The organism is Thermotalea metallivorans, from assembly GCF_001562415.1.
Taxonomy (GTDB): domain Bacteria; phylum Bacillota; class Clostridia; order Peptostreptococcales; family Thermotaleaceae; genus Thermotalea; species Thermotalea metallivorans.
Genome location: NZ_LOEE01000047.1, coordinates 1 through 53,201, shown reverse-complemented (window position 1 = coordinate 53,201; position 53,201 = coordinate 1). Strand labels below are relative to the sequence as shown.

Sequence of the window (53,201 nt, the reverse complement as noted above, 5' to 3'; positions counted from 1 at the left end):
AAGGGATGTCCTTATGACAATGCCAGTATAGAAAGCTTTCATGCAATATTAAAGAAAGAATGTGTATACCTGAATACATTCATAGATCATGAACATGCAAAATCAGTATTATTTCAGTATATAGAAGGGTTTTATAATAGAAAACGAATCCATTCATCAATTGATTATATGACCCCAGAGCAATATGAGAATATATGTAGAGCAGCATAGTTTGCTTTAGATTTTAAGCCTGAGGGAATACTAGCCAACCCGTAGGGCTTGCCCTTGATAAACTAATGAATAAATGCTAAAATAGCTTGTTCCGAAGGCTGTATATAGCTTGCTTTGAGTTTATCGCCTTCGGGTAAAAGTCAGGGTGCATTTATGAATAGTTTGTCAAGGGTGGCGGTAGTTGAAATAAAAAACTTAAATTTGTGTCCAAACTATTGACATAGATCCAGTTTTATTGGACATGGAGGTTATGAAAAAGAAATCTGCAGATTTATTGGAAAAAATGAAAGAAGAATTGAAAGGATTAGATGTTAGAACAGTTTCTGCTGTAGGACATCCTGCAGATCAAATTATTGCTACAGCAAAAGAAGAAGCAGTAGATTTGATTATTATGGCTACCCATGGCATGAGTATGATGAAGCGTTACTTAATAGGTTCTGTTACCAATAATGTGGTGCATCACTCTACGATACCGGTGTTAGTGATTCCTTAATCTGTGATGATAAAGCAGATATATCACATCTAAAAAAGAAATATTTGTATTAGATATTTACAAAAAATATAATTATAAAGATTGTTTTTCAACAAATGAATAAGGTTTTGTGATTTACATCCCGTGGATCCTTTGAGTGCCACGGGATTGTTGCGTTTACTGGAGGAATATGGCACGAAAGAGTGTCGGAGGGAAATCATGTGTATATGCATGGGAACAAAATGTTACCAAATATTTTAAAATAATGTTGGCCTCCTTTCGCGATGATATGAGATAATAAAGCAAACGATATTCTAAATATTCAAAAAAATATATGGATGGCTTGTGATTGAAAAAACACTGGACAACATGCAGCATGTGATTGCAGGAAAAGAAGAAGTAATAGAGAAATAAAAGGAGACATAAATAGAAAAATCTTTGAATTTATAGTAAATTCAAAGATTTTTCTACTTGTCTAATTTTTTTCTTATAGAAGGGCTTTTTCTATTCTTTCCAATCCTTCTCGAATGTTGTCAAGGGAAGTGGCATAGGAAAGTCTGATATAATTGTCTGTTCCAAAGCCTGCCCCTGGGATTACAGCTACTTTTGCCCTATCCAGCAGGTATTCTGCAAAATCCATGGAACTGTCAATCACAAAACCATTGATGGTGTTTCCTATAATTTTTGAAATATTTACCATCACGTAGAAGGCACCTTCTGGCATTCTGCAGGATAAACCGTTGATGGAATTGATTTTTTCAACCATATATCTTCTTCTTTCATCGAAGGCTTTCACCATCTCCTGAATAGGTTCTTGAGGTCCTTTGAATGCCTCGATGCTGGCATATTGGGCGATGGTGTTTGGATTGGATGTGGCATGGCTTTGGATGTTTGCCATAATATCTGCAATGGTCTTATTGGAAGCAGTATAGCCAATTCTCCACCCTGTCATGGCATAGGCTTTGGACATGCCGTTCACCACGATGGTCAGCTCTTTGATATCCGGCCCCAAAGAAGCGATGCTGATATGTTTTCCTTCGTAGATCAATTTTTCATAGATTTCATCGGAAATCATATAGATGCCATGGCGGACAGCCAGGTCGGCAATTTTTTTCAATTCATCTTCCGTATAGACGGTTCCTGTAGGATTATTGGGGCTATTTAAAATGATGGCTTTCGTTTTTTCACAGATATTTGCTTCCAGGTCTTCTATTCTGTATTTGAATCCGTTGTCCTCAGGGGTTTCCACAAGAACCGGCACAGCATCGGCCAGCTTTACCAGTTCGGGATAGCTTACCCAGTAGGGGCAGGGAACGATTACTTCGTCGCCCGGATTGCATATGGCCTGAAGGGCATTGTACAGGGAGTGCTTTGCTCCATTGGAAACCACAATATGTTCAGGTTTGTATTCCAATCCGTTGTCTGTCCTAAGCTTATGGCAAATGGCCTGCTTTAGCTCTGGCAAACCGGATGATGCAGTATATCCCGTAAGACCCTTTTCAATGGCTTTGATGGCTGCTTCACGAATGTGGGCGGGGGTATTGAAATCCGGTTCTCCGGCACCAAAACTGATCACATCGATGCCGTCGGCCTTCATTTTTTTTGCCTTTGCTGTAATGGCCAATGTGACGGAGGGTGATATTTCCATATTTTTTCTAGACAGATTGTTGTGCATGATAGATCTCTCCTTTTCTCCTTTTATACCGGATGGGTTTTTTGTACTTTATCTACAAGACTTCCCTCTATTTTATATTTTTCTGCTTGGCGTTGCTGGAAAAAGTTTAGGGCTACCTGCGGGAATAATGCATAGGACAGAACATCTTCCTCCTGCTCCAAATATTCCTTGATTTCATTCCGAAGGCTTTCTAGCTGGGGCTCAATTAAGTCTGCCGGCCTGCAGGTGATTACTTCCTCATCTCCAATGATTTTTTTGATGATTTCTTCATTGATGGGTACCGTCGGTTTTCCATACATTCCCTTCACGTAAGCTTTGATTTCTTTGGGGACCATTTTATATCTTTCCCCTGTGATCACATTCAATACGGCCTGTGTTCCAACCATTTGGCTTGTAGGTGTAACCAAAGGAGGATAGCCCAAGTCCTCTCGAACCCTCGGCACTTCTTTGAGAACTTCCTCGAATTTGTCCAAAGCATTTTGTGCGGCCAATTGACTTACAAGATTTGACAACATGCCGCCCGGTACCTGGAATACCAAGGTATTGATATCTACTCCCAATACCTTTGGATTGAGCAGTCCGTTATCCATATATTTTTCACGGATAGGTCTGAAGTGTTCTGCAACTTCATTGAGTTTGCCCATGTCCAATCCTGTATCATAGGGCGTGTCTTTCAAAGCAGCAACCATTGGCTCTGTCGGAGGTTGAGAGGTGCCCAGGGCAAAAGGAGAAATGGCCGTGTCGATGATATCGACCCCTGCCTCGACGGCTTTTAGATAGGTCATGCATGCTAAGCCGCTGGTGGCATGGGAATGCAATTCTATGGGAACCTTTACTGCTTTTTTGATCATGCTGACCAGCTCATAGGTATAATAAGGCGTTAAAAGGCCGGACATATCCTTTATGCAGATAGAATCTGCTCCCATGTTTTCCAATTCTTTTGCCAATGCCACATAGGTCTCCGTCGTGTGGACGGGACTAATGGTGTATGAAATGGCTGCCTGGGCATGGCCTCCTTCTTTTTTTGTGGTCTCCAGGGCCACCTTTAGGTTTCTGGTATCATTCAAAGCATCAAAGATTCGAATGATGTCTATTCCATTGGCAATGGCTTTTTTTACAAAAGCGATCACCACATCATCAGGATAATGTTTATATCCCAGCAGGTTTTGACCCCTTAAAAGCATCTGAAGATTCGTCCTTTTCACGTGCTTTCGGATGATTCTGAGTCTTTCCCATGGATCTTCATTTAGAAATCTTAAACACGCATCAAAGGTTGCACCTCCCCACATTTCAAGGGCATGATAGCCAATATCGTCTAATTTGTCTAAAACAGGCAATATTTCTTCCATTTTCAGTCTTGTGGCGATCAATGATTGATGGCCATCCCTTAAAACGGTTTCCATGATTTTTACTTGAGACATAATTGACCTCCCCGGTATATCGATATTTTTCAACAATATCATCTCTTTTTTACCACCATTATATCAATCTATTTTTTTATGTACAGTCAATAAATAAAGTGATATGCTATAATTGGTTTATTATTAAAAAAAATATCTAAAAATTCTTTATTGAATGATGGAGGGTGTTTGATGGATTCCACAGATTTGAAAATCCTTGAAATTTTACAGCAAGATGGCCGGATTTCTATGAAAGACCTGGGGAAAAAAGTGGGATTAACTTCACCGGCTGTATCGGAGAGGGTGAAGAAGCTGGAAGAAAATGGAGTAATCTTAGGTTATAGGGCTATCGTCAATCCGCAAAAACTAAATAAAAATATAAAGGCTTTTATCGACGTGTCGATTAAGGCGGAAAATTATAAAAAATTTCTGGAATTTGCACCGACCCATGAATGCATTGTGGAATGCCACCATATTACCGGTGGTGATTGCATGACTTTGAAGGTGATGACGGAAAATATGGCGGAGTTGGAAAAATTAATTGATGATATTAAACGGTTTGGTAATAGCAGGACATCTATTATCCTTTCCAGTCCCATTGAATATAAGGTTATATTATAGGGGGACATCGATAGAAACTATGATAAAACATTGAGAGGTGATAGCTTTGGGCGACATCGCAGGAAAGGGCTGTGAAGTATTGATACCCTTTGAAGAAAGAAAGCCTCTTTGGGAAATAGAACGCAGCCTGATTACAAAATATAGAAAACATATATGGTCAAAGTTTATCAAAGCATTAAAAGATTTTAACCTGGTGGAAGCAGGAGACAGGATTGCCGTGGCCATTTCCGGCGGGAAAGACAGTATGCTGATGGCGAAATTATTCCAAGAATTGAAACGGCATGGGGAAGACAATTTTGAGTTGGAATTTATTGTCATGGACCCGGGATATCATGAGGATATCAAGGGTCTGCTGGTGGATAACTGCAGATATTTAAACATCCCTATTCAAGTTTTTGATTCGGGGATTTTTCGAATTGTAGACAATATTGCAAAGGATTATCCCTGTTATATGTGTGCGAAAATGCGGCGGGGAGCGCTGTATACAAAGGCCCGGGAGTTAGGATGCAACAAACTGGCCTTGGGGCACCATTTCAATGATGTCATAGAGACAACCATGATGAATTTGCTGTACACGGGGTGCTTCAAAACCATGCTGCCCAAATTGAGGTCTTCAAATTTTAAAGGATTGGAGTTAATTCGACCTCTTTATTACATTGAGGAGCGCTATATTGAATATTATACTCAAGAGAGCGGGATCTGGCCCCTGAATTGTGCATGCATGGTAGCTGCAGAAAAGACAGGAAATAAGCGATATGAAATCAAGGAGTTGATTAAAAATTTAAAGGGCAGCTTTAAGGATGTGGATAAATCCATTTTTAAAGCCGCCCAGAACGTAAACTTAGATGCTGTTTTAGGCTGGGAAAAAGGGGGAAAGCATTATTCCTATTTAGATTTTTATGATGAAGAATAGGAGAAACAGCAATGGGATCGACAAGAACCCTTGAGATTTCGGCTTCGTCGCGAATCAGCAAGCTGCTTTTTTCCTTATAACACATAGAAAATGATGTACTTTCATAAGTTGTGGATAAGTCATAATTTTCGCCATGTGTTTCAACAAAGTCTTCCTTGAAACTTTCCAACGGAAAACTTTGTTATTTTATGATTGAGAAAAGGGGCACAGATCTGAGCAGGGGAAGTCCAATTTCAAGGAGTTGTCTACAAACCAAAGGGAGCCTGCAAGAGGCTCCCTTTGAAAATGTCCTGTTTCTTTCACAGCATCTGATGTTCATATCTTTTGGCTATCTGTAAAACACATGATCGCCGATTCTCATGACATAAGTTTTGTTTTTTACAATCCACTTTCCTTCTGCTTTATCAGGATTGAAGAAGTATGTGGCATCTCCTACAGGTCTTGCGCCGTTGAATGCATCCTTTGCAGCTTGTATACTTTCCTCAGAAGGCGTATTGTAAATCGTGCCCTCCGCCACAGGACTAAACTGGGGAATTCCCTGATAATACTCGAATATGACGCCCTTCACGGTGTTCGGAAAGTCCTTGGATTTTACCCTGTTCAGAATCACATTGCCCACTGCCACTTTTCCCTTATAAGGCTCGGCTCCCGCCTCAGCATGGATAATTCTCGACAGCCAGTACAGGTCTGTGGCATATGAATCATTCCTTGTAATTGCACCCCTGGAAACAGGTTGTGCATATAATCTGGATTGGGTTTCCTTCCCGGCGATTCCGTCTATGGTTAGACCATTGGCTTTTTGGAAAGTGATGACGGCTTTTTCAGTCTTTTTTCCATAAATACCGTCGATAGGGCCTGGGGAAAATCCTTTGTTGCTCAATGCTTGCTGCAATTTGGTTACGGCGCTTCCTCTGCTGCCGAATTTTAGCGTAGCATAAGTAATGGTTTCCTTTGCAAACACATTGGTGAATTGTAGTGATAATAGCAATAAAATTACACATATCGATACAATTCTTTTCAATTTCATCCTCATCACAATACACTCCTTCCTTTCTATGCTTCCGAAGTTAGCTGACGGGTTCGGGATAGAAGGTTCCCTACCATGAAATACATGGATTAACCCCAAAATTGGTTCCTCCGTACCCGGAATATCCGGGATTCAGCAAATGTAATGTGTTTACATTATGTTTATTATAAGGGAGGCGTTGCATTATGTCAACTAGCCAATATTATCCAATCGGGAAGGTGTTTTGGTATGAAAGGAAAGGTGACAGAAAGATTTTGTATAGGAAAATGAATGGCCCTGATAGAAAAGAGTAGTTTTCGTAGTATAATATTGGTAAGTGTGCAGTACTTCCGGTTGTCTGACCGGGATAGTTGTTTTCATAATCATGGACAAAGTCATAGGAATGATAAGGGGTGGGAGAAAAAATGAAAGAGAAAGTGAAGGTAGGTCTTATTGGTTTTGGTTTAGGCGGGAGGGTATTTCATGCACCCGTCATTTACAGCGTTGAGCATTTGGAACTGGCGAAAATTGTATCAACCCGGGAAGAAACGGCAGCCATGGCAAGGCAGATTTATCCTCAAGCGGTGGTTGTTCCCGACGCAGATAAGCTGTTGGAGGATGAGGAGATAGAATTGGTGGTGGTGGCTACGCCGAATACATCCCATTTTGAGTATGCATCGAAGGCATTGTTGGCCAATAAACATGTGGTGGTGGAAAAACCCTTTACGATTACATCAGAGGAAGCCGATGCACTGATCGCCCTTTCCCAAAAACAAAACAGGGTATTGACAGTGCATCAAAACAGAAGGTGGGACAGTGATTTTTTGACGGTGAAGAAAATTATAGACAGTCATCTCCTTGGAAATGTGGTTGAATATGAGGCCCGGTTTGATCGTTTCAGAAATGTTCCTAGGCCCAATGCATGGAGGGAAGAAGATGGGCCGGGGGCAGGGGTATTGTATGACCTGGGCAGCCATTTAATTGACCAGGCCCAATGTCTGTTCGGCCTTCCCAGAGAGGTCACGGGAGATATTCGCATCCAGCGGGAAGGGGGAAAAGTCGATGATTATTTTGAAATTACGCTGCATTATGAAAAAACAAAGGCAATCCTGAAAGCAGGCATGCTGGTTAGGGAGCCCATGCCCCATTTTGCCGTCATGGGAGATAGGGGTTCCTTTGTAAAATATGGTATGGACGTGCAGGAGGCTGCCTTGAAGAAAGGTTGTTTTCCAAAGGATATGGAGGACTGGGGGAAAGAGCCGGAAGCTTTATGGGGGATTCTAAACACAGAGATCAACGGATTATCCTTCAGGGGAAAGGTGGAAAGTTTGCCCGGGGATTATAGGGCCTTTTATGAAAATGTCTATAGGGCCATCCGGGGAATAGAAGCGCCGGCGGTGAAACCTTGGGAAGCAAGAAATACCGTTCGTATTATTGAATTGGCCATGGAGAGCAGCAAACAAAAAAGAACCCTTCCTTTTTGCTAAAATATGCAAGGAGGAGATTGATATGATCTATAGAATATTACAATAACCACATGGCATGGGATGGGCCATAGCTGACTCAATTTATTTTATCAGGGGGAACATGGCTTCATGAAGATATGGAAAAAAATTTTTGACTGGATTGTACGCAATATGATGGTTATTTTAATCATTTTCATAGTAATGACAGGCATGGCTTTATATTGGCTTCAAAGGGAGGAAACCAGTATTTTTTTGTCAAAGCCAAAGTACCATTTTTACTTTGTAGGGCAAAATTCTGTGGATCCCTTTTGGAAAGAAGTGAGACGAGGCATAGAGGATGCAGCCAAATACTATAATGTCGTTGTGGAATTCAATGCCCCGAGGTTTAATCATCCTCAGGATGAGTTGCAATATCTGGATATTGCCGTTATGTCCAATGTGGATGGAATCATTACCCATGTTTCCAGCGGGGTAAACTTTACGGAATTGATCAACAAGGCTTATAGCAAGGGGATTCCCGTTGTTACCATAGAAAATGACGATAAAAACAGCAATAGAAATGCATTTGTGGGAACCAACAGCTTTTTGCTGGGAAAGGAAGCTGCCAAGCTAATGATAAAAGCTACCGGAGGAGAAGCCAATATTGCTATCATTGTCAGCAATGATTTTGAAATGGATACAGCCAGCCAGAACCTGAAAATAAACGGTTTTTTGAGTACAATCAACAGCTACCCCCATATGAAAGTCATCAAAGTGTATACATCCAAAATGGGAATTTTGAGCGCAGAAGAGATTACCCAGTCTATCATCAACAGCCAGCGGGGCATTAACGCAATCTTTACAACCAATTCGGTGGACACTTTGGGAGCTGCCCAGCTTATCGTGGACCATAACAAGGTTGGCAGTATTACTTTGGTGGGTTATGGAGACACACAAAATATTTTAAGGTACATAGAAAAGGGTATCATTTACGGTACGGTCATGAGTGATCCTTATAAAATGGGATATGAAAGTTTGAAAGCTCTAATGGATATCAAAGAAAAAAACAATGTATCTACCTTTATTGATACAGGTGTAAAGGTGATTGAAAAGGAAAACCTAGCAGAATACGAAAAAAAGGCTGATCGTATGGAATAGTTGGTGAAACCATGAACAAAGATATTTTTAGATTTACGGGCATCAGAAGAAAATTGATCATTTATTATTTGATCACTACTTTTTGCTGGGGATTACCAGTCTCTTTTCCTATTATAATGCCAAAATTGTCTTAAACAGATTCCACTCCATTATATCGGACTATGTCTATCTCAACAGTTTAAACAATGATGTCAATCTCCTGATGATAGAGGTTGAGAAATATCTTGCTTCCAAATCTTCAGAAGCTCTTTTGAATTATTATACCATTTATAACAATCTTCAAGAAAAATCAAGGAATATACCCAGGGAGGCCGTCTATGATTTAGATCGGCTAATGTTGAAGGATATTGGTTATATGATAGACAACCTCCTGAAGGAAACGGACAGTGCCGTAAGGGCAAAGCGGGGCAGGATCAGCAGTGAATATATAGCCCATTTCACAAGATCAAACCAAATCAGTGAATACATTAAGCTTTACATCCATCATCTTCTCAATGCAAAACTCCAGGGCGGATCTCAGAAATATGCTATGATTACTAAGAATATGACCTTTATCAGCTATTTCAATCTTCTGATCATTATAGGCTCTGTAATGCTTAATATTTTTCTTGCGATTTTATTCACATATCGGTTGACAAAGCCCATCGTAGAACTTTCCCATTCAGCGGAGAGAATTTCAAAGGGCGATTTTGATATTGAACCTGTAGAAATACAAACGGATGATGAAATCCATATACTGGCCAAGGCCTTTCATAAAATGGTTGTCAACATCAGGAGCTACATTGATGAAATCAAGAGACAGGCAGAGATTGAGAAAAGGTTGAAGGAACAGGAAATGCAGAACTTAAAGATGAAAAATCTGCTGAAAGAAGCGGAACTAAAATCTCTACAGTCCCAAATCAATCCTCATTTTCTTTTTAATACCTTGAATGCGGCATCCCAACTGTCCATGATGGAGGGAGCCGATAAGGCCTCGGAGTTTATAGAAAATATTGCCGAACTCTTTCGGTACAATCTGAGGAAATTGGATGAGCCTGTAACCTTGGGAGATGAGATCAAGTATGTAAAAAACTATATGTATATTCTGAAGACTAGGTTTGGCAATCGCATAGAATTTTTTACAGATATTGAAGAAAGGGTGCTTGAGGCAAAGATGCCTTGCATTATTATCCAGCCCATTGTTGAAAATGCTTTTATCCATGGTCTTGAACATTTAGAAAAAAACGGAGAAATTCATTTGAATATCAAGGCCGATGGGGGAAAAATTTTGGTGGAAGTGCAGGATAACGGCATTGGCATGGATGAAAAACGTGTAGCAGCCATTATTGGCGCCGACAGTAGTGATGATCCATCCAACAGGCATGTGACGGGAATCGGCATGCATAATGTCATTGACCGTTTGAGACTTTTTTATAATATTTCAGAAATTAAGGATGTCATAGAAATAGAGAGCAAAATAGGCGAAGGAACGAAGGTTATCTTAAAAATACCATATGGTGAGGATGGGGTTTGTCATGATGAAGCTTTTAATAGCGGATGATGAGCATTTGGTGATTGAGTCTATAAAATTTATCATTGAAAAAAATGTTCCTGACGTGCAAATCGTGGGTACTGCCATGTCGGGGAGGGAGGCTATAGAAAAGGCTTTTGATGTAAAGCCCGATATTGTATTTATGGATATCCGCATGCCCGGCATCGATGGCATCGATGCCATCCGCCAAATAAAAAGTACAAATCGTGACATTATTTTTGTGATTATTACTGCTTATGAATATTTTAACTATGCCAAGGATGCAGTAAATCTGGGGGTTCATGAATATCTGTTAAAACCGATTAACAAAAACCGGCTTGTTGAAACCATCGGACATATCCGTGAAATTATCTCTTCGAAAAGGGAAGCTATGCAAAGGGAGATTTTGCTGAAGGAAAAAATTAATAAAATTCTTCCCCATATGGAAGGACAGTTTGTTTATTCCCAATTGTTGAATGGCAGAGGAATCAGAGACATAGAATTCTATGAGGATATATTTGGAATGAAAATTCAGTATGGATATGTGATGATGGCCATTGTGGATGATTTTGAAAGCGATGTGAAGGAAGAAAATCTGAAAAACAGTCTGATCAAACAGAAATTTTATGACGTATTTAGCATGGAGTTGAAAAGCCTGTGTCCCTGTCTTATAGGGCCTCCTCTTTTAGATAGAGTGGTGGCCTATATTCCCGTCGACAAAAATACAGATGCCTATGAAGTTCGCAATACATCCATGGAAATAGCTGCAAAGCTCATGGAGAGAGTGAATCGAAGCATTCAAATCCATTACAAGATAGGTGTGGGTAGAGGGTATGCTATTGAATATTTTTCAAAGTCCTGCAATGAAGCCTATACGGCCGCATCTGTTTCCCGTGAGGCTGGAGTAGTCCACTTTGAAGATATCGTTCTTCCCTCCCATAAAGCGGATACTTATCCTATCCATCAGGAAAAGATCCTGATCCATGGAATGTTAACAGGGGATTTGACAGGTGTGTTGAACGGATTTGAAGAAATTTTCTGGTGGCTTTCTGTAAATTATAAGGATGATATCGATAAAATAAAATCAAAGCTTATTGAACTGCTGATTGTTTTGAGAAGGGCCATTCCCTATGAGATGGAAGCTCCTCCTGTATCGGACGAAAATTATTTTATGGATCTGTTGAAGATTCATCATATGGAGGAATTGAAGATGAGTTATTTCCATTATTTAAAAAATATGACAAATCGGATCCATGCATTGAGAGAAAGGGAATTAAGCGGATTGATTTCCAAATCCCTCAAATATATTCATGAAAATTATGATCAAGACATCAGCCTGGATGATGTAGCAAAGGAAATGAACATGAGCTATCATTACTTCTGCAAATTCTTTAAAGATGCTGTGGGAAAAAATTTTGTAGATTATCTGACAGAGTTGAGGATTGAGAAATCAAAGGAACTATTAAAGGATGCTGCCGTCAGTGTCAAAGAAGTATGTTATAAAATCGGATATAGCGATCCAAATTATTTCAGCAAAATATTCAAGAAGGTAACAGGGATTACACCAACGGAGTACAGAGCTAATTCGATGTCTCAAGAGGTGATATGATGATGCGGGCAAAACAAATAGTAAAAAAAGGAATATTGATTTTTCTTACGGTTGTTTTGGTCATGCTCCTTTATCTGACTTTCAAGAACCTTTATGGGACCAAGCATCCCCAAAAGGATAAAGAAGCGGAGATTGTTGACAACAGGGTGAAGATTGGTTTTTCTCTAGGAACCTTAAAGGAAGAACGGTGGATGAAGGATCGGGATATACTGATGGCAAAGGTGAAGGATCTGGGAGGAGATATTATTGTACAAAATGCCAATAACGATGACCAGGACCAGCTAAAACAGGTGAGATATCTTCTTGATCAAGGCATTGATGTTCTGGTGATTGTTCCCAATGATTTGGAAAAGGCGGCTGCGGCCGTCGAACTGGCGAAGCGGCAAGGGGTGAAGGTCATTTCCTATGATAGGCTGGTCCTAAAATCCAACGTAGATCTATATATATCCTTTGACAATGTCCGGGTAGGGGAACTTATGGCAAAATATGTGCTGGAACATGTACCGGAAGGCAATGTTCTTATTGTCAATGGTGCCACCAGTGATCATAATACAAAAATGATTAAGGAAGGCTATGATAAATTGTTGCAGCCTAAGGTAAAAAGCGGGCATATCAAAATTATCGCTGAGGAATGGGCATCCAATTGGATGAATGAATATGCCTTTCGGGTAACCGATGAGCTCCTTCAACAGGGAAATGCCATTCATGCCATCATTGCAGGGAATGACGGTTTGGCCGACGGAATTATTGGGGCATTATCGGAGCATAGGTTGGCAGGGAAAACCGTTGTGGCAGGGCAAGATGCAGACTTGGCTGCATGCCAGCGGATTGTAGAAGGAACCCAATTGATGACGGTGTATAAACCCATCGAAAAGTTAGCCGATGTGACGGCAAAGATGGCTGTGAAACTTGCCCGGGGAGAGAGTTTAGATATCGAAAACTCTATTTTTGACGGGAGATATTCTGTACCCTATTATGTGCTTGAACCTATTGCCGTGGACAAAAATAATATCGATGAAACGATTATAAAGGACGGATTCCATATGCGGGATGAGGTCTACAGAAATTCCACCGAATTATATAACCAGTGACAAATATGATATTTCAAAAGGATGGACAACAGCCTGGCGACAAAGAACGCTTTTGTCAGTAGGCTGTATTTTTTTGTCTTAAAAAATTACTAGAATCTGTTTACCAAAAAACTGAATCTGACAAAATAGAGAAGAATAACTCAAAATGGTACAGAGGCAAAAGGGAATTAGAAAGAGAATTTATTCATAGCTTAATTTTAAGAATCATGAAAATGTTTGCAATTATTTTTTGATAAAAGTCCTTTCATGGGGAAGGGTAAAAAGGCACTTTTCAGATATTTCTTTAAAATTGATCCTAAAGCAAACGTTATCCAGGAAAGGGTCGATGGGTCGTTTTAACTTAGCTGCATTTATATGAAAGACCCTCCCAGTAACCAATATTATAAATGCAGCTAAATTCATAATAAACAATATAAATAAGGAAAGGGGAAATTTGTGGTGAAAAGAAGTAAAATTTTTGCATGGATGCTGGCAGTGCTGATGGTGGTGACGTTATTTGCCGGATGCAGCAAGCCTGCACCTGCCGGAGAAACATCTGCAAATGCGCCGGCCAAAAAAATTAAAGTAGGTCTGTCTTTGCCTACCCAAAGAGAGGAAAGATGGGTAAGGGACAAGGAAAAGATGGAGCAAGTAGCTGCTGAAAAAGGTATTGAATTGATTGTGAAAGTAGCTGACGCCAACATGCAAGAGCAAATTACACAAGTAGAATCATTGTTAACCCAAGGAATCGATGTATTGATTCTGGCACCCCATGATGCTGCCGCTGCTGCAACCTTGGTGGAAAAGGCAAACAAGGAGGGCATTCCGGTAATCTCCTACGACCGATTGATTACAAATACCGATAAGCTGGATATTTATCTGTCCTTTGACAATGTAAAGGTAGGAGAATTGCAAGGCAAGTACATTACCGAGAAGGTATCGGAAGGAAACTACATCATCATGTCCGGTGCTCCTACGGATAACAATGCCAAATTGTTCAAGGCAGGGGCCATGAAGTACATCCAGCCATTGATTGACGCAGGAAAGATCAAAGTCATTGCTGAACAAGCAGTAGAAAACTGGGTACCGGAAAATGCATTAAAAATTGTTGAAGCAGCATTATCTGCCAATAATAATGAAGTAGATGCAATCTTGGCACCAAATGACGGTACAGCAGGAGCCGCGATTCAGGCCCTGGCAGCCCAAGGATTGGCAGGCAAAGTACCGATTACAGGGCAGGATGCTGAGAAAGCTGCTGCCAAGAGAATCATGGAAGGAACACAATCCATGACGATCTTTAAGGATACTCGAGAACTGGGAGCAGCAGCCATTGATATAGCCATCCAACTGGCAAATGGAGAAAAGGTGGCTACCAATGGCGAGGTAGATAATGGCAAGATTGCCGTACCTTCTGTTTTGCTGGAGCCTAAAATTGTGACAAAAGACAATTTGAAGGAAGTACTGGTAGACAGCGGATATATTTCAGAGGCTGATCTAAAATAACAAACTAGTTTTCAAGGCTGATAGGAGGAATAGCTTTTAGTTATTCCTCTCTCTTTTAGAAAGGTGGACAGGGAGCGATGAGTGAATACATTTTGGAAATGGAAAATATCGTAAAAGAATTTCCAGGCGTCAGGGCCCTTGATCATGTGAACTTCAAGGTGAAGAAAGGCGAGGTTCATGCCTTGGTGGGGGAAAACGGGGCAGGGAAATCCACATTGATGAAGATTCTCAGCGGGGTATATCCTCATGGTTCCTACAAAGGGAAAATTATCATCCGTGGGGAAGAACAAAAATTTCTCAATACAAAGGATAGTGAGGCCGCGGGCGTAGGAATTATTTATCAGGAATTGACTTTGGTAAAACAGATGAACATCTGTGAAAACATATATTTGGGAAATGAGTTTGAAAAATATGGAATTATTGATTGGAACAAGGCAATGGCTGAAACAAAAAGGCTGTTGCATGAGGTAGGATTAACGGAAAGCCCCGATACAAAAATTGTGAATTTGGGAATCGGAAAGCAGCAATTGGTAGAGATTGCAAAGGCCCTATCCAAAAATGTAAGTATATTGATATTGGATGAACCGACAGCTGCACTCAATGAGGACGATAGTGAAAATTTATTGAATATCATTAGAAAACTGAAGCAGGAAGGCATCAGCTGCATTTACATTTCTCACAAGTTGAAGGAAGTAAAGGCTGTGGCGGATACGATTACCATCCTGCGGGATGGAAAGACCATAGAAACTTTTCCCAATGATGAACATGTCAATCAGGATCGAATTATTACCGGTATGGTGGGAAGAGCCATTACACAGCTTTTTCCCAGGAAGGAGCATACGCCCGGTGAAGTTGTGCTGGAAGTAAAGGATTGGACCGTTTATAATCCGGAGGTACCTGATAAAAAGATCATTGACGGCGTGAGTTTTCAAGCAAGAAAGGGAGAAATTCTTGGGATTGCCGGATTAATGGGGGCAGGAAGAACAGAATTGATGATGAGTTTATTTGGTGCCTATGGATTCAATAAATCGGGGTATATTCATATAGATGGCAAAGAAGTGGAAATCAAAGAACCTAGGGATGCGATAGAGAAAGGATTATGCTACCTTTCCGAGGACCGCAAAAAAACAGGGTTGGTACTGATGATGGACATTAAGGAAAATATCACCTTGCCCAGCTTAAAAAAAATAGCAAGCCTCCGAGGAATCAATGAAAATGAGGAAATCAAGATTGCAAATCGCTATGTGGAAGCTTTGAAGATAAAAACGCCGTCCATAGAACAGAAAACAAGGAATTTGAGTGGGGGAAATCAGCAAAAGGTAGTGATAGCTAAATGGTTGATGGCGGCTCCCAAAATATTGATATTGGATGAACCGACTCGAGGAATTGATGTAGGGGCAAAATATGAAATCTACAATATCATGAATGATCTGGTGGAACAAGGGGTAAGCATTATTATGATCTCCTCCGAGTTGCCGGAGGTTTTGGGAATGAGTGATCGAATATTGGTTATGCACGAAGGAAAAATAACGGCAGAGCTGGATTGGAAGGAAGCCGATCAAGAAAAAATTATGTATTATGCAACGGGCAGTGGAGAAGATTTTTCAACGATGTATTAAAGGAGGATATTTCATGGCAGGTAAAGTTGAAAATAGACAAAGTGCGGTAGAAATTATAAAATTTTCCCTTAGGAACAATATAAGACAATATACTATGTTTATTGCTTTGATAAGCATTATGCTGATCTTTTCATTTCTGAGTGATGTATTTTTAACACCAAGGAATCTTTCCACATTGTTTTTGCAAACTGCCCATATTGCCATATTGGCTTGCGGCGTAGTATTGGTGATTGTGGCAGGGCACATTGATTTATCCATCGGAGCTGTTGTAGGATTGACAGGTGCCATCGTTGCCATATTGCAGGCAAAGTATGACCTAGGTATACTGCCTGCCATATTGATTACCTTGGCAGTAGGCGCCTTGATAGGGCTTTGGCAGGGCTACTGGGTTGCATACCGGGATGTTCCTGCTTTTATCGTGACCCTAGCAGGGATGATGATTTTTAATGGGTTGCTTTTGGGAGTGACAAAGGGGGAAACCATTGCCACTACCGGCGCATTCAACAGGATTGGGCAAGATTATATCCCTACATTGTTTATTGCAAACTCGCCCAAGGACATGCTTCCCCATGATACAACCCTAATCATATTGGTGCTTGTGATAGTAGGCTACCTATGGATGGAGCTCAGAAAAAGAAAAGAAAGGATCAGGTATGGCTTTGACATTTTGCCGAAAACACTATTCTTATTGAAAGTTAGTCTGGTGGTCCTTTTAATCACTGCCATATTTGCAATTATGGCCCTATATCTGGGTATACCCTATTCTATTTTGCTGTTGATGGGAATAGGCAGTTTCTATGCCTTTCTGACAACAAAAACTACCTTTGGCCGCCATATATATGCCATCGGAGGCAATCGCGAGGCAGCCAAGCTATCGGGAATCAATATTCGCCAAAGAACTCTTTGGATTTTTATATCGTCGGGCATACTGTGTGCCATCGGCGGGATTATTTATACAGCCAGGGTCGGTTCTGCGGCGGCATCGGCAGGACAGGGAATGGAGTTGGATGTGATTGCTGCAGCCATCATCGGCGGAACCAGCACCTTGGGTGGGGAAGGAACCATCGTCGGTGCCATCATCGGTGCCCTGGTCATGGCTACCCTGAACAACGGCATGCTTCTTCTGGATGTAGGGACTACCCAGCGATTGATCGTAAGGGGACTGGTTTTGCTGTTGGCCGTCTGGGTAGATATTTCATCTCGAAAAAAAAATGCCTAACCTGATGAAAAGGAAGTATCCAAGGCATGGATTTTGGGGGCAGTATTATGCTTATTGTGGAGACTGAATGGAAAGCAATACAATGTTTATTTGCTGTGAAAACTGAGCTGCCGGGTATTGAACCGGCAGCCATAACCATAGAATCCATGGAGAGAAACAAGCAATATGCCGTTTTATATTGCAATCTTTTGAACAGGATTTGAAACCCTCTGATGAATAGGAACATAGGCTTTCGGAAGGCTTGTGTTTACATAAGCGGGACGTATAATTTTTTGATCGCTTACCAACTGCTCAATGCGGTGGGCACACCAGCCTGCGATCCTTGCCGTGGCAAATAAGGGAGTATAGAGCTCCGGCGGAATATTTAAAAGTTCATATACGAAACCTGAATAAAGATCCACATTGGCACAGATGACGAAGTCTTCTCCTTTCAGTTCCCCAAACAATTCCAATGAGAGCTCTTCGATATCTTTATACAGTTGAAACTCATGGGCTTTATCCTTTTCAACAGCCAGTTCAAAAGCTTTCTTTTTCAGCAGGATGGCCCTCGGATCAGATTTTGTATAGACGGCATGGCCCATGCCATAGATGAGCCCTTCTCTGTCAAAGGCTTCTTTTTTGATGATTTTCCATAGATAGTCTTTTAATTGGCTTCTGTCTCCGATATCCGCAACATTTTCCTTAATATTCATCACCATTTCACGGACTTTGATATTTGCGCCGCCATGTTTTGGACCTTTCAGAGAACCGATGGCTGCAGAGATGGCAGAATACGTATCTGTACCGGAGGAGGATACCACATGGGTTGCAAAGGCAGAATTGTTTCCGCCGCCATGTTCCGCATGGATGACGAGGGATAGGTCTAATGTTTCCGCCTCTGTTTCCGTATAACGATTATCGGCCCTTGTCATAAATAAAATATTTTCAGCAGTGCCGATGCCCTTTTGAGGAGGATGAATGAATAGACTTTTCTTATCAAAATTATGGGCCTTTGCCTGGTACCCATAGGAAATAATGGTAGGGAATCTGGCAATCAGCTCTATGCTCTGTCTTAATACATTGGAAATGCTAATATCATCGGGGCTTTCGTCATGGGAATAAAGAACCAAAACACTTCTTTGCAGTTTGTTCATAATATCTTTGCTGGGTATTTTTAAAATCATATTTTCCGTAAAACCGGCAGGAAGTTGTCTTGCCTCATCCAACAATTGTTGAAATGTATTTAGTTGTTCCTGGGCAGGAAGCTCGCCGAAGAGCAGCAAATAAACACATTCCTCAAAGCCCCGTCTGTTTTGGCATTGGAATCCTGCTACAAAATCCTCCAAATCAATCCCGCGATAAAACAACTTGCCTTCCACAGGTATTTTTGTATTCTCTTCCAGACTATAGCCCTTTACGGAGCCTACATTAGTAAGACCTACCAAAACCCCTGTACCGTTTTCGTTTCTGAGACCTCTTTTCACATTGTGTTTTTGATAGAGTTCCGGAGGAATGAAATTGTTTCGTTCCGCTAAAACCGTCAAGTCATAAAAATTGGTACTATTGAATAAGTTGCTCAATGGGTGACCCTCCTCATGGTATAGTTTCATAGCATATTTTCGATTATGGCCTTTGTCATATCTGTGGTTGAGGCAGAACCGCCTAAATCCTTTGTCAGATATTTGCCTTGGCGAATCGTTTCTGTCACAGCCTGAGAAATTACTTGGGATTTTTCTCTTTCACCTAGATAGTCCAACATCATAGCCCCAGATAAGATAACGGCTGTGGGGTTGGCCATGTTTTTCCCGGCAATGACAGGGGCACTGCCGTGAACAGCTTCAAATACAGCCATATTTTCTCCTATATTTGCACCCGGGACTACTCCTAGACCGCCCACCAGACCAGCACACAGATCTGATAGTATGTCGCCGTACAGATTGGTAGTAACGATTACTTCAAACTGGGACGGATGCATTACCAGTTGCATGCACATATTGTCTATGATGACCTCCTGCAGATGAATATGAGGATATTCCTCGGCAATTTCCCTGGCACACTGAAGGAACAATCCGTCGGTCAGTTTCATAATATTTGCCTTGTGGACTACGGCTACTTTTGTCTTGTTATTTTTATCAGCATAATCAAAGGCTGCCCGAATAATCCGGGTAGAACCTTTTTTTGTAATCCGTTTTACAGCTTCTGCTGCATCTTCAGAAATCTTTTTTTCTAAGCCCATATAGAGATCTTCGGTATTCTCTCTAAAAATAACAAGATCCACATGTTGAAACGGAACATTAATTCCGGGGATTGTTTTTACGGGACGAACATTGGAAAAGAGATCGTATTTTTTTCTGAGCAATACATTGATACTTTGAAACCCACAGCCTATGGGCGTTGTGATAGGTCCTTTCAAGGCAATTTTGTTCTTTTCAATACTTTCAAAAACCCTTTCCGGGATAAGAACTCCTTCATTTTCATAAACATCTGCTCCGGCATTCACAATATCCCAATCGATTTGAACGCCGGCAGCTTCAATGACGTTTTTGGCGGCCTCTATCACTTCAGGGCCTATGCCGTCTCCAGGGATCAGTGTGACTTGATGCATAGAATTCACCTTCTTTATGAAATATTGGATTGTTTGGCGTAGTTTAAATACCCTCCAGCCTTTAAGATATCCGCATCCCTTCTGGAGCCTTCAAATTGAAGCCTTACAGCAATTCCCTTTGTCTTGTTGAATAAAGATATTTCGGAACCAGCATCGAGAGCACCGATGATGTCTCTGATTTCCAGTTCATCCAATGCATCAAAATATGCATAATCTTCCTTATCGATAAAAGTAAGAGGAATAATGCCGGAATTAATCAAGTTTGCCTTATGGATTCTTGCAAAGGACTTGGCAATCACAGCTTTGACACCGAGATAAAGGGGAACCAATGCGGCGTGCTCCCGGCTGGAACCTTGACCATAGTTTTCACCGCCCACAACAAATCCTCCGTTATATTTTCTTGCAATTGCATGAAAATCTTTTACCAGTGTGCCAAAACAATGCTTGGACAATTCCGGTATATTGGAACGATAGGGCAGCAAGCTGGCATGGGATGGCATAATATCGTCTGTGGTTACATGGTCGCCGGTTTTTAACAGCATTTTCCCCCTTAAGACAGGGCCTAAGGGTTGGTTGACAGGGAAGGGCTTAATGTTTGGGCCCATGATGATTTCTGTATTGGTCCTGTCTTCCTTAGGGTACACGAAATAGTGATCCGATACATGGTATTTTTCAGGAATTTCCACCAAGGGAACATCACCAAAGGACGAAGGGTCTGTGAGATATCCTGTAATTGCTGAAACAGCCGCTGTTTCGGGACTTATCAAATATACATGGGCATTTTCCGTGCCGCACCTGCCTTGGAAATTCCGGTTGAAGGTTCTGAGGGACACGGCACTGGATTTCGGAGCTTGTCCCATCCCGATGCAAGGACCGCAGGCAGCCTCTAAAATTCTGGCACCGGCATCGATCAAAGCACCCAGGGCCCCATGATCAGACAGCATTTTCAGTATACTGCTTGACCCTGGAGAGATCACCAAACTTACATCTTCATGGACTTTTCTCCCTTTTAGGATTTTAGCCACCTTCATCAAATCTGTATAGGATGCATTGGTACAGCTTCCGATGGCTACCTGGTCCACCTTGATTCCTTGAATATCCTTTACTTTGGCAACATGATCCGGACTGTGGGGCATGGCAGCCATTGGGAAAATATCCTCCAAATTTACAACGATTTTTTTATCATATTCGGCATCGTCATCGGCTGTCAAGTGAATAAAATCTTTTTCTCTGCCCTGCCTGATCAAGAAATCCCTTGTGATCTCATCACTGGGAAAGATAGAAGTGGTGGCGCCCAATTCAGCCCCCATATTGGCGATGGTAGCCCTGTCGGTAACGGATAACTCGCGGAGTCCTTCCCCGGAATACTCAATCATATATCCTACGCCCCCTTTGACGGTGAGCTCCTTTAATATATACAATATGACATCCTTAGCAGACACCCAAGGTTTCAGCTTTCCTTTGAGCTCAATATTCAGTATTTTAGGGACCTTTAGAAAATAATATCCCTTTGCCATGGCTACAGCTACATCCAAACCGCCAGCACCTATACTGAGCATGCCCAGGCCTCCGCAGGTTGGGGTATGGCTGTCGGAACCGATCAATACATCGCCGGGCTTGGCAAACCTCTCCAGATGGAGCTGATGACAAATACCGTTCCCAGGTTTCGAATAGATGATTCCGTATTTGGCTGCCACGGACTTGATAAATGCATGATCATCGGCATTTTCAAAGCCCGTTTGCAGTGTATTGTGATCTACGTAAGCTACAGACAAGTCTGTTTGAATATCTTTTATTCCCATGGCTTCCAGTTGCAAGTAGACCATGGTGCCCGTGGAATCTTGAGTGAGGGTCTGATTGACCTTCAGAGAAATTTCATTTCCAGGCTGTAAAGACCCGGACAACAACTTTTTTTCAAAAATTTTAAGTATTATATTTTTTCCCAAGTGCATTCTCCTTTCTGCAGATCGTCTTCTACATATAATTAATGTATTATTGTATACAATTATACATTAATTATATGTGCATCCCATATGCTTGTCAATAAATTTGTTACAAAAAATTTAAAAATAGGGACAAAAACAAAAATGAAATTTGCTCTCAATGGAAAAATGGGATGATCTATTTTCAATATGCAATTCTTTAAAATATCTTAATACTTTACAATTACGGTTGACTGCTGAAAAGATAGGATTTAAAATAAAAAAGGCAAAAGTGCATATTGGTGGATGAAAATTATTGGAGATATCCGTTTCGGATAACCGTAGAAGAAAGGGATAAGCGGCGCTATTTGCTTATTTCCGAAGCTTTCAGGTATGATACAATAATTGGACACACCCCTGGAGAGACTACTTGTGTAGCATCAAAGGAGCAACTTAACGGGATGCGTTAGGGAAACTTTCAGATAAAAGGACAGGGCGTAAAATAGCTTTATTTTTCATGCTGTTTTACGTCCTGTATTTTTTTGTATATCATATCTGCCATATGTTTGAGAAAGGAGGGATAAGGCAAGTTTTTTTTCGATGATTCTACCTAATCTCTACAATAAAATACAGAAAGGATGGAACTAAGAATGGAAACAAAAATATGCAGTAGTGAATCAAAGGAATTAAAAAAAGAAATAGGGTTATTTGAAGCCATTGCAGTAGTCATTGGGGTTGTCATCGGTTCAGGAATATTTTTCAAAGCATCCTTTGTGTTTAAAAATGCCGGGTCCCCCCTCATGGGAATATTGGCTTGGATTGCAGGGGGAGTCATTACGATGGCATCGGGATTGACGATTGCGGAAATTGCAACGGCTATACCGAAAACAGGGGGCGTATTTGTTTATTTAAAGGAGTTATATGGTGAGAAATGGGCCTTCCTGTTTGGATGGGTTCAAACAGTTATATATGTTCCGGGTGCAGCAGCGGCTTTGGCTATTGTTTTTGCAACCCAGGCCACATATTTTATTCCTATGACTGATTTACAGCAAAAACTGCTGGCCATTGGAATTATTTTTATCATTATGATTGGCAATATTCTTTCCACCAAACTGGGAAGCAAGATCCAATTTATATCTACCATAGGAAAATTGATCCCTATATTTATTATTATTGTTTACGGACTGGCCAAGGGTACCGCCAATAGTTTTACCCTGTCTACAACGGGGGCAGAAACGATTACGGGCTTTGGGGCAGCGATTCTAGGAACCCTTTGGGCCTATGATGGATGGGTAGGCGTTGGAAATATCGCCGGAGAATTAAAAAACCCTAAAAAAGATCTGCCGAAATCCATCATTGTAGGTGTACTAACCATTATTGCGGTCTATGTTTTTATTAATTTGGCGATCATCCATGTGATTCCGGTAGAAGATGTCATTGCTTCCAGCAAGCCAGCTTCCGATGCAGCTATGGTATTGTTTGGAACTGCGGGAGCATCTTTAATCTCTGCAGGAATTTTAATATCTATTTTCGGTGCATTAAATGGTTATTTGATGACAGGTGTTCGTATTCCCTTTGCCATGGCACAAGATAAATTGCTACCTTTTGCCAATTTTTTTGGAAAAGTTGATGAGAGGTTTTCAACACCCTTCAATGCATTTTTATTAGAAGTAATTTTGGCATGCCTTTATGTATTCTCAGGTTCTTTTGAGATGCTCTCAAATCTAGTAATCTTTGTATTATGGATATTCTTCACCATGGCTGTAGCCGGTGTTTTTATACTAAGAAGGAAGCACAAGAATATGGAAAGGCCATATGAGGTGCCATTGTATCCCATTGTACCTTTGATTGGAATTATCGGAGGACTATATATCACCATCAATACATTGATTACGGATACAACCAATGCCCTTTACGGATTGGGTATTACGTTGATTGGTTTCCCCGTGTATATGTATATGACAAGAGAAAAGAAATTTGACCTATGATGGAATACAATCATAGGTTTTTCCGCATTGAATCATCCTATTTTTGAAGGAACATTGGAACATTTATAGAAATTATTATTTTACAAAGAAATGAGGATACAAGGGATTTTCTGAGAATATCGGGAGAGAAGCCGCACTGTTTCGACAGTTTTACGGGTGTTAAAATTCACTTTTTCACGTATAGAGGAGGCTATGGCAATATGACTGGTTTTGTTAATGAATGGGCTATTATAAGGAACACCCTTGTTCCTGTGATGAAAGACCCCCATTTTCAAAGCGAGCAGGCCGATGAGGGACTATTCGGAATGGTGGTGCAAATCAAAGGGGAAGCAAAGGATGGCTGGCTTTATGTAAAAACCCACTATGACTATTATGGGTACATGCATAAGGATCATTTGCTCATCGATCGTGAAGAGGCTTTACGGTGGAAGGAAAAGGCGAACCATTTTCTCATATACGCCATGGCAGATGTGATGGCAGAGCCCAAATATGCAACTTACCCTGTGGCCTTTTTGACAAGGGGAGCATTGGTTCAAGTAGAGGATAAAATTGAAAAAGACTGGATTCAAGTCATCCTCCCTTATGGACGGAAAGGATGGATAAGAAAGAACTTTGTAAGGAAAATGGAAAAAATATCTCCCCAAAACCATGAGAATCAATTGAGGGAAAATTTGGTAGATATGGCCCTTTCCTATCTTGGCACTCAGTACCGATGGGGGGGAAAGAGTCCCATGGGGATAGACTGTTCGGGTCTTTGTTCCATGGCTTATATGCTGAACGGGATCATCATTTACCGAGATGCTGTCCTCAAAGAGGAGTATATGCGAAAAATAGAGAGGGAGGACATGAAGCCCGGAGACCTGCTGTTTTTTCCTGGACATGTGGCTATGTATATAGGAGATGATCGCTATGTCCATGCCACGGGAAGGGAAGGCAGCGTTGTGATCAATAGCCTGAATCCGGCACATGGAGATTATCGGGAGGACTTAGCAAAAAATATTACGGGGATTGGCACAATTTTTTAGATGACTTGTCCTTTGCAGTACGATATTCGGCCAATAACAGATCCACCATCCTTCCATAGCTATGGACGCCATCTTCTTGCAGATTTGATTTTAGATAGGCATCATTTGCCTTGGAAGCAGCGCGCTCAATAGGGCCTTCGTAGCGTTTCCAAAATTGATTCCAGTGAAGTAAATCCTGCTGAAGGCTTAGACTGTACATGGCTTTTAGCTGTTTGTAGCTTTCCGGATCATGGAGAGACAAGGTATTCATAGAATGAATCAGGGCCAGCAGAATACCTGAATATTGGAAATCTGCATCGGGGTGCATGGTGCAGGCAAGATAGGCAATGTAATTGGCCTCGTCTTCCCTGGCAAAGCCCCGCTGATGAGCCATTTCGTGGCATGTGGTGCTTGGCAGCATACAATCTGGAATAGCGGTGTTTACGTTGGCTTCACCTGTAAATGGAAAATAAATGCCGGAAATGCCGGCATACGACATGACATTCGAAAACAGTATACCCTTCGGTCTGCCATATTTCCCGTCAAGTTCAGGATAAATGGCGGAGGCATTTTCATAACCTTTTGCAGCCCTGAAAAACACGTCTTTATGCCCTTTTGCTATGTACATCACACCCTGCCCATTTTCATCAACCAGTGTACGAAGGAAGTTGGCCCGGATGATTAGGTTTTTGCACAATTCCCTTAATTCCACGACAGAGGCGGGTCTAATGTGTAAATTAGCGATGCTTGCGAAGGGGAGACGATGATAATTCATCCCCCATAGGGTGATGAAGATAAAATAGGCAATACAGAAAAAAGATAGAATACTGGTGAAAATCCGCAACATCGTTCTTTTTTGAATTCCTTTATATCTTGTGATGTGCACAAAGCCGTAGAGAAGAATGCCGACAGTAGAAAAAAACAGCAATATTATGGACACCTCCATTAGAGAGAAAGGAAATATTCCTGTAATGCGGCTTAAGAACTGCCCGATAATTTTATAAATTCCGGAGGCATAGATTTGTTCTACAGCGGAAGGATAAAAGGAGGATAACCAAGACAATAACCATGCACAGGGAAATAAGATGATTGCTATGGATTTGCGAAAAAACTTTGTTTGCCCCACGAATGTCCCAGCCTTTCATCGAATAGATTTCTATTTATAGTATATCTTACATACCGTGGAATCATATAGGGTTTCTATGCCTACAAAAACTTTTTTTTACAACACATAGGAATTGATGTACTTTCATTTTCATAAATTGTGGATAAGTTATGATTCCCGGCATGTATTTCAATAAAGTCTTCCTTATTAATCTTCCAACGGAAGACTTTGTTATAATAATAAGTGGATGCGATGAAAAAAAGACTATGATTAGGAGTACGAGATCATGAAAAAAGAAATATTTAATAGCATGGAACAGACACTGGAGAATGGTATTCAGCTTATTTCCATAAAAAAAGATACAAGGATTTTTTCCTTTCACGTTGGCATAAGGATAGGAGCCATGTATGAGAATATAGAAGAAAAAGGAATTTGTCATTTTATCGAGCATATGCTTTTTCAGGGTACAAAAAAGAGGAACAATCATCAGATAAATCAAGCCCTGGAAGAACGGGCAGGATCGTATAATGCATACACCGACTATGTTTCCACTGTGTTTTCAATTACGGCTTTGGCTGAGGAATTGGAGTCTTCTGTGGAGTTGTTGTCAGATCTAATCACCAACCCTACATTTCCCGAGAAAGAAATGGAAAAGGAAAGAAGGGTGATTTTAACGGAGATAAAGACGAATTTGGATGATGTGGAACAGTATTCCTATCAAAAAGTAAATGAAATTGCTTTTACTCATAGTCCTTTGCGTTATGATGTCATTGGTACTGAAGATACCATCAGGAGATTTACAAAAAATCAATTGGAAGCTTTTTATCATACCCACTATATTCCTAATCGGTGTATCATCAGCGTGGTATCTCCCTATGACCATGATACCTTAAGAATATTGGTTGAAAAATATTTTGGGAATTGGCGTAAAAAAGAAGGGGCTCCACAGCAGATTGTTGTGGAAAAAAATCGTCCTGTGGAAAAAAAGTCTTATAAAAGCAATATAGAGCAGAATACTTTAATTTATCTTTATACTTTTTATGGACTTACCCGCAAAGAAGAACTGGCTTTGGAAATTCTCAATTATAAATTAGGAGAAAGTGCAAATTCTATCCTTTTTAAAGCCCTTCGGGAAGAAAAAGGTCTATCCTATGATATCTATTCGGAATTAGATGCTACCGAAGGCATCAAAACCCTGTATATCTATACGGCTGTAGGGGAGGAAGATATTTGGGAGGCAAAAAAAATCATAGAAGACTGTATAGCAAAAATAAAAGGACGGGAAATTCATCTGGATAAGCAAAATATTACCCATATGAAAAAGGTAATGAAGACAGCCGTTGCATCTATCCTAGAAGATTCAGAGGGGCTAGGCCATTATGTATTGCATCAGAAAATCACAGGCAAAAAAATTGATGCATTTGTAGAGGATATGGAGGAGCTGGACCATATTCAAATGGATGATATTTATTGGGTGGCTGAAAAAGTCCTTGCGAATCCTACGGTACATATTTTGATGGGAAGAAAAAAGAAGTTGTAAAGGGACCTGTTGCAAGATAGCATCTGCATTGTATTGAATAGAATATTTTGTCTAAAAAAGACTGAGGATATATCATCCTCAGTCTTTTTTATCGGAGTCAAAAAGACTTATCACCTTTTGTCCCAAATGGACATAAAGTATTGTAGGAAAAAACAGGGGAGGAAAAAATTCATGAAAGTATTATGCGTCAATCATCTACTTTACTATATCAATAAGGGAATTTTTGATGCAATGCTGGATTACGGATATGACCTGTGTGTGATTCCCCTGGGAGCTTACGGAAAAGAGCAGCAGGCAACGGTTTTGAGGGAGGTTTTAACCTATTTCAGACCTCACTATATTTTCACTCCTGGGTGGTCTGTAGGAATTTTTGACGTGGATCAGTTTCTGGAAATCGTGAAAGAATTTAAAGTGCCGCATGTTTACTGGGCTACGGAAGACCCCATATTTACGGAGGATATTTCCATGGTTTTTGTACCTCACAGCAATTATGTCTTTACCCCTGCAGAGGAATGTAATGAGATATACCATCCATTAGGCATAGCGTCTTCCACTTTGATGTTTGGATTCCATCCCCGTTTTTTTTACAGCCAAGTGCCAAAACCGGAGTATCAACATGATATTGCTCTGGTGGCCAACAACTTTTATTGGTTTTCTGAGGAAAAAAATTTTCGCAGAAAGGCCCTAGAGGATCTCGTAGTACCACTAATCAATGAAGGATATGATATCAAAATTTGGGGGTTGAATTGGACAAATCCCCAGTACGGTTTTTCCATAGATCCTAAGTTCTATGGAGGGTGTTTTGTGCCCTATGAAGAAACCGCCAGCATTTATTCTTCTGCAAAAATTGTACTAGGGATTCACTCTGTGAATACCTCCGTGACGCAAACGAGCATACGAACCTATGAGATTTTGGCCTCAGGAGCTTTTTATCTTACCTGCCATACGCCGGCCCATGAAAATCTTTTTCAAAATCACAAACACCTGGTTTGGTCTAAGTCTGCCGAAGAAACGCTGGATCTTGTGAAGTATTATCTAAAGCATGAAGACGAGCGAAGGGCCATTGCAAGGCAGGGAAAAGCCGAAGTTTATCGCAAGCATACGTATTATCATAGGATAAAGGAATTGGAAGAAAAATTGCATCCATATTTGGAAGGGTGCTAGGATGCATAGAATTTTATGATGCAGATGGTTGAAGGACATGTTCAAGTTATGAAATGATGCACTATAAGGAGAGGGTGATGGAAATGAAGGTATATGTTTTTGGTTTAGGGCATATTGGATTGCCTACAGCATTATGGATATGCTTAAAGGGATATGAAGTGGTGGGGATCGATATAAACCCAAAGGTGGTGGAAGAAATTGAAAATGGGAGTATCCCTATCCATGAATATTATGAAGGTATTCATATTTCTAAGCTGGCCCAAGATTTGATGAAACAGAAGAGAATGACTGTTCGAAAAGCCTATGAACGTATTGGAGACGAACCGTCTATCTTTGTGATATCCGTAGGCATTGCTGATCAAGAGGATGGATTCCATGACATATCCCCGATTGAGAATGTGGTGGATACCATTCTGCCTACCTTGGTCCATGGAGATCTGCTTCTCTTGAAAACTACCATGATACCTGGAACTATTGACAGCCTAGTGATTCAAAAAATAAAGGATTTAGGAAAAGAAGTATATGTGGCTTACTCCCCTGAAACAATTTCTGAAACTTTTGCCTTTGAAGAACTTCGTTCAAATCCCAGAATCCTTTCTGCCATGGATGATAAAAGCTATCATGTGGCAGAAGCTTTTTTAAAAAGTTTGTCTGATTCAGCAATCCACAAAGCTTCCAGCATTAGGATGGCCGAAACGGTAAAAGTCATACAAAATATAGATCGGGATGTGAACATTGCTTTGGTAAACGAAATCAGTGAAGTTATGGGAAAATTGGGACTCGATGTTTATGAGCTTTGCAATCTGGTCAATACCCATCCTAGGGTCAAGCTGCTCCAGCCCGGGCCCGGCGTCGGAGGATACTGTTTGCCAAATGCATTAAAATATCTAAAAGGAGCCTTTGGAAAAGAAGAAAACATACCGTTGTCTTTGATGGAAACGGCAAGAAGATTGAATGAAAGGCGTCCCCGTAAAATTGTGGAAATGGTCGAAAAAGCCTTGAGGGATGCGGGGAAAAATATAAAGGAAGCAAAAATTGCTGTGATTGGACTGGCCATGAAAGATTATTGTGCTGATTACCGATATAGTCCGGCATTGGATATTATATCTCTCCTGATGGAAAGGGGGGCTGAAGTACGGGCATATGACCCTTTGATACCTTTCATCGTAGATTGTCAAAAAAGCTCATATGTAGAAGCTATCGCCAATGCCGATTGCATGGTGGTTGCGGCAAAGCAAAAAGATGTAGTCTTTGACATCAATGAAATATGTAGCGTTATGGCCCAACCGGTAATTGTCATTGATACAAGAAATACGGTGCCACACAATCATAGGATTCAGCTGTTCAAATCTTAAAGAAGGGTGAGTATGATGGCAAGGGAAAAGACAGTAGTGATAACCGGTGGTGCCGGAGCCATTGGGTCCAATTTGGCAAAATATTTGCTGGAGCAACAGTACGAAGTAATTGTGATTGATGACCTATCCAGTGGGAGCTTGAATAATCTGATGCAAAGGGAGAAACTTCACTTTTTTCAAAAAGATGTAAGGGATGCATTTGTGGAAGAAATTTATCGAAAATTTCAACCTGGGGTTATCTTTCATCTAGCTGCCCACTATGCAAACGAACTATCCATCAGGGAACCTGAATATGATTTGGATGTCAATACGAGGGGGACGCTAGTTCAGTTAAATCTGGCTCGAAAAATAGGAGTGGGGCGGTTTGTATATGCTTCTACCTCTTGCGTATATGCACCTTCTGAGAAACCCTTATCAGAATGGTCTTTGGTGAAACCCCATACGCCCTACGGCATTTCAAAACTTGCCGGGGAGTATTACTGTATTTTTTACAATCAAATGTATGGTTTGCCCATAACCATTTTAAGATATTTTAATTCTTATGGTCCCAACGAAGCAGTAAATATTTATCGAGGAGTGGTTCCGCAATTTGTTCACTGTGCCCTCCACGGACTGCCTATTGTAATCACCGGGAATGGGGAAGAAAAAAGAGACTTTACTTTTGTAGAGGATACTGTGAGAGGGACAGTGATGGCGGCATTTTCTGAAGAGGGTAAAAACGAAATTTTTAATATCGGTACAGGATGTGCTACAACCGTCCATGACTTGGCAGAAAAAATATGTACTATATCCGGGAAAAATGTACCCATGCAATGGAAAGACAGAAGACCATGGGATCAAACAGTCCATCGAGAAGCGAATATTGAAAAGGCTAGGAAAGTATTAGGCTACAAACCCATGTATACCCTTTATGACGGTTTGGGCAAGACAATAGATTGGTATAGAAACCAGCAAGAAGGAATATCTGTTTGAAAAATTGACATTTTTATGGATTTGGCGAACAGGAAAGAAGGGTTGAAGAGATGTCTGATTTTTCAAAAGGATTGGCAAAATTTTTCCACTGGAAGAAAAATGAAGGAGTCCAGCATGAGCAGCCGGAGGGAACAAACACATCGAAAAGACAAAAACCATGGAAAGTAGCATATATTCTAGACCATTTCAGCTATGAATGCCTAAAATACGAATGCAATCTCATGGAAATCGATGACAAGGAATATATGCACATCCTAGATTTGGAAAAGCCTGATTTGCTTCTTGTGGAATCGGCCTGGGCAGGCAATGACGGCAAGTGGAAGGACAAAATAGCCAATCTAGAGGTTTCGAAGGATAAAACTTTGGGCCTTTTGGTTGAGGAATGCAGAGCAAGAAATATTCCTACAGTTTTTTGGAATAAAGAGGATCCTCTGTTTTTTTCAAATTTTATTGAAGCAGCAAAGTTGTTTGATTATGTATTTACTACAGATGAGGGCTGCATAGAAAAATATAGGGAGATATTAAAGCATGACAAGATCTACAATTTGTCTTTTGCAGCCCAACCGAGAATTCATAATCCCACATATAAGTATAAGATCAGGCTGGGCAGGATAGCCTTTGCAGGAACTTGGTATCATATATTTCCTCACAGAGCAAGGGATATGGAGATGCTGCTGGATCCTGCGCTGCATTACGGATTGCATATTTATGATCGAATGTATCATTCGAAAGACAATGATCTTTTTCAGTTTCCCGAGAAATATCACCCTTACATTTGTGGAAGCCTCGACTACAAAGAGATGATCCACTATTATAAGCATTATGATATATTTTTGAATGCAAATCTAATCCATGACAGTTCTACCATGTTTTCAAGAAGGGTATTTGAGTTGCTGGGGTGCGGGACCAATGTCATCAGCAGTTATGCCACAGGGATTGCAGATGTATTTCCGGGGATTGTAAAACTATGCAGGACGGAAAATGACACATCCAAGTTTATAGATTTACTGCTAAAAAACAAGGAATTGAGGGATCGTTTATCCTTGCTCGGGCAAAGAAGTGTTTTTCGGCATCATACCTATCAGCAGAGAGTTGAAAAAATCCTGGAAAAGGTTGGTCTTTCTCAAGGATTTAAAGAAAGCCCGGGGGTTTCTATTGTTGCCTATGGGGATCAAAGGGATAAAATAGAAAAGATATTTCAAAATTTTCAAAGACAGGCTTATGCAAAGAAGGAATTGATTATGATGGTTGATTCAGAAGAAAGCTTAAAAGAGTGGGAGGATATGACAAAATCCCAGAAAAATATCAAAATATTTTTTCAAAAAGATAAAAAGAGCCTAGGGGAATGTTTAAATTTTGCTGTAGAACAAATTTGTTATGATTATTTTTCTGTTTTTGATGCAGATGATGATTATGGCCCTGAATTTATTGGCGATATCATGGATGCATTTTTGTATGCAGAATCAGACATTATAGGCAAAGGAACACACTATGTTTACTTGAAAAAAGAAAATATTTTGGCTGTGAGATATCCCGATTTAGAATATGATTATGTAGATTTCCTTGATCGCTTCGCCTTTGTAATGAAGAAAAATCTTTGGGAACAAATAAAATTTCCTAATACAGACACAGATATTGTAAAAAAATTTACAATGGCATATGCACAAAGGGGTCAAAAGATATTTTCAACAGATCGTTTTAATTATGTTCATATGCCTGCTTTTCATCAAGATAAGCCTTTGGAAACAGAGGAATATTTGCAGAGATGCCAAATCGTTCTATATACACGAAATTGTATGCCCAATATCACTGTGTAGAGCATTTTTGAAAGGATGAAACAAATGTTGCCCATTATCAATAAGAAAACGGGGCTTCCCGTGAAAGCAGCTTCTATTTTAGACAAATTCGGCGATGAATGGTTTCAATATGAATGTCGGCTAATACCTTTGCCTACAAGTTTTTGGAAAGAAATACTGATTGCCGAAAAACCTGATCTGCTGCTGGTGCAATCCGCTTGGCAAGGAAATAACGGTCAGTGGAGATATAGGATCACGGACTTGCATTTAAAGGAAAAAGACCTTGCCTTGAGGAATATTGTAAGATGGTGCAAACAGCATCATATTCCTACAGTCTTCTGGAATATTGAGGACCCTTATCATTTTGAACACTTCATTGATGCAGCAAAGGAATTTGATTATATTTTTACCACAGACGGCAATAGCATTCCAAGATATATGGATATCGTGAGCCACCATCGTGTATTTCTTTTGCCCTTTGGTGCACAGCCTAAAATTCACAATCCCATCGATAAGGATAAGGGAAAATTAGGAAGTGTAGGCTTTTCAGGTACTTGGCACTGCATTGGACATGAAGCCAGAAAGCGTGATATGGAAATCATACTGAAACCTGCCTTGCCCTATGGTGTCCATATCTACGATCGAATGTATCATTATCACCAGGATGACAATTATAAGTTTCCTGACATCTATCAACCCTATATTCGGGGAACAGTTCCCTATGAGCAGATAGGATCCGTCTATAAAAAGTATCATGTGTTTTTGAATGTAAATACCATTCAAGACAGTCCTACCATGTTTTCTTGCAGGATTTTTGAGCTGTTGGCCTGTGGGATCAATGTAATCAGCGGATATGCCTTAGGAATTGATAAGATGTTTCCCGGCATTGTAAAATTATGCAAAAATGAAGAAGACACTGTTAGGAATCTTGAGCTGTTGTTAAACAATAAAGAGCTGAGAGACAGGATTGCCCTGCTGGGTTTGAGGGAGGTGCTGAATAAGCACACATACAGACAGCGGCTGTGTACCATTTTAGATCATATAGGGATTGGGCATATGGGCAAGGATAAACCCGGAATTACATGCATTACCAGTACAAACCGACAGGAATTCATGGATAATGTTTTTGAAAACTATCAAAGGCAGAGGTACGAAAATAAAGAATTAATTGTCGTATTGAACAATCACCGTATGAACATAGATCTTTGGATGGGAAAGGCCCGACAGTACGAACAAGTTAGGATTTATTCCGTTGATGAGGGGGAACCTTTGGGCGTATGTTTGAATTATGCCATTTCCCAATCAAAATACGATTATATTGCAAAAATGGATGATGATGACTACTATGGACCAGAGTATATAGGAGATTTGATGAATGCCTTTCAATATACGGATGCGGACATTGTGGGCAAACATGCCTATTATGTATACTTTCACGGCAGCAAAACCTTGGCTTTGAAATTTGCAGAATACGAGAATTGTTATGTAAATTTGATTGCCGGTTCCACCATCACTGCCAAAAAACATGTGTTTCAAAAAGTTCCTTTTGTGACAGATCGAAGGGCAGGTGCTGATACACAATTCCTATTAGATTGCAAGAAAAACGGATTCAAGATTTATTCAACGGACCGGTTCAATTTTTGTGCCTGCAGGAGGCCAAGGGTAGAGGAACATACTTTTCAAATTGACGAAGAAGAATATCTGAGAAAATGCCAAGTTGTGGGGTATCTCGATGATTTTATAACCCACGTAACAGTGTGAATACTCACTTTGAACAACCATACTGGAAGGAAAACAAACAATCATAAAAGGTATGCTGGAAGCTGATCATAAAATTGATTGGTTTGGAAAGAAGGGGAGAATATGGATCAGCCTTTGAAAGAAAAAATTATTCATAAAAGCGCAAAGGTTGCAGTTATCGGGCTAGGTTATGTGGGGCTGCCCTTGGCATTAGAATTGGCAAACGCAGGTTTCCATGTGTTTGGCATAGATATTTCGAAAGAAAAAATAGAGAGTTTGCGTAGGGGACACTCCTATGTCCTTGATGTGGAAAACAGAGAGGTGGAGGCAGTAATCCATCAAAAACTGTGGGTAGGAGATGATTTTTCCGTGCTGTCCAATATGGATGTCATCAATATCTGTGTACCCACTCCCTTAAATGAGATGAAAGATCCAGATATTTCCCATATTCAAGCGGCGGTGGAAGAAATCATAAAATATATAAAAAAAGAAACATTGATCATTTTAATCAGTACAACCTATCCAGGAACTACGGAAGAATTCATTGTTGAAAAAATTGAAAAGGAAAAGAACTTTACTATAGGCAAAGATTTTTTTGTGTGTTTTTCTCCGGAAAGGGTGGACCCGGGTAATAGGGTTTTTAAAACAGCCAATACACCAAGGGTCATTGGAGGCGTGACGCCTATCTGTCTCGAACTAGGAATCTCCCTATACAAAACTTTTATAAAAGAAGTGATCCAGGTAAGCTCGGCAAAGGTTGCCGAAATGGTTAAATTGTTGGAAAATACCTTTCGATGTGTTAATATTGCTTTAGTAAATGAATTTGCTGTAATGTGTGATAAAATGGGCATTAACGTTTGGGAAACTATTGAAGCTGCGACAAGCAAACCCTTTGGCTTTATGCCATTTTATCCCGGACCCGGTATCGGAGGTCATTGTATACCCTTAGATCCCATATATTTGTACTGGAAAGCAAAAAAGTACAACCATGACAGTCGGCTGATTAAATTGGCCGGTGAAATCAACGGAAATATGCCCCATTATGTGGTCCATCAGATTATAAAAATATTAAACACGGGGGGCAAAACAATCCAAAATGCGGTTATATATCTGATTGGTTTAGCTTATAAAAAAGATATTGACGATCCAAGGGAATCTCCCGCCATAGAAATCTTGAAACTATTAGAAAAAGAAGGAGCAGAAGTGATATATCATGATCCCTTTCTGCCCAGTATTCAAGTAGAAAGTCGAACCGTATATTCTCAAAATCTTACACGGGACAATCTGGCAAAGGCTGATTTGGTTGTTATTACCACCGACCACAGCAGTGTGGATTATGAATGGATTGTAAAACATGGCAAAATGGTTTATGATACAAAAAATGCTACAAAAAATATGGATTTCGAACATGTTGTTTTGTTGGGAGGATATAAAAAAAGATCTAGGGACACAAAGGGCAGAGAGTAAAATATATGGCTTTATTTACTTGATGTGGATTTTATGGTAGAATTACAATGGTTTCGCAGGTTTTTATAAATGGTGAGGAGTGAAAATATGGGAAGACATGGTACGATCGTCAATAGGAAAGAAAAGCAAGATGCAAAGAGAGCACAGATGTTTACAAAATATGCAAGATTAATTACTGTTGCAGCAAGACAAGGCGGTTCTGATCCTGAGTACAATGCTGCCCTAAAGAATGCCATTGATAAGGCAAAGGGTATCAATATGCCCAACGATAATATAGAAAGGGCCATCAAAAAAGGCGAGGGTGGGATGGATGGCGCTAATTTCGAAAGCATCACCTATGAAGGATATGGACCAAACGGTATTGCTGTCATTGTCGAGGCCCTAACAGATAACCGCAATAGAACAGGGGCCAACATGAGATATTATTTTGATAAAAATGGAGGAAATCTGGGAACGACGGGGTGTGTAGGCTTTCTATTTGACAGAAAAGGCCAAATCATCATTGAAGCCAACAATAAAATTAATGAAGATGAATTGATGGAGCAGGCTTTGGAAGCAGGAGCAGAAGATTTCATTGCAGAAGAGGACGGATACGTTATCATAACGGCTCCTGAGGATTTCTACACAGTAAAGAATGTCCTTGGACAAAAAGGCTATGAATTTGTATCAGCTGATGTGGCGATGATACCCCAGACTACGGTAAAATTAACAGACCCTGAGCACATCAAACTGATGAATCGCTTGATCGATATGCTGGAAGATGACGATGATGTGCAGGAAGTGTACCACAACTGGGAGATGGAGTAGAAAGGTATATCTTTAGTTATTTTTTTGTCGGGATATAGGTAGACATCTTGAACACCTTTTTATATGAATACATCAATTCATGTAAAAGGGTGTTTTTGTGTTTTTTGGATAAGTTGTTTCGATTGAATTTTATAGGAAAATAGGCCGATGATATATATGAAAATTTCCCAGGAAAAGAAATGGACGGTGAAACATTTTATGTTGAAAAATTTTTTCACAAAACGGAAGAATGAGGAAAGGAAAGAAGTTGCAAATAAAAAGAAAGATGAATTGGCTGAGATTGTATATAAGAAAAAGGACAGCAAACTGTGGAAAGTATCCGATGATGTCATAGCAAAAGCTATTCGAGATATGTTGCGGGATGGGAAAGGATGAAGTATGGAAAAAATCAATTGCAGTACTTGCAAATATTATTATATAACATGGGATGTACGCTTTCCTTATGGATGTAAATTGTTTCAAATACAATCAAGGCAAATTCCTTCCATCTTAGTCTATCAGTCCTTAGGAAAGGGATGCGAGTATTATATGCAAAAGCCTGAGAAGATTTCTCAGACATAATATATGATGCATCGTGCTTATCTAGGCTGAAAATTTCGTATACCTACATATAGTCTCATCAGATTCTCTGTGGCTTGCGTGATAAGCTCAAAACCTTGAGCCATGGCATCTGTAAGATGCATAGGTCCGTTTACGATGCTGAATAGCGCTGTAATCCCTTTTTCATAGAATGACCCACTGGAATTTTCGATGCTTCCTGACAAGCAAATGACGGGAATATGATACTTTTTGGCAAGATTGGCAATGCCCATGGGAACTTTGCCATAGGTCGTTTGTGCATCAGTTTTTCCTTCCCCGGTGATCACCAGGTGGGCATCCTTTAACTTTTCTTCCAAGTTAGTTATTTCTATCATAATCTCCATGCCGGGTTGAAGGGTGGCATCCAAAAATGCCATCAATCCTCCGCCGAGTCCTCCCGCAGCTCCGGCACCGGGTATATTGAGGATGTCCTTATGCAAATATTTTTTCACCTGTTTGGCATAGTGATCCAGACCTTGATCCAGTTTTTCAACCATTTCAGGAGTGGCGCCCTTTTGAGGACCATATACATAGGAAGCACCGGTAGGCCCGCATAGGGGATTATTGACATCACAGGCAACAAGAATTTCCGTGTCTTTGATTTTTGGGTGAAGGAACCGGGTATCGATGAAAGCAATTTTTTCTAATTCCTGCCCGCCCATCCCCAAGAGATGACTATCTCGGTCGTAAAATTTTACGCCTAAGGCTTGGGCCATGCCCATACCTCCGTCATTTGTGGCGCTGCCGCCGATTCCGATGATGAGTTTTTTGCATCCGTCATCTATTGCCTGCTTGATGAATTCACCGGTCCCATAGGTGGTAGTCATCAGGGGATTTCTCTTTGATTCTGGCACAAGGGTCAAGCCGGAAGCGGCAGCCATTTCAATGACGGCCGTTTTGCCATCATGCAAAATACCGTAAAAGGATGTTATTTTTTCACCTAAAGGACCGGTGACGACTGTACGGCGGATATCTCCTCCTGCAGCCGTAATAACGGCATGAACGGTGCCCTCCCCTCCATCGGCCATAGGAATTTTTACTACTTCGGCGGCGGGCATGGCACGGAGAATACCCAGCTCCATGGCATTGGCAACTTCCACGGAAGATAAGCTCCCTTTGTAGGAATCAGGTGCTACAATAATTTTCATGGAATTCACACCTTCTTTATTCATCGATTTGATATAATAAAAGTATATACAAAATATTCCCAAGAATGCAATGCAGAATTTGAAACGAAAGAAAGGAGTGGTTTCCTTGAATAGGCCAAAAGTTTTGGTAACCCGACAAATACCTGAAGCTGCTTTGAAACTGTTGAGACAGCATTGTGAAGTGGTGGTGAATCCTTATGATCGGGGGATGACGAGGGAGGAACTATTGGAGGGTGTTCGCGGCAAAGATGGTGTGCTGTGCCTTCTAACAGATATCATTGATGATGAAGTTTATGAAGCTGCAGGAGAGCAATGCAAAATATTTGCAAATTATGCCGTAGGTTATAACAATATTGACGTACAGGCTGCCACCAAGAGGAGGATCATCATCACCAATACGCCGGGGGTTTTGGATGATGCGACGGCTGACCTGGCATGGGCCTTGTTATTTGCCGTATCCAGAAGAATTGTGGAAGCAGATCGATATACAAGGGAAGGCAGGTTTCAAATATGGGGGCCTATGCTTTATCTGGGTCGGGATATCACCGGTAAAACCCTGGGGATTATAGGGGCAGGCCGGATAGGCAGCAACTTTGGCAGAAAGGCGAGGGGGTTTGATATGAAAATCCTTTACACCAATACAAAGCCAAATAAAAAATTTGAAGAGGAGACAGGGGCAATGTACGTAGATAAAGAAACTTTATTGAGAGAATCGGATTTTATTTCCATCCACTTGCCTTTGTTGTCCTCGACCAGACATTACATAGGAGAAAAGGAACTCGATATGATGAAAAGGACTGCAGTATTGATCAATACATCGAGGGGTCCTGTGATTGACGAAAAGGCCTTGGTGCGGGCATTAAAGGAGAAGAAAATATGGGGTGCAGGGTTAGATGTGTTTGAAAATGAGCCAAAACTGGAGCCGGGGCTGGCTGAGTTGGATAATGTGGTGGTTGTGCCCCATATCGGCTCTGCCACTATTGAGACCAGAACCAATATGGGATTGATTGCGGTGAAAAATATGATTCAAGCATTTAGCGGAGAGATACCGGATCACTGTGTCAATCCAGAAGTGCTGCATCTTAAAAAGTAGAGGAAAATCAACTTCCCCTCTTCAACAATTCTACAGTGGTAATTCCGTCCAAGCTTAACAGCTTTTCTACAACGGCAGTTTTATGGATTTTTCTGGGTACCACAATGATTAACTGTATATTGACGAATACATCATCTACAGGGCTCATGCTGATGTTTTTAATGGCAACATTCATTTCGCCCAAGGTAATGCCGATCTTGCCAATCTGCCCTGGTTTATCGATGGAAGTAAGTTTGATGATAGTTTCGTTATGCAGGCCTGAAATAAATGTATGTTCAAATTTGGAGAAAGCAACCAATGTAATCAATACGAAAATTGTAGCAATCGTCGCCCCTGCATAGAATCCGAGGCCGATGGCGATGCCGATTCCTGCTACAGCCCATAAACTGGCTGCTGTCGTCAAGCCTTTGACGGATGAACCTTCTCGAATGATGGTACCAGCACCTAAAAAGCCAATTCCACTGATTACCTGGGCGCCAAGCCTGGCGGGATCTATATTGGTATAGCCCTTGAATTGTTCAAAAAGATACAGGTTTGCAAGCATAACCAGGGTAGAGCCGATACATACCAATACATGGGTGCGAAAACCCGCAGGCCGATGAATGCTTTCCCGTTCAATGCCAACCAATCCGCCCAGCAAGCAGGAGAGGGCCAAGCGAATAACAATATCGAATGTGGTGAGCATAGTCAAAACCTCACTTTCCAGAAAATGGGGGACCAAAGGAGATGATTATACATCATAAATACCCTTTATTTTATTTTTCAAAATTTAGAATAATTTTAAATTTCATTTTGAGACTGAATGCTGCAATTATTGCAATTATTAAATAGTTTTCAGTAGTTAATAATATTATATGCATGGGTTTTCATATAGGTTAGATGGGTAATATATTTTATGAAAATAAAACCGAACAAAAAAGGAGTGAAATTATGAAGAGAATTTTAATTACAGGAGCTTTGGGGCAAATAGGATCGGAGTTGACGACTTATTTGAGGAAAATCTACGGGGAAAGCAATGTTGTGGCAAGCAGCAAAAATCGCGAGGCAGGATCAAAAATTGTGGAAGAGGGTCCCTTTGCAATTGTAGATGTATTGGATCCAGGACAGATTGCTGAGGCAGTAGAAAAGCATGAGATCGATACGATCATCCATTTGGCCGCAATTTTGTCTGCAGTAGGGGAAGCAAATCCCACCTTGGCATGGAAGGTAAACGTGGAAGGACTGTTTCATGTTTTAGAGGTGGCAAGGGAAAAAGGCTGTGCAGTTTTTACTCCAAGCTCCATCGCTGCCTTTGGTCCTTCGACGCCAAAGGATCAGACACCGCAGGATACATTGCAAAGACCTACGACGATGTATGGGGTAACCAAAGTAAGCGGCGAATTGCTGTGTGATTATTATTTCAAAAAATTTGGCGTAGATACCCGTGGTGTTCGCTTTCCAGGATTGATTTCCTATGAGACATTGCCCGGCGGAGGCACTACGGATTATGCAGTTCATATTTATTATGACGCAATTCAAAAAGGTAAGTTTACATGCTATTTGAAAGAGGGAACTGCCATGGACATGATGTACATGCCCGATGCCTTGGATGCAATCGTTCAACTGATGGAAGCAGATCCTTCTCGATTAATCCATCGAAATGCATTTAATGTAACTGCCATGAGTTTTACGCCGGAGAAAATTTATGGGGAGATTCAAAAGCACATACCGGAATTCATTATGGATTATGATGTAGATCCTATCCGTCAAAGCATTGCAGATTCATGGCCCAACTCCTTGGATGACAGTGCTGCCCGAGAAGAATGGGGGTGGAATCCCAAATATGATTTGTCATCCATGACGATAGACATGCTGGACAAATTAAGAAAGAAATTAGGAACAAAATAAAATCATCATTGGAAAATAGGACTGTCTGGTACAGTTCTATTTTTATGGGAAATTTTCTTTGGAATATTTAGGAATATGGCACTATTTTTTCAACAAAGGATTTTAAATAAATGTAACATTGTGTATAATTATGTTGAAAAATAGTGGAGTTAGGGGATGTTGGCGTGGATCAATTAACGAGGGAAGAACTGGATTTTCTTTATACAAAACCCAAAAGAGACGGCTGGAATCTAAAGTCAAAAAGATGTATTTGGACAAGAATCGTTGAATTCATGGTGTTTATAGCCTTTTTTCTATTTTTATGGGATAAAGTATTTCGTGCATGAGCACAATCCAATCCTATTTTCGAGGATCGGCTGATAGGATTACAGGAATTCGACATAGGTATGGGCTGCTGACGAAAAATGAAAAATGATTCTCCTCTTGGATACAAAGGAATACAGCTTCTTATATAGAATTACTTTTCACGAAGTATCGTTACAAGAGGGGATGGGATCTATGAAAACGTATTATTGTTTTGCTTATGGGGATTTGGTGCCGGCAGAAGAAATTTGTTTGCCTGACACAGCGGAGGAAGGAGATATTTTCAGTTGTTACGGCCTGTTGTATCAGGTAGTGGGGCAAATAAAAAAAGATGGAAAGAGAATTTATCGGTTGAAATTTATATAGAGGGAAGTTGGGAGCCAATGGGGCTTCCTCTTTTTTTATGTTATTTTTCTTGCTGGGATCCGTTCTTCTTGCTGTGCCGGGAAAAAAATTTAAAAAACAGAAATAAAGATCAGACCGATAAATCCTGCCAATATTCTTTTAACGGTATGATCATTGTAGTATAATTTTATTGGCTGTCATTACAAAAATACGGAAGGGAGCAAAAAGATGAGAAATATTGATGCAGTCATCGTAAAAAAAGCAATCATCCATGTTTTAGATAGAAATGCCGATACACCGATTTTGGCAGATTTTGAACAAGAAATCGATGAGGATATCCATGAGTTTTTGGAAAAGCATATCATCAAATCTTTAAGTGATGAAGAAAATCGAAAAGCAAAATTTAGGGGCGGGATAACGGTTGTAAAAGATGCATGTTTGTCTATTTTTGAGGATGAAAATAATTTTGTGGAAGCCTCTAAAAAAATTGCCCAACAGCTTTTTAAGGCCATGCAAAGCAACAATCAGATTTCTTCTGCCGACTTGGTTGTGTGCTTATATACTGCTGAAGAAAAAAATTATATTGCCCTATTAAAATTGGATTACAAGAAATCATTTATCCATAATGTGGAGTTTGTGGATCATCAGTTGAAAATATCGATCCTGCCCCAGGCAATCGGACTGCCGGGCATGGGACAAAAATTGCAGAAGTGCGCTTTTGTAAAGCCCATGGATCCAGAGGATGAATATGATCTGATTGTTTTAGACAAGCAGATGTATGGAAACGATGAAGATGCAGAAATTGCTCAGTTTTTTGTTCATCACTTTTTAAATTGTGAAGTGTTGGTGGATAACCGGGACAAGACCAAATGTTTTAAAAGTCTTACGGAAAAATGGACAAGAAAAAATTTAAAGGACGATATAGAAAAAGCCCAGGAAGTTAGAGAAGAAATGATTGTTGCTTTGAAAAATTCAGCAGAAATTGATATTGAAAAGTTTACCCGGAGTGTTTTTGGCAATGATATGGATATGCAGCAAAATTTTATCCAGCATTTCCATAAGGAAGGAATACCTTTGCAGAGTTTTGAAATCGATAAAAATTGGGTGGAAAAGAAGATGAAAAAACGTGTTATGAAAACCGATACGGGTATTGAAATTAGAGGGGAATATGAGGATTTTGAAGATAAAATGAAATTTGAGATCAAAAGAAACGGAGATGGAACGGTGGACCTTATCATAAAAAATGTGAGAAGTTTTCAAGAAAGATAGAGAAAGGAAGGATCATCATGGTCAATTTTTTAAGCATAGGGAAACAAAACATAACTGTTCTGAAGGGGTTGCCAATTCATATCAATGCCCACTTCATAACGGATACCTCCCAATCCTGGATTTTTAGCAATACCAAGGCCGAGGAGGGTGTATGCGAAGTCCATATCCATTACATTTCTCCTGAAAACAATAAAAAAATGATGATGGAGCAACCTTTGTGGAGAGGGTATTTAGCTGCAGAAATTCCCGATGAAGGGATGAAGGCACAAATGCTGGAACATATCAATCAACCGATCCTCCATGTCATTTTGAATGTTTATCAGGATTACAAATATATGGCCAGCGATTTGGTAGACTTTGTTTATCGGCTTTTGAAAAAGAAAAATGACAGTGTCGAAGAAATCGTAATGGATACCTTTATATATTCTGAGGTGATCGAGTGGGAAGGTGATAATATTTAGTATTTATGCCATTTAAGGGTAAGCTTAAATGGCTTTTCTTTTTGCCTTGGATATGATATAATACACATTATGTAAACCATACCCATAGGTACATAACATGGAAAGGGGGTATAGGTATATGAAGTTGAAACTGAATAAAAAAATCATATGTATCGTTGCAGCGGTTCTTTCTTTGTGTATGTTATCAGGTATAGTTTATTTTCAATTTCAAGGCAAAAAAGAGAGTGTTCATCTAAACTATAGAGATTTTATAACCAAAATGGAAGAAGGAAAAGTACAAACCGTATATTTGGTGGATGAGGCCAAACTGAAGGGAAAATTGCGCAGCGGTCAGGAATTTGTGACCGATAATCCCAGAACAGAGAATTTTAAAGAAACCCTGTTGATGCATAACGTAAGGGTCGAAGAGAATAAAGGCAATTCCATTATTGTGAACATAGCCAGTTTTGTAGGGTTTATCCTAGTCTTCGGAGGCATGGCAGTATTTATGTCAAAACAAGCCTCTAGACAAACTTCCATGGAATTTACAAAAATGTCTAATATGGAGGCAATTCCTCAAGGAGATATAAAGGTAACCTTTGCCAATGTGGCAGGAAACGAAGAGGCAAAGGAAAGCATCATGGATTTGGTGGACTTTTTGAAAAACCCTGAGAAATATGCAAAATATGGTGCAAGAATTCCCAGAGGAGTTATTTTGTATGGGCCTCCTGGAACAGGGAAGACCTTGCTGGCAAAGGCTTTGGCCGGCGAAGCAGGTGTCCCCTTTTATGCCGTATCGGGGTCAGATTTCGTTCAAATTTATGCCGGTTTAGGTGCTGGCAGAATCCGCAGTTTATTTAAGAAAGCAAGGGAACATAAAAAATGTGTAATATTTATTGATGAGATCGATGCACTGGGCAAAAAAAGGGATGGGATCCATGGAAACGATGAAAGTGACAGGACATTGAATGCCTTGCTGACAGAGATGTCAGGCTTCCATGAGCATGAAGGAATTATTGTCATTGCAGCTACAAACCGATTGGATACACTGGATGAGGCATTGCTGCGGCCTGGAAGATTTGATCGGCAGATTGAGGTTGGCCTGCCCGATGTCAATGCAAGACACCAGATCTTAAAATTGCACAGTCAAAGGAAGCCCTTGGCGCCCAATGTGGATTTGGGAAAACTTGCCCATCAAACAGTATATTTCAGCGGAGCAGAGTTGGAATCCTTGCTGAATGAAGCTGCTATATTGGCAGCAAAGCAAAATACGGAACAAATCGGTATAGAGCATATAGACAAAGCGTACTATACGGTAATTGCAGGGGAAGAAAAGAAAGACCGCAGCGCCATTGCAAAGGAAGACAGGGAAGTCATTGCATACCATGAGGCGGGACATGCCCTGGTGACAAAAATGGTGGCGCCCGAAAACAAGGTGACAAAGGTAACCATTATTCCCAGCACAAAAGGTGCGGGAGGATTCAGCATGAACATTCCACCGGATAAAATGTGCAGAAGTAAAAGGGAAATATTGAATCAAATCAAGATTTCTCTCGGAGGAAGGGCAGCAGAAGAAATCGTTTTTGGGGAGGAAAACATTACTACGGGGGCGAATAATGATATTGAAAAGGCTACAACAACCATGCTTGCTATGATCAAGCACTTTGGCATGAATCCCAAAACCGGTCTGCTGAATTATGATGTCCTTTATAATTATAGCAGCTCAGGAATTGACAGTGTCATCATCGATGAATGCAAAAAAATGATGGAACAGTTGTATGGGGAAACAAAGGAAGTGCTGAAAAATAACAGAGATCTTCTGAAAAACATCGCCGAGGCTTTGTTGGAAAGGGAAACTCTTAATGAAGAGGATTTAGATCAAATGATTTATGGAAATCATGAAAATCTCAGGAGGCTCATATAGGCAGCAAATGTTTGAAAATTCAAAAAATATCTAAGGATTTCTTTATGAATTTATTAAAACTTAACATAATCAGCAATAAATGGTCCTCATGCTATATTTATAGACTTTTCAACGGTTCGTTAATCGTGTATAATAAAAATATCTGAAACCTGGGATGTTCGTGGAGCCCCTGTAAATTCAACCTACAGATTGTATTCGGGAGTTTGCGTTCCTTTATGGATGAAATGCCTCCTTTGCGTGGACTTCAAAAGTAAAGGACAGGACACCCACCTAGTTGAGGCTAGGGTGTGAATTTAGAGGCTAGCGGCATTCTGGGAGAAAATAGTAGATTGATTTGAAACGAGTCCTTAGGTTTAAATCAGTCTACTATTTTTTTATATAAAAAAATAGGTCATAAAAGATGACCTGCGAAAAGGAAGGGAACTATTTGTGATTTGTTTTGCAATTCCAAAACATGCGTATTTTAATTTTATTGTAGCAAAATGATTGGTTAAAATTGTTATGGAAAAGTAAAAAAATAAATAGGATAATTTACTATCTCTTAACCAAAAGGTAATCAAAAAAATGTCAGGAATGATATAATCAATGAGAAAACATCATGGATATACAGGGGATGGTTTTAAATGAACTCGATAGGGAAAAATAAATTTCTTTTTGAAGCCTTGATGGATACTTTAAAAAATAAGTCGATCAGAACAGTTTATCAGCCGATTATTAGCTTAAAGAACGGGCAGGTATTAGGGTATGAAGCGTTAAGCAGAGGACCTCAAAATTCTTGTTTGGAGTCCCCGGCAAATTTATTTCATGCGGCAGAAAAATTTAATCGTTTGTGGGAGGTAGAGCTTCTCTGCAGAATGAAGGCTTTAGAAAATGCGAAAAATCTGCCTGAGGGCAAATTGTTGTTTATCAATGTAAATCCCGAAATGATCAAAGATAGAAAATTTAAAAAAGGATCTACCAAGGAATATATAGCAAAATATGGGATAAACCCCACCAGCATTATTTTCGAAATCACGGAAAGAACAGCCGTCAATGATTTTAAAAGTTTTCGAAAAACGATTGACAACTACATTAGTCAGGGATATAAAATTGCTATAGATGATACGGGGGCTGGCTATTCAGGTTTACGACTGCTGGCAGAAACTCATCCACAGTACATAAAGATTGATATGGAACTCGTTCGTGATATCGATAAGGATATTATTAAGCAGGAATTGATAAAAACCTTTCAGGCCTTTGCTCAAATTACCAATATGAAGCTCATAGCAGAAGGCATCGAGACAATTGATGAATTGCATACTTTGATCGATATTGGCATTCATTATGGACAAGGATATTTTATACAAAAGCCTGATAAAGACTTTGTGACAACAGCTCCTGATGTATGTGAGTTAATTATCCGGAGAAACCAAATGATGTGCAATCACTCCCAAATTGATTGCAATAGAATGAAAATTGGAGAAATTGCAAGGCAAGATAGAACATTAGATGTCAAGGCAAGTATTGATGAAGCCTATAGAATGTTGTATAATCATTACAATTTGCAGGGAGTAGTAATCTGTCGTCATGAAGTTCCTGTAGGATTAATTATGAAATGGAAATTATATTTGGAAAAGGCAAAACAAGATAAATTTTTCAAACAAGATCTTCAGAAGGTCATGGAAAATAATCCCCTGATTCTTGATTATAATACTTCAATAAAGGAAACCTGTAAAAAGGCGATTACCAGAAGGGAGGAAAATATTTACGATTATATTATTATCACAAAGGATAAAAAATACTACGGAGTGGTTCCGGTGGGAACGTTGTTGAATACATTGCATAACATGGTTTAGACAGCCTAAAAGCTGTCTATTTTTATATGAAAAGGCAGGATTATGGAATGGAAAAAGGGAAATAAATAGGGAATAGGAAAATTCGGGGGTGAATGATAGTGGATAAATATGATGTCAGCAGAATATTTCATGAAATTGCATGGATGCTGGAATTATTGGGGGAGAATCCCTTCAAGGCAAAGGCATACCAAAACGGAGCAAGGATCATTGAAAATATGGAAGAAAATCTGGAAACTTTAATAAAAGAAAATAGGGTGGAAGAAATCAAGGGAATTGGGAAGACATTACAGGAGAAAATTCAAGAGTTGATGACCTCAGGCAAATCGACATATTATGAAGAACTGAAAAAGCAGATTCCTCCAGGGTTGTTTGAAATTCTAAAAATTCCCGGACTGGGTCCCAAAAAAGTGAAGCAGTTGTATGATGTTTTGCATATTCAAACGGTAGGGGAGCTGGAATATGCCTGCCTTGAAAATAGACTCATTGATTTGAAAGGTTTTGGAATGAAAACCCAGGAAAAGATCTTGAAGGGGATTGAAAATCTAAATAAATATAGGGGAAAATTTTTAATTTCCGAAGCCATGTATTATGGAAAGGCTGTGGAAGATCAATTGAAAATTCATCCAAAGGTAATAGAATGTAGCATGGCGGGAAGTATTCGCAGAAAAAAAGAAATCATTAAGGATATAGATATTCTGGTAAGTGCCAAGGATGGAGATAGAAGTGAAATCATGGATGCTTTTGCATCATTGGATACGGTGGAAGAGATACTGGTCAAAGGAGAAACAAAATCCAGTGTGAAACTTTTTTCCGGGATACAGGTTGATTTGAGGATTGTCAAAGAAGAAGAATTTCCTTATGCTCTCCATCATTTTACAGGAAGCAAAGAACATAATGCTGCCATGGGGCAGAGAGCCAAAGCCATGGGTTTTAAAATAAACGAGTATGGATTGTTTCAAGGAGAGAAAAAGTTGATTTGCAAGAGTGAAGAAGAACTATTTCACACTTTAGGGCTGCAGTTTATCCCTCCTGAGTTACGGGAGGATAACGGAGAAATTCAGGCTGCAGAAGCCTATTCCCTGCCGGAGCTCATAGAGGAGAAACATATCAAAGGGCTTTTTCATATGCATACCCATTATTCGGATGGCCTAAATTCCATTGAAGAGATGGCCCGAATGGCGAGGAGCATGGGGTGTAGTCATATTGGTATTTCAGATCACAGCAGGTCTGCTTATTATGCCCGTGGTCTTAAAAAAGAACATATAGAAAAACAGCATGAGGAAATACAAAGACTCAATAGAGCATGGAAGGATTTATACATACTGAAAGGCATCGAATCAGACATTTTGGCCGACGGCTCTTTAGACTATGAGGAAGAAATCTTAGAACAGTTTGATTATGTTATTGCTTCCGTACATAGCCATTTCCATATGGGAAAAGAAGAAATGACCCATCGTGTCATTAAAGCCGTAGAGAACAGGCATACCAAAATATTGGGACATCCCACAGGCAGGCTTTTGTTATCCCGGGAAGGCTATGACATTGATTTGTTGCAAGTATTGAAAGCATGCAAAACCAATGGAGTGGCTGTGGAAATCAATGCCAATCCCCATCGGTTGGACTTGGATTGGAGGTTTTGCAAGATGGCAAAGGCGTTAGGCGTGAAAATTGCCATAGAACCTGATGCACATGCTGCCGATGGGTTGAAGGATGTGATCTATGGCATTGGCATAGCTCGGAAGGGATGGCTTGAGGCAAAGGACGTAATTAATACATTTACGTTGGAACAAATTCGAGATTTTTTTAAAAAGTAAAAGTGTATCCGTCAAATGCGACCCATGTAGATTCCATACCAATATCATGGGATAATACACCGAAGATATTCATTGGAGGTGTGTTTTTTTTATGAAAATAAATAAAAACGTAATCTTGTAAAATCGATCGCAACATCTAAAGGAAATATGTATTACCCCAAAATTAGCATTTGAAGTCCGATAACTGCCAGAAGTACACCAACAAACTTTACAAATTTTTCTTTTGGCATTTTTTCAATCACTTTTTTTCCAGTCCATGTACCTGCAATCATAGCAACACCCATGAAAAGCCCAATGCCAAGAGCATACAATCCAATACCAAGGTACTTTTGATAAACAATTGTTTTTGAAATATGCATGGCGATTGCTGTGACTGCTTCACTTGCAATATACGATACAGGTGGAAGGTTCAGTGAAAGGAACAATGCTGCGCCAATCGGTCCTGCACTGCCAACAAGTCCTGAAATTAAACCTACTACTGCACCACCAATGAATATCGTTCTGTCACTAGGTTTAAATTTAAGCACTTTAAAATATTTTAAAATAACAAAAACTATAATGGCTAGGCCAATTCCCCTTGTTATAATTTCCTTTGGCACCTTTACGAAAGAAAATGCGCCTAAAACACTCATTGGCACTGCACCCAGTATAAACATTAATACAGGCTTCCATTTGATTTGTTTTAATCCAAAAAAGGCTCTGGACAGGTTGCCAATTAACTGTGCTATTGTAAGAACTGGAACAGCCATTGTTGTACCGATTGTTTTCGATAAGAGGGGTAAAAGCAGTAGTGCACCTCCAAAACCTGCTGCGCCTGATATGGCAGCAGCAAGAAAACTGCCTGTGAAAAGCAGTAAAAACTTTAATGCTGTATTATGATCTATAGACAATTCAAAGGAAAACATCTTTAGCACCAGTGCTGATATCAAAATGATCCATAAGAATATAATTACTGCTCCAGCCTTCCAGTTATGGGACTTACCATCCTTGAACAAACTCTCTGCTTCCCTTCGGCATTCCTCCATTACTGACTGAGGAATAAGCTTGATTGCTATTGTGATTCCAAGTGGTATAAGGACTAAATCATCAAGATAGCCTAATACAGGTATGAAATCAGGGATCAGGTCCACAGGACTTAAGGCGTATGCAACAACAACTGCAGCAATAGCCTTTACATACCAGGGAACATTCTTTTTTTTACACGCAAGGTATAAGGCTGAAATTTCTTTTTTTAGTTCCCGAGAATGCTTCTTTAACTTATCAATCATGTTCCTCAACATGTACTACACCACCATTCTTCTTTATCACTATCATCAACCACTATAGGCTTAACTAAGGATATGATTAAAGGCCTCATGGGAATATGATTGGTTGAAAAACCATTTTTATCAGCGTTTTATCATCATTTTTTCCTTTCCAAAGCCGTTCATCAAAAACGCCGTGCAACCGTATTCCATGCGGATTTTGGCAAGCTTTATCTGAATTATGCACTCCATAGGGCTTGTGAGAGGATAGAATGAATGTCATTCAACCTGTCGGTAGATGGAAACATATCCATAGCGTTTTTAATACTATCGGTACTGGGAGACATATCAATTATTCAAGTCCTGTTTCTTAGTACATATAGATTGAATTTATAAGCAAATGGAGATACTATCATCTGACTTACCCTCTTAACTAAAATTAAATCCAATTTGGAACAATAAAATAACCAGGAGCCAACTGCAGTATGTCCTATGAATATTTTAAACCTCTTCATATAAAATATTAAGCAATACTTCTGTTAAATAAGGATCAAATTGGATGCCTGCACATCTTTTTAATTCTTCAATAGATTCTTCTTTACTTTTAGGCTGATTATATGGTCTTTTACTCATCATGGCATCATAGGCATCTACGAGAGATAAAATCCTACATTCAATAGGGATTTTCTCCTCCTTTAATCCTAATGGATAGCCTTTACCATCCCATCTTTCATGATGCTTGAGTATCAAATCTGCAATATCTGAAAGTTCATGGGAGTTTAATGCAATTGGGTAGCCCTTTTCTGTATGGCTTTTCATGATTTCCCATTCTTCCGCTGTTAATTTTCCCGGCTTTTTAAGTATATGGTCAGGTATTGCGATTTTCCCTAAATCATGGACTTCTGCCAAAAGAACTAACTTACTTTTTTTATCTTCATCTAATTCTATTTTTTGTGCAATTTTTTTACACAGATCTGCTACCCTTTGGGTATGACCTGATGTAACAAAATCCCTTTCTGATAACATAGCCATCAAAACACTTAATAATTGCCTTTTGCTGCTTTCTTTTGTTAAGAGCTTGTTTCTATACATGGCATCATCGGCTTCTTTTAAGATTTTATCAATTTCTTTATTGTCTCCTATACTGCATCCTAATGCTACTGACAATCTTAAGATTTTATTTTGGATAGCTTGATTGTACTTTTCTATATTTTCTTTAATTCTTTCCATTATCTTTTTTATTTCTTCTCTATTATTTACCTGTGGAAGTATTACAACAAATTCATCTCCACCTATTCTGGCTATGATATCATTTCCCCTGACAGACTTTTTTAATATGTCGGCAAAGATTTTTAAAAACTCATCTCCACTAGTATGTCCCAATGTATCGTTAATCAATTTAAGTCCGTTTAAATCACACATAATTAACCCAAATTGAAGGTCTTTCTTTTCTTTATACTCTCTTATTTTGTTTTCAAAGTAGTTGAAATTAAATACTCCCGTTAATGCATCATAAATACTTAGATACTCTAGTTTTTTTTCATATTTTTTTATTTTGGTTATATCAGTATAAATTCCATATCCTCCTACTACTTCCCCTTCCTTTCCAATACTAACACTTCTTATTAAAACATTTACAGGGCATTTGTCTTTTTTGTACCTTATCCCTTCGGTATAAACAACTCCCTCTTTTAAAGTCTCCTCTGTCAATTTTTTAGAAATTTGGTGGATTTTCTATGTCTTCTTCCTTTAAGGTCACTACTTGTGACGCATCATCTACTATAAATCCTACTTGCTTTTCCCCTATGGTTACAATGATAATTCTACTGTTTTTCTTTACTTCTGTTTCTTCTAAATTGAATCTCTTTTTTAGGTTAATTAATGGTATAATACTGCCCCTTAGATTTATAACTCCATCAATAAAATCAGGTACATTAGGTATTTTGGTTGTTTCTTTAAGTTTTGTTATTTCCCTTACATGCATAATGTCAATACCACATTCTTCACTACCTAATTGAAAGATTATATATTGTCTTTCTGCTGCCATTTCTTCACCTCCTTGTTTTTTTAGGCAAAAAAACTATACTTAGACCCTAGAGTTATGTTGTATAAATTGTACAACTGGTTGCCATAGTTTCACCCTTAGGCCTTTTAGCTGATGTTAGTATATAAGTATGGACACAAAATAAGGTTTTAGATATACTAAAGATTTAAGAAAGGAAGTGTCCATAAATGACAAATCGAAGAACTTTTACAGAGGATTTCAAAACAATGATAGTAGAATTGATACAATCCGGTAAAACAATCAGGGAAATTTGTAGCGAATATAGCCTAAGTGAAACAGCAGTCCGAAGTTGGGTAAAAAAGAAATCTCCAATTAACATAGAAGGAGATGTTACAAGCCTTGAAGAAATCAAGAAAATTAAAAAAGAAATTGCAAAGCTCA

Annotated in this window: 46 protein-coding genes, 1 other RNA gene and 2 riboswitches; of the genes, 35 read left to right on the top strand and 12 right to left on the bottom strand. The window is 39.8% G+C overall.

The window, feature by feature from the left end:
• Together AN619_RS11040 and AN619_RS11035 are read left to right on the top strand one after the other, a co-directional pair.
• The coding region (locus tag AN619_RS11040; RefSeq protein WP_157064996.1) for an IS3 family transposase at positions 1-210 on the top strand (210 nt) is incomplete at its 5' end.
• A 250-nt stretch (positions 211-460) separates the two neighbouring features.
• Complete coding sequence (locus AN619_RS11035; protein ID WP_068556963.1) at positions 461-703, top strand: universal stress protein; 243 nt, start codon at positions 461-463, stop codon at positions 701-703.
• Between the two features lie 466 nt (positions 704-1,169).
• Here the strand turns inward: AN619_RS11035 and AN619_RS11030 are convergent, their stop codons facing one another.
• Together AN619_RS11030 and AN619_RS11025 are read right to left on the bottom strand one after the other, a co-directional pair.
• Positions 1,170-2,357 carry a pyridoxal phosphate-dependent aminotransferase gene (locus tag AN619_RS11030; RefSeq protein WP_068556961.1) on the bottom strand — a complete coding sequence of 396 codons (1,188 nt, stop codon included), beginning with the start codon at positions 2,355-2,357 and terminating at the stop codon, positions 1,170-1,172.
• Positions 2,358-2,380: 23 nt separating this feature from the next.
• Entirely contained in the window at positions 2,381-3,778 is a 1,398-nt protein-coding gene (locus AN619_RS11025; protein ID WP_068556959.1) for an oxaloacetate decarboxylase subunit alpha, read from the bottom strand.
• Positions 3,779-3,949: 171 nt separating this feature from the next.
• Between AN619_RS11025 and AN619_RS11020 the strand changes: the two genes are divergently transcribed.
• Positions 3,950-4,378: an Lrp/AsnC family transcriptional regulator gene (locus tag AN619_RS11020; protein ID WP_068556957.1), complete on the top strand. Its 429-nt coding sequence runs from the start codon at positions 3,950-3,952 to the stop codon at positions 4,376-4,378.
• 46 nt (positions 4,379-4,424) lie between these two features.
• Entirely contained in the window at positions 4,425-5,291 is an 867-nt protein-coding gene (locus AN619_RS11015) for a tRNA 2-thiocytidine biosynthesis TtcA family protein (RefSeq protein ID WP_068556970.1), read from the top strand.
• Between the two features lie 328 nt (positions 5,292-5,619).
• On the opposite strand, the gene AN619_RS11010 is transcribed toward AN619_RS11015, so the two are convergent.
• Positions 5,620-6,324: a cell wall hydrolase gene (locus AN619_RS11010; RefSeq protein WP_198153292.1), complete on the bottom strand. Its 705-nt coding sequence runs from the start codon at positions 6,322-6,324 to the stop codon at positions 5,620-5,622.
• Between the two features lie 8 nt (positions 6,325-6,332).
• Positions 6,333-6,466, bottom strand: a riboswitch (cyclic di-AMP (ydaO/yuaA leader).
• A gap of 256 nt (positions 6,467-6,722) precedes the next feature.
• Here AN619_RS11010 and AN619_RS11005 point away from each other — a divergent pair.
• The 9 genes from AN619_RS11005 to AN619_RS15995 all read left to right on the top strand — a co-directional run bounded on the left by AN619_RS11005 (position 6,723) and on the right by AN619_RS15995 (position 17,633).
• On the top strand, positions 6,723-7,784 hold the full coding sequence (locus AN619_RS11005) for a Gfo/Idh/MocA family oxidoreductase (protein WP_068556955.1): 1,062 nt from the start codon (positions 6,723-6,725) through the stop codon (positions 7,782-7,784).
• 108 nt (positions 7,785-7,892) lie between these two features.
• Entirely contained in the window at positions 7,893-8,900 is a 1,008-nt protein-coding gene (locus tag AN619_RS11000; protein WP_068556952.1) for a substrate-binding domain-containing protein, read from the top strand.
• Between the two features lie 202 nt (positions 8,901-9,102).
• Entirely contained in the window at positions 9,103-10,440 is a 1,338-nt protein-coding gene (locus tag AN619_RS10995) for a sensor histidine kinase (protein WP_242867387.1), read from the top strand.
• Positions 10,415-12,019 (top strand): response regulator transcription factor, encoded by a 1,605-nt coding sequence (locus AN619_RS10990; protein ID WP_068556950.1) that lies wholly within the window; start codon positions 10,415-10,417, stop codon positions 12,017-12,019. Before AN619_RS10995 ends, AN619_RS10990 begins: the two co-directional genes overlap by 26 nt.
• Positions 12,019-13,110 carry a sugar ABC transporter substrate-binding protein gene (locus AN619_RS10985; RefSeq protein ID WP_242867386.1) on the top strand — a complete coding sequence of 364 codons (1,092 nt, stop codon included), beginning with the start codon at positions 12,019-12,021 and terminating at the stop codon, positions 13,108-13,110. The genes AN619_RS10990 and AN619_RS10985 overlap by 1 nt, the downstream gene beginning before the upstream one ends.
• 438 nt (positions 13,111-13,548) lie before the next feature.
• Positions 13,549-14,592, top strand: a complete 1,044-nt coding sequence (locus AN619_RS10980; protein WP_083525099.1) for a sugar ABC transporter substrate-binding protein — start codon at positions 13,549-13,551, stop codon at positions 14,590-14,592.
• Between the two features lie 77 nt (positions 14,593-14,669).
• Complete coding sequence (locus AN619_RS10975) at positions 14,670-16,211, top strand: xylose ABC transporter ATP-binding protein (protein ID WP_068556947.1); 1,542 nt, start codon at positions 14,670-14,672, stop codon at positions 16,209-16,211.
• A 13-nt stretch (positions 16,212-16,224) separates the two neighbouring features.
• Positions 16,225-17,430 (top strand): sugar ABC transporter permease, encoded by a 1,206-nt coding sequence (locus tag AN619_RS10970; protein WP_068556945.1) that lies wholly within the window; start codon positions 16,225-16,227, stop codon positions 17,428-17,430.
• A 47-nt stretch (positions 17,431-17,477) separates the two neighbouring features.
• Entirely contained in the window at positions 17,478-17,633 is a 156-nt protein-coding gene (locus tag AN619_RS15995) for a hypothetical protein (RefSeq protein WP_157064994.1), read from the top strand.
• Here AN619_RS15995 and AN619_RS10965 read toward each other — a convergent pair.
• From AN619_RS10965 to AN619_RS10955, 3 genes are read right to left on the bottom strand one after another with little or no spacing between them, the layout of a single operon-like run.
• Entirely contained in the window at positions 17,604-18,989 is a 1,386-nt protein-coding gene (locus tag AN619_RS10965; protein ID WP_330382077.1) for a citrate/2-methylcitrate synthase, read from the bottom strand. The two genes, AN619_RS15995 and AN619_RS10965, sit on opposite strands and share 30 nt — an antisense overlap.
• 26 nt (positions 18,990-19,015) lie before the next feature.
• On the bottom strand, positions 19,016-20,014 hold the full coding sequence (locus tag AN619_RS10960; RefSeq protein ID WP_068556941.1) for an isocitrate/isopropylmalate dehydrogenase family protein: 999 nt from the start codon (positions 20,012-20,014) through the stop codon (positions 19,016-19,018).
• A gap of 14 nt (positions 20,015-20,028) precedes the next feature.
• Positions 20,029-21,960: an aconitate hydratase gene (locus tag AN619_RS10955; RefSeq protein WP_068556939.1), complete on the bottom strand. Its 1,932-nt coding sequence runs from the start codon at positions 21,958-21,960 to the stop codon at positions 20,029-20,031.
• A gap of 383 nt (positions 21,961-22,343) precedes the next feature.
• A riboswitch (glycine riboswitch) is annotated at positions 22,344-22,440 on the top strand.
• A 146-nt stretch (positions 22,441-22,586) separates the two neighbouring features.
• On the opposite strand from AN619_RS10955, the gene AN619_RS10950 reads away from it, so the two are divergent.
• Positions 22,587-23,924, top strand: a complete 1,338-nt coding sequence (locus AN619_RS10950; protein ID WP_083525098.1) for an APC family permease — start codon at positions 22,587-22,589, stop codon at positions 23,922-23,924.
• A 200-nt stretch (positions 23,925-24,124) separates the two neighbouring features.
• Entirely contained in the window at positions 24,125-24,949 is an 825-nt protein-coding gene (locus AN619_RS10945) for a C40 family peptidase (RefSeq protein ID WP_068556935.1), read from the top strand.
• Here the strand turns inward: AN619_RS10945 and AN619_RS10940 are convergent.
• On the bottom strand, positions 24,924-26,054 hold the full coding sequence (locus tag AN619_RS10940) for a DUF3810 domain-containing protein (protein ID WP_068556933.1): 1,131 nt from the start codon (positions 26,052-26,054) through the stop codon (positions 24,924-24,926). The two genes, AN619_RS10945 and AN619_RS10940, sit on opposite strands and share 26 nt — an antisense overlap.
• Before the next feature lie 265 nt (positions 26,055-26,319).
• On the opposite strand from AN619_RS10940, the gene AN619_RS10935 reads away from it, so the two are divergent.
• From AN619_RS10935 to AN619_RS10895, 9 genes are all read left to right on the top strand, one after another.
• On the top strand, positions 26,320-27,573 hold the full coding sequence (locus AN619_RS10935; protein WP_068556931.1) for a M16 family metallopeptidase: 1,254 nt from the start codon (positions 26,320-26,322) through the stop codon (positions 27,571-27,573).
• 171 nt (positions 27,574-27,744) lie between these two features.
• Positions 27,745-28,737, top strand: a complete 993-nt coding sequence (locus AN619_RS10930; protein WP_068556929.1) for a CgeB family protein — start codon at positions 27,745-27,747, stop codon at positions 28,735-28,737.
• Between the two features lie 77 nt (positions 28,738-28,814).
• Complete coding sequence (locus AN619_RS10925; RefSeq protein ID WP_068556927.1) at positions 28,815-30,092, top strand: nucleotide sugar dehydrogenase; 1,278 nt, start codon at positions 28,815-28,817, stop codon at positions 30,090-30,092.
• 15 nt (positions 30,093-30,107) lie between these two features.
• Positions 30,108-31,064, top strand: a complete 957-nt coding sequence (locus AN619_RS10920; protein ID WP_198153291.1) for an NAD-dependent epimerase/dehydratase family protein — start codon at positions 30,108-30,110, stop codon at positions 31,062-31,064.
• Between the two features lie 50 nt (positions 31,065-31,114).
• Positions 31,115-32,881, top strand: coding sequence for a glycosyltransferase family protein (locus tag AN619_RS10915; protein ID WP_068556923.1), 1,767 nt, complete (start codon positions 31,115-31,117; stop codon positions 32,879-32,881).
• 24 nt (positions 32,882-32,905) lie between these two features.
• A complete protein-coding gene (locus AN619_RS10910; protein WP_068556921.1) occupies positions 32,906-34,621 on the top strand; it encodes a glycosyltransferase family protein in 1,716 nt (571 codons plus the stop codon).
• Between the two features lie 102 nt (positions 34,622-34,723).
• Positions 34,724-36,067 carry a nucleotide sugar dehydrogenase gene (locus tag AN619_RS10905; RefSeq protein WP_068556919.1) on the top strand — a complete coding sequence of 448 codons (1,344 nt, stop codon included), beginning with the start codon at positions 34,724-34,726 and terminating at the stop codon, positions 36,065-36,067.
• 87 nt (positions 36,068-36,154) lie between these two features.
• Positions 36,155-36,874 carry a YebC/PmpR family DNA-binding transcriptional regulator gene (locus AN619_RS10900; RefSeq protein WP_068556917.1) on the top strand — a complete coding sequence of 240 codons (720 nt, stop codon included), beginning with the start codon at positions 36,155-36,157 and terminating at the stop codon, positions 36,872-36,874.
• 147 nt (positions 36,875-37,021) lie between these two features.
• Entirely contained in the window at positions 37,022-37,249 is a 228-nt protein-coding gene (locus AN619_RS10895) for a hypothetical protein (RefSeq protein WP_068556915.1), read from the top strand.
• Between the two features lie 203 nt (positions 37,250-37,452).
• On the opposite strand, the gene AN619_RS10885 is transcribed toward AN619_RS10895, so the two are convergent.
• Complete coding sequence (locus AN619_RS10885; RefSeq protein WP_068556911.1) at positions 37,453-38,601, bottom strand: glycerate kinase family protein; 1,149 nt, start codon at positions 38,599-38,601, stop codon at positions 37,453-37,455.
• Positions 38,602-38,707: 106 nt separating this feature from the next.
• Between AN619_RS10885 and AN619_RS10880 the strand changes: the two genes are divergently transcribed.
• On the top strand, positions 38,708-39,694 hold the full coding sequence (locus AN619_RS10880; RefSeq protein ID WP_068556909.1) for a 2-hydroxyacid dehydrogenase: 987 nt from the start codon (positions 38,708-38,710) through the stop codon (positions 39,692-39,694).
• A 7-nt stretch (positions 39,695-39,701) separates the two neighbouring features.
• Here AN619_RS10880 and AN619_RS10875 read toward each other — a convergent pair whose 3' ends face one another.
• Positions 39,702-40,379, bottom strand: coding sequence for an MgtC/SapB family protein (locus tag AN619_RS10875; protein WP_068556906.1), 678 nt, complete (start codon positions 40,377-40,379; stop codon positions 39,702-39,704).
• A gap of 245 nt (positions 40,380-40,624) precedes the next feature.
• Between AN619_RS10875 and AN619_RS10870 the strand changes: the two genes are divergently transcribed.
• From AN619_RS10870 to polX, 9 genes are all read left to right on the top strand, one after another.
• Positions 40,625-41,581, top strand: a complete 957-nt coding sequence (locus tag AN619_RS10870) for an L-threonine 3-dehydrogenase (RefSeq protein WP_068556904.1) — start codon at positions 40,625-40,627, stop codon at positions 41,579-41,581.
• 164 nt (positions 41,582-41,745) lie between these two features.
• Positions 41,746-41,907, top strand: a complete 162-nt coding sequence (locus AN619_RS15990) for a hypothetical protein (RefSeq protein ID WP_157064992.1) — start codon at positions 41,746-41,748, stop codon at positions 41,905-41,907.
• Positions 41,908-42,079: 172 nt separating this feature from the next.
• The gene (locus AN619_RS15985) at positions 42,080-42,250 is read left to right on the top strand and encodes a hypothetical protein (RefSeq protein WP_157064991.1); all 171 of its coding nucleotides are present in this window, start codon (positions 42,080-42,082) and stop codon (positions 42,248-42,250) included.
• A gap of 207 nt (positions 42,251-42,457) precedes the next feature.
• Entirely contained in the window at positions 42,458-43,498 is a 1,041-nt protein-coding gene (locus AN619_RS10865) for a nucleoid-associated protein (protein ID WP_068556902.1), read from the top strand.
• Positions 43,499-43,515: 17 nt separating this feature from the next.
• Entirely contained in the window at positions 43,516-43,959 is a 444-nt protein-coding gene (locus AN619_RS10860; protein WP_068556900.1) for a hypothetical protein, read from the top strand.
• 118 nt (positions 43,960-44,077) lie between these two features.
• On the top strand, positions 44,078-45,862 hold the full coding sequence (gene ftsH, locus AN619_RS10855) for an ATP-dependent zinc metalloprotease FtsH (protein WP_068556898.1): 1,785 nt from the start codon (positions 44,078-44,080) through the stop codon (positions 45,860-45,862).
• A 143-nt stretch (positions 45,863-46,005) separates the two neighbouring features.
• Positions 46,006-46,184: non-coding RNA, 6S RNA (gene ssrS, locus AN619_RS10850), on the top strand.
• Between the two features lie 301 nt (positions 46,185-46,485).
• Entirely contained in the window at positions 46,486-47,697 is a 1,212-nt protein-coding gene (locus tag AN619_RS10845) for an EAL domain-containing protein (RefSeq protein ID WP_068556896.1), read from the top strand.
• Between the two features lie 92 nt (positions 47,698-47,789).
• Entirely contained in the window at positions 47,790-49,511 is a 1,722-nt protein-coding gene (polX, locus tag AN619_RS10840; protein ID WP_242867385.1) for a DNA polymerase/3'-5' exonuclease PolX, read from the top strand.
• A 152-nt stretch (positions 49,512-49,663) separates the two neighbouring features.
• Here polX and AN619_RS10835 read toward each other — a convergent pair whose 3' ends face one another.
• From AN619_RS10835 to AN619_RS10825, 3 genes are all read right to left on the bottom strand, one after another.
• Positions 49,664-50,791 carry a TSUP family transporter gene (locus tag AN619_RS10835; RefSeq protein ID WP_330382074.1) on the bottom strand — a complete coding sequence of 376 codons (1,128 nt, stop codon included), beginning with the start codon at positions 50,789-50,791 and terminating at the stop codon, positions 49,664-49,666.
• Between the two features lie 465 nt (positions 50,792-51,256).
• A complete protein-coding gene (locus AN619_RS10830; RefSeq protein ID WP_068556892.1) occupies positions 51,257-52,465 on the bottom strand; it encodes a diguanylate cyclase in 1,209 nt (402 codons plus the stop codon).
• A gap of 4 nt (positions 52,466-52,469) precedes the next feature.
• Complete coding sequence (locus AN619_RS10825) at positions 52,470-52,802, bottom strand: chemotaxis protein CheW (protein ID WP_068556890.1); 333 nt, start codon at positions 52,800-52,802, stop codon at positions 52,470-52,472.
• Positions 52,803-52,987: 185 nt separating this feature from the next.
• Between AN619_RS10825 and AN619_RS10820 the strand changes: the two genes are divergently transcribed.
• Positions 52,988-53,201, top strand: a 214-nt coding sequence (locus AN619_RS10820; protein ID WP_068556888.1) for a transposase, incomplete at its 3' end; no start/stop codon positions are given.

Bases quoted from the DNA above. Each gene is read 5' to 3' on its own strand.
- AN619_RS11035 (WP_068556963.1), top strand. From the start codon at position 461: ATGAAAAAGAAATCTGCAGATTTATTGGAAAAAATGAAAGAAGAATTG.
- AN619_RS11030 (WP_068556961.1), bottom strand. From the start codon at position 2,357: ATGCACAACAATCTGTCTAGAAAAAATATGGAAATATCACCCTCCGTC.
- AN619_RS11025 (WP_068556959.1), bottom strand. From the start codon at position 3,778: ATGTCTCAAGTAAAAATCATGGAAACCGTTTTAAGGGATGGCCATCAA.
- AN619_RS11020 (WP_068556957.1), top strand. From the start codon at position 3,950: ATGGATTCCACAGATTTGAAAATCCTTGAAATTTTACAGCAAGATGGC.
- AN619_RS11010 (WP_198153292.1), bottom strand. From the start codon at position 6,324: ATGAGGATGAAATTGAAAAGAATTGTATCGATATGTGTAATTTTATTG.
- AN619_RS11005 (WP_068556955.1), top strand. From the start codon at position 6,723: ATGAAAGAGAAAGTGAAGGTAGGTCTTATTGGTTTTGGTTTAGGCGGG.
- AN619_RS11000 (WP_068556952.1), top strand. From the start codon at position 7,893: ATGAAGATATGGAAAAAAATTTTTGACTGGATTGTACGCAATATGATG.
- AN619_RS10995 (WP_242867387.1), top strand. From the start codon at position 9,103: ATGATAGAGGTTGAGAAATATCTTGCTTCCAAATCTTCAGAAGCTCTT.
- AN619_RS10990 (WP_068556950.1), top strand. From the start codon at position 10,415: ATGATGAAGCTTTTAATAGCGGATGATGAGCATTTGGTGATTGAGTCT.
- AN619_RS10985 (WP_242867386.1), top strand. From the start codon at position 12,019: ATGATGCGGGCAAAACAAATAGTAAAAAAAGGAATATTGATTTTTCTT.
- AN619_RS10975 (WP_068556947.1), top strand. From the start codon at position 14,670: ATGAGTGAATACATTTTGGAAATGGAAAATATCGTAAAAGAATTTCCA.
- AN619_RS10970 (WP_068556945.1), top strand. From the start codon at position 16,225: ATGGCAGGTAAAGTTGAAAATAGACAAAGTGCGGTAGAAATTATAAAA.
- AN619_RS15995 (WP_157064994.1), top strand. From the start codon at position 17,478: ATGCTTATTGTGGAGACTGAATGGAAAGCAATACAATGTTTATTTGCT.
- AN619_RS10960 (WP_068556941.1), bottom strand. From the start codon at position 20,014: ATGCATCAAGTCACACTGATCCCTGGAGACGGCATAGGCCCTGAAGTG.
- AN619_RS10950 (WP_083525098.1), top strand. From the start codon at position 22,587: ATGGAAACAAAAATATGCAGTAGTGAATCAAAGGAATTAAAAAAAGAA.
- AN619_RS10945 (WP_068556935.1), top strand. From the start codon at position 24,125: ATGACTGGTTTTGTTAATGAATGGGCTATTATAAGGAACACCCTTGTT.
- AN619_RS10935 (WP_068556931.1), top strand. From the start codon at position 26,320: ATGAAAAAAGAAATATTTAATAGCATGGAACAGACACTGGAGAATGGT.
- AN619_RS10930 (WP_068556929.1), top strand. From the start codon at position 27,745: ATGAAAGTATTATGCGTCAATCATCTACTTTACTATATCAATAAGGGA.
- AN619_RS10925 (WP_068556927.1), top strand. From the start codon at position 28,815: ATGGAAATGAAGGTATATGTTTTTGGTTTAGGGCATATTGGATTGCCT.
- AN619_RS10920 (WP_198153291.1), top strand. From the start codon at position 30,108: ATGGCAAGGGAAAAGACAGTAGTGATAACCGGTGGTGCCGGAGCCATT.
- AN619_RS10915 (WP_068556923.1), top strand. From the start codon at position 31,115: ATGTCTGATTTTTCAAAAGGATTGGCAAAATTTTTCCACTGGAAGAAA.
- AN619_RS10910 (WP_068556921.1), top strand. From the start codon at position 32,906: ATGTTGCCCATTATCAATAAGAAAACGGGGCTTCCCGTGAAAGCAGCT.
- AN619_RS10905 (WP_068556919.1), top strand. From the start codon at position 34,724: ATGGATCAGCCTTTGAAAGAAAAAATTATTCATAAAAGCGCAAAGGTT.
- AN619_RS10900 (WP_068556917.1), top strand. From the start codon at position 36,155: ATGGGAAGACATGGTACGATCGTCAATAGGAAAGAAAAGCAAGATGCA.
- AN619_RS10895 (WP_068556915.1), top strand. From the start codon at position 37,022: ATGATATATATGAAAATTTCCCAGGAAAAGAAATGGACGGTGAAACAT.
- AN619_RS10885 (WP_068556911.1), bottom strand. From the start codon at position 38,601: ATGAAAATTATTGTAGCACCTGATTCCTACAAAGGGAGCTTATCTTCC.
- AN619_RS10875 (WP_068556906.1), bottom strand. From the start codon at position 40,379: ATGCTCACCACATTCGATATTGTTATTCGCTTGGCCCTCTCCTGCTTG.
- AN619_RS10870 (WP_068556904.1), top strand. From the start codon at position 40,625: ATGAAGAGAATTTTAATTACAGGAGCTTTGGGGCAAATAGGATCGGAG.
- AN619_RS15985 (WP_157064991.1), top strand. From the start codon at position 42,080: ATGAAAACGTATTATTGTTTTGCTTATGGGGATTTGGTGCCGGCAGAA.
- AN619_RS10865 (WP_068556902.1), top strand. From the start codon at position 42,458: ATGAGAAATATTGATGCAGTCATCGTAAAAAAAGCAATCATCCATGTT.
- AN619_RS10860 (WP_068556900.1), top strand. From the start codon at position 43,516: ATGGTCAATTTTTTAAGCATAGGGAAACAAAACATAACTGTTCTGAAG.
- ftsH (WP_068556898.1), top strand. From the start codon at position 44,078: ATGAAGTTGAAACTGAATAAAAAAATCATATGTATCGTTGCAGCGGTT.
- AN619_RS10845 (WP_068556896.1), top strand. From the start codon at position 46,486: ATGAACTCGATAGGGAAAAATAAATTTCTTTTTGAAGCCTTGATGGAT.
- polX (WP_242867385.1), top strand. From the start codon at position 47,790: ATGATAGTGGATAAATATGATGTCAGCAGAATATTTCATGAAATTGCA.
- AN619_RS10835 (WP_330382074.1), bottom strand. From the start codon at position 50,791: ATGTTGAGGAACATGATTGATAAGTTAAAGAAGCATTCTCGGGAACTA.
- AN619_RS10825 (WP_068556890.1), bottom strand. From the start codon at position 52,802: ATGGCAGCAGAAAGACAATATATAATCTTTCAATTAGGTAGTGAAGAA.